The organism is Pilibacter termitis (assembly GCF_900167335.1).
Taxonomy (GTDB): Bacteria; Bacillota; Bacilli; order Lactobacillales; family Streptococcaceae; genus Pilibacter; species Pilibacter termitis.
In genome coordinates this window covers 1-57,671 of sequence record NZ_FUXI01000010.1, presented here as the reverse complement: position 1 = coordinate 57,671, position 57,671 = coordinate 1, and the positions used below count along the sequence as shown (strand labels likewise).

52 protein-coding genes (1 of these 52 running past the window's edge) are annotated in these 57,671 nt (G+C 37.6%); 38 read left to right on the top strand and 14 right to left on the bottom strand.

Going from position 1 to position 57,671, the window contains the following annotated elements:
• A protein-coding gene (locus tag B5D30_RS05525) for a prenyltransferase (RefSeq protein ID WP_144399494.1) crosses the window boundary here: on the bottom strand, positions 1-490 show its 5' portion. Its footprint begins 476 nt before the window's first position; 490 of the gene's 966 nt are visible here — the first part of the coding sequence; its start codon is at positions 488-490; its stop codon lies beyond the left edge, outside the window.
• A 499-nt stretch (positions 491-989) separates the two neighbouring features.
• Between B5D30_RS05525 and B5D30_RS05520 the strand changes: the two genes are divergently transcribed.
• Positions 990-2,180, top strand: a complete 1,191-nt coding sequence (locus B5D30_RS05520; RefSeq protein WP_078807039.1) for an MFS transporter — start codon at positions 990-992, stop codon at positions 2,178-2,180.
• Positions 2,181-2,217: 37 nt separating this feature from the next.
• Here the strand turns inward: B5D30_RS05520 and B5D30_RS05515 are convergent, their stop codons facing one another.
• Entirely contained in the window at positions 2,218-3,135 is a 918-nt protein-coding gene (locus B5D30_RS05515; RefSeq protein WP_078807038.1) for a helix-turn-helix domain-containing protein, read from the bottom strand.
• A 259-nt stretch (positions 3,136-3,394) separates the two neighbouring features.
• On the opposite strand from B5D30_RS05515, the gene B5D30_RS05510 reads away from it, so the two are divergent.
• The 6 genes from B5D30_RS05510 (at position 3,395) to B5D30_RS05485 (ending at position 7,967) form a co-directional block, all read left to right on the top strand.
• Entirely contained in the window at positions 3,395-3,667 is a 273-nt protein-coding gene (locus tag B5D30_RS05510; protein WP_078807037.1) for a hypothetical protein, read from the top strand.
• Between the two features lie 168 nt (positions 3,668-3,835).
• Positions 3,836-4,180: a hypothetical protein gene (locus B5D30_RS05505; RefSeq protein WP_078807036.1), complete on the top strand. Its 345-nt coding sequence runs from the start codon at positions 3,836-3,838 to the stop codon at positions 4,178-4,180.
• A gap of 116 nt (positions 4,181-4,296) precedes the next feature.
• On the top strand, positions 4,297-4,608 hold the full coding sequence (locus tag B5D30_RS05500) for a hypothetical protein (protein WP_078807035.1): 312 nt from the start codon (positions 4,297-4,299) through the stop codon (positions 4,606-4,608).
• A 178-nt stretch (positions 4,609-4,786) separates the two neighbouring features.
• Complete coding sequence (locus B5D30_RS05495) at positions 4,787-6,736, top strand: hypothetical protein (RefSeq protein WP_159443223.1); 1,950 nt, start codon at positions 4,787-4,789, stop codon at positions 6,734-6,736.
• Complete coding sequence (locus B5D30_RS05490; RefSeq protein ID WP_078807033.1) at positions 6,733-7,344, top strand: ABC transporter ATP-binding protein; 612 nt, start codon at positions 6,733-6,735, stop codon at positions 7,342-7,344. Before B5D30_RS05495 ends, B5D30_RS05490 begins: the two co-directional genes overlap by 4 nt.
• Positions 7,341-7,967: a hypothetical protein gene (locus B5D30_RS05485; protein WP_078807032.1), complete on the top strand. Its 627-nt coding sequence runs from the start codon at positions 7,341-7,343 to the stop codon at positions 7,965-7,967. Before B5D30_RS05490 ends, B5D30_RS05485 begins: the two co-directional genes overlap by 4 nt.
• On the opposite strand, the gene B5D30_RS13550 is transcribed toward B5D30_RS05485, so the two are convergent.
• Positions 7,957-8,100 carry a hypothetical protein gene (locus B5D30_RS13550; protein WP_159443222.1) on the bottom strand — a complete coding sequence of 48 codons (144 nt, stop codon included), beginning with the start codon at positions 8,098-8,100 and terminating at the stop codon, positions 7,957-7,959. The two genes, B5D30_RS05485 and B5D30_RS13550, sit on opposite strands and share 11 nt — an antisense overlap.
• A 111-nt stretch (positions 8,101-8,211) precedes the next feature.
• Positions 8,212-8,337, bottom strand: a complete 126-nt coding sequence (locus B5D30_RS14280; protein WP_268802099.1) for a hypothetical protein — start codon at positions 8,335-8,337, stop codon at positions 8,212-8,214.
• An 82-nt stretch (positions 8,338-8,419) separates the two neighbouring features.
• Here B5D30_RS14280 and helD point away from each other — a divergent pair, with 82 nt between their 5' ends.
• The gene (gene helD / locus B5D30_RS05480) at positions 8,420-10,621 is read left to right on the top strand and encodes an RNA polymerase recycling motor HelD (RefSeq protein ID WP_078807031.1); all 2,202 of its coding nucleotides are present in this window, start codon (positions 8,420-8,422) and stop codon (positions 10,619-10,621) included.
• A gap of 108 nt (positions 10,622-10,729) precedes the next feature.
• Here the strand turns inward: helD and B5D30_RS13545 are convergent, their stop codons facing one another.
• The 4 genes from B5D30_RS13545 to B5D30_RS14275 form a co-directional block, all read right to left on the bottom strand.
• Positions 10,730-10,867: a hypothetical protein gene (locus B5D30_RS13545; RefSeq protein WP_159443221.1), complete on the bottom strand. Its 138-nt coding sequence runs from the start codon at positions 10,865-10,867 to the stop codon at positions 10,730-10,732.
• Between the two features lie 75 nt (positions 10,868-10,942).
• Entirely contained in the window at positions 10,943-11,698 is a 756-nt protein-coding gene (locus tag B5D30_RS05475; protein WP_078807030.1) for a hypothetical protein, read from the bottom strand.
• Positions 11,685-12,563: an ABC transporter ATP-binding protein gene (locus tag B5D30_RS05470; protein ID WP_078807029.1), complete on the bottom strand. Its 879-nt coding sequence runs from the start codon at positions 12,561-12,563 to the stop codon at positions 11,685-11,687. Before B5D30_RS05470 ends, B5D30_RS05475 begins: the two co-directional genes overlap by 14 nt.
• Positions 12,564-12,665: 102 nt before the next feature.
• A complete protein-coding gene (locus tag B5D30_RS14275) occupies positions 12,666-12,794 on the bottom strand; it encodes a hypothetical protein (protein WP_268802094.1) in 129 nt (42 codons plus the stop codon).
• Positions 12,795-12,991: 197 nt separating this feature from the next.
• Here B5D30_RS14275 and B5D30_RS05465 point away from each other — a divergent pair, with 197 nt between their 5' ends.
• Both B5D30_RS05465 and B5D30_RS05460 read left to right on the top strand, forming a co-directional pair.
• Positions 12,992-13,588 carry a GDSL-type esterase/lipase family protein gene (locus B5D30_RS05465; protein ID WP_159443220.1) on the top strand — a complete coding sequence of 199 codons (597 nt, stop codon included), beginning with the start codon at positions 12,992-12,994 and terminating at the stop codon, positions 13,586-13,588.
• Positions 13,588-14,190 (top strand): class I SAM-dependent methyltransferase, encoded by a 603-nt coding sequence (locus tag B5D30_RS05460; protein WP_078807027.1) that lies wholly within the window; start codon positions 13,588-13,590, stop codon positions 14,188-14,190. Before B5D30_RS05465 ends, B5D30_RS05460 begins: the two co-directional genes overlap by 1 nt.
• 136 nt (positions 14,191-14,326) lie before the next feature.
• On the opposite strand, the gene add is transcribed toward B5D30_RS05460, so the two are convergent.
• Positions 14,327-15,358 (bottom strand): adenosine deaminase, encoded by a 1,032-nt coding sequence (gene add / locus B5D30_RS05455; protein ID WP_078807026.1) that lies wholly within the window; start codon positions 15,356-15,358, stop codon positions 14,327-14,329.
• Between the two features lie 264 nt (positions 15,359-15,622).
• Here add and B5D30_RS05450 point away from each other — a divergent pair, with 264 nt between their 5' ends.
• From B5D30_RS05450 to B5D30_RS13540, 8 genes are all read left to right on the top strand, one after another.
• Positions 15,623-16,927: a pyrimidine-nucleoside phosphorylase gene (locus B5D30_RS05450; RefSeq protein ID WP_078807025.1), complete on the top strand. Its 1,305-nt coding sequence runs from the start codon at positions 15,623-15,625 to the stop codon at positions 16,925-16,927.
• 27 nt (positions 16,928-16,954) lie between these two features.
• Positions 16,955-17,620 carry a deoxyribose-phosphate aldolase gene (deoC, locus tag B5D30_RS05445; RefSeq protein WP_078807024.1) on the top strand — a complete coding sequence of 222 codons (666 nt, stop codon included), beginning with the start codon at positions 16,955-16,957 and terminating at the stop codon, positions 17,618-17,620.
• A gap of 1 nt (position 17,621) precedes the next feature.
• Positions 17,622-18,011: a cytidine deaminase gene (locus tag B5D30_RS05440; protein WP_078807023.1), complete on the top strand. Its 390-nt coding sequence runs from the start codon at positions 17,622-17,624 to the stop codon at positions 18,009-18,011.
• Between the two features lie 64 nt (positions 18,012-18,075).
• On the top strand, positions 18,076-19,158 hold the full coding sequence (locus B5D30_RS05435; protein ID WP_078807069.1) for a BMP family lipoprotein: 1,083 nt from the start codon (positions 18,076-18,078) through the stop codon (positions 19,156-19,158).
• A 172-nt stretch (positions 19,159-19,330) separates the two neighbouring features.
• Positions 19,331-20,884, top strand: a complete 1,554-nt coding sequence (locus tag B5D30_RS05430; protein ID WP_078807068.1) for an ABC transporter ATP-binding protein — start codon at positions 19,331-19,333, stop codon at positions 20,882-20,884.
• Positions 20,877-22,031 (top strand): ABC transporter permease, encoded by a 1,155-nt coding sequence (locus tag B5D30_RS05425; RefSeq protein ID WP_078807022.1) that lies wholly within the window; start codon positions 20,877-20,879, stop codon positions 22,029-22,031. The genes B5D30_RS05430 and B5D30_RS05425 overlap by 8 nt, the downstream gene beginning before the upstream one ends.
• Positions 22,028-22,984, top strand: coding sequence for an ABC transporter permease (locus tag B5D30_RS05420; protein WP_078807021.1), 957 nt, complete (start codon positions 22,028-22,030; stop codon positions 22,982-22,984). The genes B5D30_RS05425 and B5D30_RS05420 overlap by 4 nt, the downstream gene beginning before the upstream one ends.
• Before the next feature lie 145 nt (positions 22,985-23,129).
• Positions 23,130-23,300, top strand: coding sequence for a hypothetical protein (locus B5D30_RS13540; protein ID WP_159443219.1), 171 nt, complete (start codon positions 23,130-23,132; stop codon positions 23,298-23,300).
• Here the strand turns inward: B5D30_RS13540 and B5D30_RS05415 are convergent.
• Together B5D30_RS05415 and B5D30_RS05410 are read right to left on the bottom strand one after the other, a co-directional pair.
• Positions 23,264-24,715, bottom strand: a complete 1,452-nt coding sequence (locus B5D30_RS05415) for a GHKL domain-containing protein (RefSeq protein ID WP_078807020.1) — start codon at positions 24,713-24,715, stop codon at positions 23,264-23,266. The genes B5D30_RS13540 and B5D30_RS05415 overlap by 37 nt on opposite strands.
• Positions 24,715-25,425, bottom strand: coding sequence for a LytR/AlgR family response regulator transcription factor (locus tag B5D30_RS05410; RefSeq protein ID WP_078807019.1), 711 nt, complete (start codon positions 25,423-25,425; stop codon positions 24,715-24,717). Before B5D30_RS05410 ends, B5D30_RS05415 begins: the two co-directional genes overlap by 1 nt.
• A gap of 408 nt (positions 25,426-25,833) precedes the next feature.
• Between B5D30_RS05410 and B5D30_RS05405 the strand changes: the two genes are divergently transcribed.
• The 6 genes from B5D30_RS05405 to B5D30_RS05380 all read left to right on the top strand — a co-directional run bounded on the left by B5D30_RS05405 (position 25,834) and on the right by B5D30_RS05380 (position 35,041).
• A complete protein-coding gene (locus tag B5D30_RS05405) occupies positions 25,834-26,685 on the top strand; it encodes a hypothetical protein (protein ID WP_078807018.1) in 852 nt (283 codons plus the stop codon).
• A gap of 671 nt (positions 26,686-27,356) precedes the next feature.
• Positions 27,357-30,143 (top strand): Cna B-type domain-containing protein, encoded by a 2,787-nt coding sequence (locus B5D30_RS05400; protein WP_078807017.1) that lies wholly within the window; start codon positions 27,357-27,359, stop codon positions 30,141-30,143.
• Positions 30,136-30,990, top strand: coding sequence for a class C sortase (locus B5D30_RS05395; protein WP_078807016.1), 855 nt, complete (start codon positions 30,136-30,138; stop codon positions 30,988-30,990). Before B5D30_RS05400 ends, B5D30_RS05395 begins: the two co-directional genes overlap by 8 nt.
• A gap of 69 nt (positions 30,991-31,059) precedes the next feature.
• Complete coding sequence (locus B5D30_RS05390; RefSeq protein ID WP_078807015.1) at positions 31,060-32,715, top strand: pilin N-terminal domain-containing protein; 1,656 nt, start codon at positions 31,060-31,062, stop codon at positions 32,713-32,715.
• Between the two features lie 33 nt (positions 32,716-32,748).
• Positions 32,749-33,594, top strand: coding sequence for a class C sortase (locus B5D30_RS05385; RefSeq protein WP_078807014.1), 846 nt, complete (start codon positions 32,749-32,751; stop codon positions 33,592-33,594).
• A 382-nt stretch (positions 33,595-33,976) separates the two neighbouring features.
• A complete protein-coding gene (locus tag B5D30_RS05380) occupies positions 33,977-35,041 on the top strand; it encodes a pilin N-terminal domain-containing protein (protein ID WP_078807013.1) in 1,065 nt (354 codons plus the stop codon).
• A 51-nt stretch (positions 35,042-35,092) separates the two neighbouring features.
• Here the strand turns inward: B5D30_RS05380 and B5D30_RS05375 are convergent, their stop codons facing one another.
• Positions 35,093-36,682, bottom strand: coding sequence for a helix-turn-helix domain-containing protein (locus B5D30_RS05375; RefSeq protein ID WP_159443218.1), 1,590 nt, complete (start codon positions 36,680-36,682; stop codon positions 35,093-35,095).
• Between the two features lie 197 nt (positions 36,683-36,879).
• Positions 36,880-37,653, bottom strand: a complete 774-nt coding sequence (locus B5D30_RS05370; RefSeq protein ID WP_078807011.1) for a glycyl-radical enzyme activating protein — start codon at positions 37,651-37,653, stop codon at positions 36,880-36,882.
• A gap of 219 nt (positions 37,654-37,872) precedes the next feature.
• On the opposite strand from B5D30_RS05370, the gene B5D30_RS05365 reads away from it, so the two are divergent.
• The 6 genes from B5D30_RS05365 to B5D30_RS05340 all read left to right on the top strand — a co-directional run bounded on the left by B5D30_RS05365 (position 37,873) and on the right by B5D30_RS05340 (position 45,405).
• Positions 37,873-38,616 carry a DeoR/GlpR family DNA-binding transcription regulator gene (locus B5D30_RS05365; RefSeq protein ID WP_078807010.1) on the top strand — a complete coding sequence of 248 codons (744 nt, stop codon included), beginning with the start codon at positions 37,873-37,875 and terminating at the stop codon, positions 38,614-38,616.
• 83 nt (positions 38,617-38,699) lie between these two features.
• On the top strand, positions 38,700-39,008 hold the full coding sequence (locus B5D30_RS05360; RefSeq protein ID WP_078807009.1) for a YbaB/EbfC family nucleoid-associated protein: 309 nt from the start codon (positions 38,700-38,702) through the stop codon (positions 39,006-39,008).
• A 294-nt stretch (positions 39,009-39,302) separates the two neighbouring features.
• Entirely contained in the window at positions 39,303-40,520 is a 1,218-nt protein-coding gene (locus tag B5D30_RS05355; RefSeq protein WP_078807008.1) for a M20 family metallopeptidase, read from the top strand.
• A 631-nt stretch (positions 40,521-41,151) separates the two neighbouring features.
• Positions 41,152-42,804, top strand: coding sequence for a peptide ABC transporter substrate-binding protein (locus B5D30_RS05350; RefSeq protein WP_078807007.1), 1,653 nt, complete (start codon positions 41,152-41,154; stop codon positions 42,802-42,804).
• A gap of 148 nt (positions 42,805-42,952) precedes the next feature.
• Positions 42,953-44,182, top strand: coding sequence for a peptidase T (pepT, locus tag B5D30_RS05345; RefSeq protein WP_078807006.1), 1,230 nt, complete (start codon positions 42,953-42,955; stop codon positions 44,180-44,182).
• 98 nt (positions 44,183-44,280) lie between these two features.
• Positions 44,281-45,405 carry a polysaccharide deacetylase family protein gene (locus B5D30_RS05340; RefSeq protein ID WP_078807005.1) on the top strand — a complete coding sequence of 375 codons (1,125 nt, stop codon included), beginning with the start codon at positions 44,281-44,283 and terminating at the stop codon, positions 45,403-45,405.
• A 151-nt stretch (positions 45,406-45,556) separates the two neighbouring features.
• On the opposite strand, the gene B5D30_RS05335 is transcribed toward B5D30_RS05340, so the two are convergent.
• Positions 45,557-46,918: a citrate/2-methylcitrate synthase gene (locus B5D30_RS05335; RefSeq protein WP_078807004.1), complete on the bottom strand. Its 1,362-nt coding sequence runs from the start codon at positions 46,916-46,918 to the stop codon at positions 45,557-45,559.
• 232 nt (positions 46,919-47,150) lie between these two features.
• Between B5D30_RS05335 and B5D30_RS05330 the strand changes: the two genes are divergently transcribed.
• The 8 genes from B5D30_RS05330 (at position 47,151) to B5D30_RS05300 (ending at position 57,501) form a co-directional block, all read left to right on the top strand.
• A complete protein-coding gene (locus B5D30_RS05330; protein WP_078807003.1) occupies positions 47,151-48,626 on the top strand; it encodes a cytochrome ubiquinol oxidase subunit I in 1,476 nt (491 codons plus the stop codon).
• Positions 48,619-49,629 (top strand): cytochrome d ubiquinol oxidase subunit II, encoded by a 1,011-nt coding sequence (cydB, locus tag B5D30_RS05325; protein ID WP_078807002.1) that lies wholly within the window; start codon positions 48,619-48,621, stop codon positions 49,627-49,629. The genes B5D30_RS05330 and cydB overlap by 8 nt, the downstream gene beginning before the upstream one ends.
• A gap of 34 nt (positions 49,630-49,663) precedes the next feature.
• Positions 49,664-49,801 (top strand): hypothetical protein, encoded by a 138-nt coding sequence (locus B5D30_RS13535; protein ID WP_159443217.1) that lies wholly within the window; start codon positions 49,664-49,666, stop codon positions 49,799-49,801.
• A gap of 18 nt (positions 49,802-49,819) precedes the next feature.
• The gene (gene cydD / locus B5D30_RS05320) at positions 49,820-51,529 is read left to right on the top strand and encodes a thiol reductant ABC exporter subunit CydD (RefSeq protein ID WP_078807001.1); all 1,710 of its coding nucleotides are present in this window, start codon (positions 49,820-49,822) and stop codon (positions 51,527-51,529) included.
• Between the two features lie 152 nt (positions 51,530-51,681).
• The gene (locus B5D30_RS05315; protein WP_159443216.1) at positions 51,682-52,266 is read left to right on the top strand and encodes a restriction endonuclease subunit S; all 585 of its coding nucleotides are present in this window, start codon (positions 51,682-51,684) and stop codon (positions 52,264-52,266) included.
• 3 nt (positions 52,267-52,269) lie between these two features.
• Entirely contained in the window at positions 52,270-55,329 is a 3,060-nt protein-coding gene (locus B5D30_RS05310) for a type I restriction endonuclease subunit R (RefSeq protein WP_078806999.1), read from the top strand.
• Positions 55,330-55,420: 91 nt separating this feature from the next.
• The gene (locus B5D30_RS05305) at positions 55,421-56,146 is read left to right on the top strand and encodes an Abi family protein (RefSeq protein WP_078806998.1); all 726 of its coding nucleotides are present in this window, start codon (positions 55,421-55,423) and stop codon (positions 56,144-56,146) included.
• Between the two features lie 260 nt (positions 56,147-56,406).
• On the top strand, positions 56,407-57,501 hold the full coding sequence (locus B5D30_RS05300; protein ID WP_078806997.1) for a restriction endonuclease subunit S: 1,095 nt from the start codon (positions 56,407-56,409) through the stop codon (positions 57,499-57,501).
• Positions 57,502-57,671 lie beyond the last annotated feature (170 nt).

Genomic DNA, 57,671 nt, shown 5'->3' with positions numbered 1-57,671 from the left:
CAAGTGGTGTGCTATGAATGGAAAATTTCCCCGCAGAGTATTTCCACGCAACAAAAAAACCAAAAGAGCCGAGGAGAAGTGTTGGAAAATCGGTAAAATAAACAAGAATTGCCCCAAGAATAAACGCAAGAGCGAAAAAGAACGTCATATATTGTCGCACAAGCGACAAATTCAAATTTTCTCGTCCAATAATATTGCTCTTCTCCTTATAACTCACCAATTTTGCATTTTGAAAATCGTGGTAATTGTTGTGAATATTTGTCGCAATATAAATCAACGACAACACACAAGCAAAAAGCACTACCCGCCAATTAAAAAACACGTGAAAATTCGCCAGTGAATAACTCATACCAATGATAAATAGAAAAAAATTAATCGGCAAATTGTAAATTTCGGTAAGTTCAACAAATTGTTTTTTCGTCATATTCAATACCATTCCTTTTTCAGATTCATCTACTTTAAAGGTATGATTTTCTTTGATAATGTTCAAGGAATTTGCTTGGAAATTTTGGGGTGTTGGTGGAAATAAAGATAATTCTTTTTTTTTGAAGTATTTCACTTATATCTATGGAATACCGCAAATTCTACCAAATTTCGCAAACCTTTTCATGTACTTGGTTCTTATTTTATAAAATAAATGAAAGATGTTATATAATGGGGGTTCTCTTACTAATTGGTTGCTATTCTTTATTTTTAATACTTTCTTATCGAATGTAATTAAAAATAATTTATTCTTGGCTTTCTAACTCATCAGTTCTTATTGTATTTTAACAATTGTTTATTTTGACAGAAAATATAATATTTGCTAATATTATATTCAAGTAAAACAAAAATCTCACTTGAATATCACCTATAGGAAGGAGAATTGCATATGTTGACAAAAACTGCTATCAAATTCTAGCGTTGCCGAAACAGCATTATATGGATATTTTAAATGTGCGTCCTAAGATGAACATTGTAAAGTTTGCGGACATCATAAGGAGAAATAAATGACCAAATCATACAAATTATTATGGGGGAGTTTTTGTATTTCTAATGTGGGGGATTGGCTTAGAAAAATTGCTTTGCCGATTTTGGTTTTTCAAAAAACGGGGTCTGCGTATCACATGGCGACACTTTACGGTATCACGTTTATTCCGTGGATACTGTTTTCAATCTTGGGTGGAGTTTTAGCAGATAAAATAAAGAAAAGTAGAATTATTTCATATGGTCACTTTATCTCGTTATTTTTCTTAACATTGCTGATTATTTCATTACAAAGCTCAAAGATAGAAATTGTCGTTATCTATTTCTTGACTTTTTTACTTTCTTCAACGGAGCCATTGATACACCCTTCCTTTCAAAGTTTGTTACCGTTAACGGTTGAGAAAAAGAACTTGGCGAAAGCGAATGCGGGCATTCAGTTAGTGGATAACACGCTAAATTTAATTGGACCAATGATTAGTGGTGTTTTATTGCTTTATTTTACTCCTGAAAACTCATTGTGGGTGAATGCAGCAGGTTATCTGCTGGCAGGAATATTTGTCTTATTTATTAACGAAGATGATGTTATTCAATCAACCGATAAAAAATCATCTGCACTCAATGATGTAAAAGACGGCATAGCGTATGTAATGGAAAATAAAGTTATTTTATCTGGTGCAGTTCTCTTTTTGTTTACCAATTTAGGAATCAATATGTTTCAATCGAATTTAGTCTATTTTATCACGGATATTTTACAATACAGCTCGTTTCAGTATGGTTTGATTTTATCTATATCAGGAATTGGTGCGATATTAGGTGCATTTTTAGCACCGAAATTAAACGAGAAATTTAAGGCAGGTTTTGTTATTTCTGTTAGCACCATGTGTGCAGGAGTGTTTACGCTGTTGTTATTTAATGCCACAAATTATATTTATATCGGTGTTGTTATGGGGTTAAGTAACTTATGCGGGAATATTAATGTTATCTCTTACTTTTCATTGCGGCAAAGAATTGTTCCACAAAATATTTTAGGTAGAGTAGTAAGTGTGACACGCATGATTTCTTATCTAGCAATCCCAGTAGGAGCGTTTTTAGGTGGTAAACTAATCAGTCTAAATTATTCAATTTATCTCATTATTCTTTTTGCAGGAACCATTCGATTTTTCGCAGGTGTTTTTGCATTTTTAAGCCCTCTTAGAAAGAGTGGTAGTGAATAAAACTTTAAGAACTCCTAAAAATTTTGTTTAGGAGTTCTTAGCTAAATAAAGCGTTATATTCAATCAAATCATTACGCAATTCTTCTTTTATTTTCTCTGAAAGGAAACTATCTTCCAGCATTTCTGCTGAGGTGATAGCCTCTTGGTAGTGTTGTTTGGCTAACTCGGGGTCTTTTTGGTGGAATAAGATGCATTTTCCTTTTAGCATACAAAAAACAGGTTTTGAACGAAAGTCCAGTGTCTTTTTTCGTAATTTTTCACCAATCTCTATAATTTTCAGCAATTCCTCATAGTTTTTTTTCTCTATTAAAATGATAGCAATAGATGTGAGAATAGAGCCGATAACGAGAAGTTCAAGGTCGATAGCACTTTCGATTTTTTCAATCACTTTTTGAGATAAAGTTTTCACTTCCTCTGTATCCACTTCATTTTTTAAAATCGATAAGTTAAAGTAGAGTTTAATTATAAGAAAATCATTCAAGTCAAGGTCGTCTTTTTTGTAAACACGATCAAAAGATTCCGCTATTATTTCTTCTGCAGAACCTGCCGTTTTCGTCAACGTCATATCATGCAAAATTTGTTTTAATTCGATTGTATCCTGTTCGTATCGTGGTAAATCTTCAAAATAGTTGTTGTAAATTTCATCAAATTGTTCGTCTACGGTTTCAGCCCTTTCTTCGTTTTGATAGACTTTGATCCCACGAAACAATAAGTTTTTTAATTCCAAATATCTTTTTGGCAATTCTTTTTTCTCAGAGAGGAGGTCTGCAATATCTACATCTAGTTGTTGAGCGATAAAAGCGAGTGTTTCAAGTGTCGGTCTTGACTCGCCTCGTTCAATTCTGCCAAGCTGTTTGTACGTTAAATCTCTTTCGTCCTCGCATACCGTTTCTCTGGAAATCCCTTTTTTCTCACGTAACAATCGAATTTTTTCTCCAATATTCCCTAAATTCATTTGTTCACCGCCTTTGTAATAACCTTATATTTATTGTATCAGAACCCTGAATCATAATCAAGCGAAAATGTCAAGCCCTTGCATGGGGTGGTGAGGTTTTTGGTTTCTTGGCATAATATGTCTTGTAAAACAAAAGAACTTATAAAAAGCTAGAACTTAGTCGAATGGAGGGATAGAATGTTTTGCTTTGATTTTTTTTCAAATCTATTGAAATCTTTTCCGTGGTGGGAAGAGTAATTAAAAAATGAGGAGGTAAGAAATGGATAACAAAGTTTTCAAGCCACCAGATACAAAAACACAAATTGAAGAAAATGGAATAGATATACGACTGGTGGTTTCCAATCTTCAACAGAAAAAACGATTGTTTAAAACAGTCGAAAATGGCAAGACAGGAATTGTCTTTTCTTTAAAAGAGAATCAAACGAAAAAACTTCATCTGCCCAAAGGAGTTCCAAAAGAGTTAGGTGTGGTAGAGCTTGGAGGAAAAAAGAAAGAGTCAAAAGAGAGCTCTTGCTTGAAAGGGGTGATGTAGGGAAAGAAAATGTAGAAACGCATATTTTCCACAGATATTTATGGAAATTTATGATGTAATTTGGTATATTAAGAAAAGTTGTTAAATTTTACCGAATTACAAAGGCATTAAAAAACTTATAGAAAAATAAGAAAACAAAAATAACAAGAATTTAAAGGAGAATTTAACATGAACGTACAAAAATTAACGAAAAAATCTATCTTGACAACAGTAGCAGTTGCAACTTTTGGAGTTGCCTTATCTCAAACGGCGTCTGCCACTATTAGCAATCCACACCCTTGGCTAATTGATGAATGGGATCATAGCTCAACAAGTGGTTCTACGAATGCTTATTCTAACTACTATGTAAAGGATAGTAGACGATATGGTTCTATTGCTTACTGTATCAATGGTCTTGGTGTAACACGAAAATACGAGAAAAAAGATTATGGTAAAGCCTATACTTCACATAAAAAAGACGGTTGGGATATGGCAAGTAAAATCTATCCCGGTTGGAATGTGTATGGATTTTAAATAAAGGTATAGCGTTTTGATATTAGAGTGGGAGATTACACTTCCCTCTAATATCTTTAATAAAAAAGAAAAAGGAATTATTTATAAAATCACTAAAATTAACGAAAAAATCTATTTTGACAACAGTAGCAGTCGCAACTTTTGGAGTTGCCCTAGCTCAAACGGCTTCAGCTGCGGTTAGTAACCCGCACCCTTGGTTGATTGATGAGTGGAATCATAGCTCAAAAAATGGAGCTACTTATTGCTATTCACATTATTATGTTAAAGATACTAGACGATATGGTTCTCGTGCTTATTGCACCAATGGTTATGGAGTAGGCAGAAAATCCGCTAAGTCGGATTATGGTGTAGCTAAAGCAGAACATAGACAGGACGGTTGGGATATGGGAACAAAAATCTATCCAGACTGGGGGACATATTCTTTTTAATAGAATAGTGTTTTCTAAACATTTAGAGTGGAGTCGATAAAACTCTCCATTCTAAATGTTCTTGCAAAAAAATATTAAGAAAGAAAGGGATAGTATGAAAAAAGTAATTAATTTTTTAAGAGAAAGAATTGTACTCATTATCTTTTCATTCCTGTTTTGTGTACTAGCAGTTGGAGGAATGCAGTTATTAAATGAAGAAATGGGGTTTTCACCGTATCCGACCAATCAAATTTGGCTAGTAAAAACGAATGATAAAAAACTCGACAATCCAGAAGTTTTCTATAAGAAAATGGAAGAAATAGCAAAAAACGAAAAAATCAATATTATTAAAAATGTAATTGATGATAAAGGACGAAATTTAGGGTATGTATTTGGTGAAGAAAAACAAGCGTTTAGCAGTCCTGAGATTTATACAAGGGATAAAATTCTATTGAAAACAACGACTTCACAAGGAAGTTATTATATAAATGGAAATGTAAGCGAGAAAGCATTAAAAGAGATTGAGCGATTAAATGTAGAGGTGGCAATCTTTGAAACCCCTGCATGGATGGTGGCGGCAAGTTTCTTGACGGGAGAAAGTATTTATTCACTTTCATTTTTCGTAATGCTTTTGATGTTTTTTGTAGTAGCGTATGCTCTTTTAGTTGGTCGCATGAAAGAGACGATTATTGAGCGAAGTTTTGGGATTTTTCATAAGAAAAATTTCACCCGTTTTTTGAAAACTTTGGCGGTAACATTAAGTAGCCTTTCGATTTTTGGCTTTATTTTCTCTTATTTCTTCGGCTATTTTGGCAGTGTCAAAATTACTGCTTATGCGATAACGATTTTGATGTTTGCGATACTTTTACTTTTGATTTTAGCATTGGCACATTTTATTTTCGGCTTACAAGTGATGTTCTCTAAAATTGCAGATGTGCAAAAGAATAAAATAAGCGGGAAATCGATTCAAATTGTTTGGTTAGCGATTATTGCAATTAGTACGTTTATTGTAACGCTTGAAACGGCAACGATTGCTAAAAATTATCCTAAATATCTTGCACAAAAGCATTTGACAAAGGAATGGGAAATGGCAAAAGATTATAGTTGTGTCATGTGGGGAGACTTAGGGGAGAATAGTGGAACACCTGAAGAACAAAAAGCGAATCTGTCCTCTCAAATGAACTTTGCTAAAAGTTTTTCCATTGACGAGGTCATTATCTCAAAAATAACACATGATCATGCAAGTAATTTTGGTGAGGTTTCAGTGTGGAATCCAGAGACGGAAGAAGCAAAACTTGTCTCTGTTGATAAAAAATTGGCACAAGTAATTTATACGATTAATCCAAAAGTATTAGAGTTAAATAAAAAAATCTATCCTAACAATCAATATCAATTTGATAAGGAAAAGATAGTGAATATTTTAATTCCAGAAAAATATCGTGATAGGACAGAAGAAATAGATTTGATTGTGCAAGATAGTTTGGATTATATGGTAGATAAAAAAGATATAGCAGTTCAGTTTATCCCGAACAACCAAACGTTTTTCTTATTCATGATGGGAAATGAAAATCTGATTTCGTTACCTGATAGCGATAAAACAGACAGTATTTTAGTTAGTTTTGATTGGAGTAAATTGCCACAAAATGATCATACAAATTTTGTGATTGAAAACTTCACATTTGATGCACTTTATTATGCAAAAGGACTACAAGAAAAAGCGAAAAAACATAATGTGCTAGATAATGTACATCATTTTGTAAATGTAAAAAGTTACCTAGACGAAATGAGCGAATACTTAAACAGACAATTTATTTCAGGAATTGCCTTGCTTGTGGTAATGTTTGTGTTTCAACTTTTGGTAATTTATGATTTTCTGAAAATGCAGTTGCAGTTTTACAGTAAACAAATCATTATTCGCACGATTATTGGAAAAAATTTCCATTGGACGATTTTGCGTTTTCAAATGATTTTACCGATTTTATTGGTTTTAGTGGAAATGTTTAGCCTATTTTTCACTCAGACTTTTTCACTTGCCTTGCTATTTATCGCCTTATATCTCGGGGCAATTGCTTTGATTTATCTTTTAGCATTTAGAGGATTACGCAAAAATAAACACGGAATTTTAAAAGGAGCGACGGATATTATATGATCACATTAGAAAATTTAAGTAAATCCTTTGGGAAAAAGGAAGTTTATAAAGATGTCAATTTAACATTTGAACTAGGAAAATCTTACGCTCTTGTGGGAGTTTCTGGAAGTGGGAAAACGACACTTTTAAACGCTATCGCACGTCTTGAAAAACCAACGAGCGGGAGTATCAAGTACAACGAAGAAGACATTTGGAAAATGAAAGAACAAAAGTATTTTAAAAATTACCTAGGATATATTTTTCAAAGCTATGCGTTGATTGACGACAAGACGGTTGCTCAAAATTTGAAAATTGTCAGCAACAATCTGACGCAACAAATCGAAGTGTTGGAAAAAGTAGGTTTAGGGGAGGAATATTTGCACTCGAAAGTCTACGAACTCTCTGGCGGTCAATCACAGAGAGTGGCGATTGCTCGAATGCTTTTGAAAAAACCAAAAGTCATTTTAGCAGATGAACCAACAGGAGCATTAGACGGGCAAACAAGTGAACAAGTAGGCGAATTACTTCGCTCGCTTGTCAAAGAAGATACGGTTTTAATCATTGCTACGCATGATTTGACTTTGGCAAAAGAAATGGATAAAACAATTTATGTGGAGGATTTAAAATGAAAAAAATAATTATCGCAGTAGGTGTAGTAGTTTTAGCAGTCGGTGGATTTTTCGCTTACAAGCATTTCACCACCCCGAACGTTCTTGACCAAGTAGGTGAAAAACAACTTCTTAGCAATACATCAGGAGAGGTAAAAACGTTCAATATCAAAAAAGAGGGGTATTATGATGTGACGACACTTAAATCAAGTAGCCCGAATTTGCTTGGGCGAGTGCCAAAAATGAATGAAACCACATTTGGGCAATACTTTGAAGAAGGTGAAAAAGTAGCGTTGCAGGCAGGTGAAGAAGTGGAATTTCAGCCAGCAAAATTTGAAAAATTAGCAGAGGAAGATGCGATATTTACCTTAAAAGATGCAGGAAGTTACCTTATCGGCACACAATTTTCAGCAGGGAAATACAGGGTTTCTTTGGAAAAAGAACTAGCAAAAATGATAAGAAAAGACGGAAAAGAAGTCAATGGAGTGATACAGCTCTTAGTGTATAAACCAAATGATTTCGCCGAATCTGAAAGTTATTCGCTCAACAATCAAAATTCAACAGCAACGATTGAATTGCCAGCAGGGAAATTATTGGCTGTAAAATCTGCTGGTTTGGAGTTTGAGTTGAAATTTAAGAAGTAGTGTGCGTTTGGAAAAAAATCGAGAGAGGTTGTCTCGATTTTTTTCTTTGTCTAGCTATGAGGGGCTGAAGTTTGGCAACTGTTCGCAACGCTACTTGAAACTGTGTTTCCAGCAAGTAAATGCTGTGGCTCACTGCGACAAACTCCTAAACGCACTTCTTCGCTTTTCTTTGTCTAGCAGCGAGGGGCTGAAGTTTGGCAACTGTTCGCAGTGCCGCTTGAAACTTCGTTTCAATGCTAGTCTTTCAAGAATCTTTGATTCTTAGAAAGACTGTATGCGAAACGAAGTGTAGTAGCAAGTAAACGGCACGGCTCACTGTTGCAAACTTCAGAACGCCCCTCTCCGCTTTTCTATCCATTTTAATTCCCATATCCCAATTTATCCAGTATAATAGTAAGCTGATATTATGGGTAGCCATATGAAAAGGGAAGAAATAGGAATTAGGTGAGCAGATGAAAAAAGATTGGGAATATGAGCAAACGCATTTGATAGAAATTTATGATGAGTTAGAGCAGGCAGAGGAAAATTTGACGGAAGAACTCCACGTACATCACGAGGAGGGGATTAGTCGCATGAGGGAAATGGATAAGGAATTGCCTCGTGATTTGAGTGATCTCACGAACAGATACGACAAATTAGCCGAAATGGAAATTCGCAATCAAGAAATTGATCAGCTCAATTTTAAGCATGACTCGCTTTCTTTGCGATTGGAGCAAGTGAAACGCTTGTTGAAACGTCCTTATTTTGCAAGGGTTGACGTTGATTTTATGGACGAAGCAGAACGTGAGCAATTGTATTTGGGCGTACATTCTTTTGTCAATGACGAACAACACTATCGAATTTATGATTGGCGGTCGCCCGTGGCGGAGTTGTATTACAATCAAGAGCTAGGGAAAACGAGTTACACAGCGAATGGACGAGAAATCCCAGTTGATTTGAAACTTCGCCGTCAATTTCAGTTAGAAGGACGTGTGCTGAAAAATTATTTTGACTCGACTGTTGCAATTGAGGACGCTTTGTTGCTTTCGGCACTTGAAGCGGATAGCTCGGAGTATATGCAAGATATTACAGCGACGATTCAAAAGGAGCAAAACGAGATTATTCGTGAGTTAAACGCCCAAGTTTTATTGGTAAATGGTATCGCTGGTAGTGGGAAAACAAGTGCTGTACTTCAAAGAATTGCATATCTCTTGTACCAAGAACGTGTGAATTTGCGAGCAGAAGATGTCGTGTTATTTTCGCCAAACCCAGTATTTATGCAATACATTTCACAAGTATTGCCAAACTTGGGGGAAAAAAATCCAACAATCACCACGCTTTACACATTTTGCCGTCAACATCTCAACAAGCAATATTCTTTAGAAATGGAAGAAATTGCAACGGAAAAAAACATGACCGCAAAATTAAGCGAACAAGAGAAAACCTTGCAATCAAAGGAATTTCTGGAGTTTTTGCTCAAGGAAAGCGAAGAGGATATGCTCGAGGAACATCTTTTTAAAGATGTGTTGTTTAGAGAGAGAACATTGATTTCTAAAAAACAGCTGTTTCATTGGTATATGAAAACACCTCACACTTCAACGGTGAGAGCGAGATTGCAGGCAACGGCACTTCATGCTGAGAAGTTGCTGAAAAAGCGATTAGATGAAAAAGCCTCCACAGAAGACCTTCACAATCGCATTTTATCGTTGACAGAAGAGCAACAAGAAAAATATTTTGGTGCTTTGATTGAGGATACATCAAAGAAAAATGTTACACGACTTGCCAAAATTTTTCTGCGAAAGCAATATAAAAAGCCACTTCGGGCAATTCGAGCGATTCGCTGGTTTGATTTGACAGGATTGCTCGAGTACAGCTTTTTGCGTTATAGTGGAAAGAAATTGCGAATAAATTCGCAAGAAATCAGCGTTTCACAAGCAATTCCCTTGATTTTATTGGAGCAACTTTATTTGGAAAGTCAAGTAAATCGTCAAGTGAAATATGTGTTAATTGATGAAGTGCAAGATTATTCACCAGCACAAATTTTCTTGCTGGCACGTCTTTTTCCACGTGCGAAATTTACGCTTTTAGGAGACGAGAATCAAGCGATTTTCAATACGCATAGCTCGTTTGAGGAGTTGGCACAAATATTTGAACAGCTAGGGAAAACTATTTTACAGCGAGATTTATTGACAAGCTATCGCTCGGCAGGGGCGATTACACATCTTTTCAGCAAACTTGCAGATAGGCAAACAAAGCTAGATATTGTCGCTATTCGAGAGGAAGGCGAACCTGTGGAAATGGTCATTTCAGAGGGTAATGAAGAATATTTCACAAAGTTAGAACAGGAGATTGCCAAATGGAACGGCAGAGAAAGTATTGCCATTCTAACGAAAGACTCTCTTGAGGCGAGAGAATTATTTGCCAAGTTAAAAGACAAAGTGAACCTTCAGCTTTTTCAATCGAAAACCCAAGCGGTTCCGAACAATCAAGCGATTAGTATTTTACCGATTTCGCTTGCAAAAGGTTTAGAACTCGACCACGTAATTATCCACAACGCATCCGCCAAACGCTTTGTCACCAAACGTGACCGTCATTTGCTTTACACAATGGTGAGCCGAGCAATGAAAAGCGTAACGGTGCTAGTCAATGGTGAAGTGACGGAGTTTTTGAGATAACAAAGAAAACCGCAAATTTTTAGTTTTGCGGTTTTTATATTTAGGGCACCTCTAAAAACTCGCACTTATCCTAAATTGCTAGTTTTCCGATTTTCTTCGTCAGTCTCCTCAACCTTGTCTAGCTAGGAGGGGCAGGAGTTTGGTCGTTGTTCGCAATGCTACTTGAAACTTCGTTTCAAGCAAGTAAATAGCATGGCTCACTACGACAAACTCCTGAACACCCCTCTTAGCTTTTCTATGAACCACATAGCTTTCGTCGATTTCCTCGAAAATCGAAAAAGTAGCTAATTTAGTCTTAAGCGGAGTTTTTAGAGGTGCCCTTTACAAATTCTGCCGATTCATCAAATACGCACTCAAACAACCAAAAATAAGGATTTCTACAATATATAGCACAATTGAGATAAGTACCATAGCATTTGCGGAAGCGTTAGGGTTTTGACTTGCGTCTGCACTTTGCATTACGAGCATGAAAATCGGTGCAGCAACGATTCCGCATACTTGCTGAATAGCCCACGTAACCAAAATGCTCAAATAATTTCCCTTTAATAAAATAACAGAAAAACAAAGAGTAACGAGTGTTGCAAGGTACATAAAGACAAACATCAGCAAGTAAAGAATCGTCTCGCTATCCATGTTAAATTCTTTGAATAAGTAGTAGATAATCCCTGTTTTTCCAAGTAAAAAAGTTGCCACAGGAACGCTGGCCATGACAAACATGATCACGACTGTCGATAAAATAGTTGCCCCAATTTTTGCGAAGTAGAGGTGAATGCGTTTGACCCCGCTTGCGACCATTAAATTCAACACACGATTGCGATAATCGGTGGAAAGCAGATGAAGTGGGTACAAAAATGCGACCACTAAATATCCTAAAAATGTGAGTACGCCTAAAATTGTTACAATCACAATTCCTTGAGAAATCGCAGGGGTGTGAGAATTCTCGCTTGCTTTCGAAAGGATGAGATTGACAATTGACAACAGCCAGCCAATTCCTCCAATCACAGCTGCCAAAGTCAAATAAGGCACGTCACGACAATTTTTCCAAATTTCCATTTTGAAAATTTCACTTGCTTTCATGCTTTTTGCCTCCCTCCAATAATTCCAGAGCGGAAATTTTCTTGATTTCTTCGATAAATATTTCTTCTTCGCTTAGTTGTACAAACATTGCTTGCAAATCTTTTGCCGAAATACTAAGAATAAAATGCCCTCCCTCGGTTTCATAAGGAATATTTTCGTTTTCTAAGAAGTTGCTGAATTTTTCTGGATTGTTGACGGTAATGATACGATTGCTTTCGTTCAATTCTTCCATGGAAACCCTGCGTTTTACTTCGCCATTTTCAAGAATAATCGCCTCGTCCACCAAATCTTCCACATCTTCTTTGACGTGACTAGAAATGAAGATACATTTTCCAGAGTTTTTCAGCTCACGAATTGCCTCTTTCATCCAGCGGACTGTTTCGGTATCTAAACCTCGAAAAGGTTCGTCAAAGATGTAAATTTTCGTGTCTTTTAACAGAGCAATCATCAAAATCAATTTTCTTCTCATACCAAGAGAATAGCTTTTGACTTTATTCCCCAAAACGTCAGCAATTCCAAGTTGTTCAGCAAGAGCGATTGCTTTTGCTTTGTCGTAAGTGCCACTTAGTCTGGAAAAATATTCCAAATTGAAAAAGCCAGTGCGGTCTTTGTAAACTTCAAGGTCATCTAAAATAATCGACACTTCATGTAAAATTTCTGTTTCTTGTATTATATTTTTGTTGTCAATGAAAATGTCGCCAGAATAATTCGTCAACATATTGGTGAGGAGTTTGAAAAATGTAGTTTTTCCAGCACCATTTTTTCCAAGAACGGCATACACTTTATTCATCTGGAATTTTTCAGCATCCATTTTTAGGCTTGTTTTTTTATGATAAGCAAAAGTTAAGCCTTTGATTGTAATCATAATTGTTCCCCTTTCTGTTTAGCATATGGGCACCTCTAAAAACTCACACTTATCCCAAATTGCTAGTTTTCCGTTTTTCTTCGTCAATCTCCTCAACCTTGTCTAGCTCCGAAGTGCAGGAGTTTGGCAACTGTTCGCAGTGTCGCTCGAAACTAAAGTTTCGAGTAAATAAACGACACGGCTCACTGTTGCAAACTCCTTAACGCACTTCTTCGCTTTTCTATGAACCACATAGCTTTCGTCGATTTCCTCGAAAAACGGAAAACTATCTAATTTGGTATTAAGCGGAGTTTTTAGAGGTGCCCATATAAATATTATACCATAAAGAGAATCCCGTCTAAGAAGATTTTTAAGGAAAGTGGTATAGTTTTAGGTCATTTTGGCTATTTTTTGGTATGATAGGGGAAAAGGAAAAATGGAGGGAAAAGATGAAAATAGCAATTTTTGGCGATAGCATTACAGCCGGCTGGGTGGAGAATCGTGTGAGTTTTGTTTTGAAAGAAAAATTGGTCAAACAGCTGGAAAAAATGAATTTGAAAAAGGTGCAAGTTTCACTTTTCGGTGTTCCGGGAGATGATTGTTTGCTTGGAATGAAACGAATTGATGAGGTGGAGAAAAGTCATGCGGATTTGATTTTTGTCTTTTTCGGAGCAAATGATGCGAGCAAACACCGAAATGTTTCAGAGGAAATTTTCCAAGATACATTGCTTGAAATGGCATTAAAGCTAGGAAATGAGAAAACCATTTTCCTCACGCCACCGTACTATGACGAAGTGGCAGGAGATGAAAAACGGAGCAATGAGCGAGTGGAAAAATACAGGATTCGTACATTTTTAGCCGCTCAGCAAGCAGAGAGTGAAGTGATTGATTTGTATAAACAAATGACAAATTATTCTGCACCAGAAGAGTTTTTACAAGATGACGGATTGCATTTTAGCGAGGAAGGGTACGATTTGTTAGCAGGAATGATTGCGGCAAAAGTACGAGAAAGAGTATTGAAAAAAATGAAACGGAGCAAGGTGTGATGAGCAATCAATATTTTACCAATCAACCAGTGACCACTCATCAATATGAAACATTTGATTTTACTTTGCGTGGGAACAATTTGCATTTTTTAACAGATAGCAATGTTTTTTCTAAAAAAACAATAGACTTTGGTAGTCGTGTTTTAATTGAAGCCTTTAGCGAGGAAAATCTGCCAGAGGGGGATTTGCTTGATGTCGGCTGTGGCTATGGTCCGATTGGTTTATCTCTTTCTCTTGCGACAAAACGAGCCGTTGAAATGGTGGATATAAACGAGCGAGCCATTGAGCTGGCAAAAGAAAATGCGAAGAAAAATGGGATTGAACGGGTCAATATTCACGTCTCAAATCTGTATGAAAACGTGGAAAAACATGATTTTTCAGCGATTTTATCCAATCCACCAATTCGTGCAGGAAAAGTTGTTGTTCATGAGATTTTAGAGAAATCTTATGATTATTTGCAACAAAACGGAGCATTATTTATCGTTATCCAGAAAAAACAAGGGGCTAAAAGTGCCATGAAAAAAATGGAAGAAACGTTTGGCAATGTCGAGGTCATCACGAAAGAAAAAGGATACTTTATTTTGAAATCGGTGAGAGAATGAGGAGATTTTAACCTTTTTATTGATCGTTAGAATAGAAAAAAGAACACGAAATATAATCGAAAAACTGTGATTATATTTCGTGTTTTATTTCATTATTTGCAGTGAAAATACTTAATTATCGGATTTAGAAATTATCCTAATGACCATTCAATTTCTCAAATTCCTCGTTTACAATTTCACCCAATTCTTTTTTTACTTCGTCATCAACAAATGCACCAAACACTCCATTGCAACTCACTTTATAAAAGTCCTTTAGAGTTAAATCATACACTTCTGCAAGTTTTGCGTACTCTTTGTTTAAGGTTGTATTGCTGACGGTTCTGTTATCGGTATTAATGGTTACTTTTAAACCTAAGTCTAAAAATTTCTTAAATGGATATTCTTCCCAACTTGTGACTGTTTTTGTTTGAAAATTGCTTGTCGGTGCTAATTCAAGGACGATTTCGTTTTCTTTGATGTACTCAATATACTCTGGTGTATCTTTCAATGCAATGCCATGCCCGATACGATTTGCCCCTAAAACGACCGCGTCGTAGACGTTTTTTCCGCAATGACATTCTCCTGCATGAAGTGTGAGCGGAATGTCCAAATCTTTTGCAACTTTGATTGCCTCCTCAAAAGCATAGGGAGGAAAATCGACTTCGTTTCCAGCAAGGTCAAAACCTACTACGCCATGGGTTAATTGACTTTTTGCAACTTTTGCCACTTCGATTGCATTTTCCACAGGCTCGTGTCGCATACCGCAAAGCAGTGCGTTAGAGAGAACGCCAAACTCCACTTCCCCACGTTTCAATCCTTTTACAACGGCACTTACGATTTCTTGTAAAGTTAGCCCTTTCATCGTATGCAGTGTGGGAGCAAATCTGACTTCGATATATTTTACATTATCATAAGAGGCTTGTTTGACAACGTCAAATGCTGCAAGCTCAAGAGCGGCAGTAGTTTGCAAGAGACGACCAATAAAGTGAAATTTTTCAAGATACTCATTCAAATCTTTTGTTTCTTCTGGAGCGATAAACAATGCTTGTTGTTCCTCAAGTGTTGCAGGAAGGGGAATGTTTTCCATTTTTGCCAATTTGTGAATGGTCTCAAGGCTGATAGAGCCGTCCAAATGACAATGCAACTCAATTTTTGGCATTTGAGCAATGATTTGCTTTGAAATAGTCATGTAAAAAATCTCCGTTTCGTTTTTTTATATTTTAATTCTTTTAGTTAGAAAGTGCAAGAAGTCTGTGGCAATATAGCTTTTTTTCTATGTGAAAAAGAACAAAACGAACATTCTGGAAAAAACGATGTTTTTTTATGGAAAATGTTCGTAATTTGCTAGAAAATATTATAAAATAATCTTGGTGATATGCTTGGAGAGGAATGAAAGGAAATCGCTTTCTATAACGAAGAGAAATCACAAGTGTTAATAAAGGAAGTGAAGCCGTTGAGAATGGTGGATTTAATTGAGAAAAAGCGAAATGGCGAGTTTCTCAGTAAAGAAGAAATAGATTTTATGATTGCAGAGTACACGAGCGGGGAAATCCCAGATTACCAAATGAGTGCTTTTGCAATGGCAGTTTATTTTCAAGATATGACAGATGAAGAAATTACGCATTTAACGCTTGCTATGGCAAATAGTGGCGATGTGATTGATTTGTCAGCTCTTGAGGGGATTAAAGTGGATAAACATTCAACAGGTGGCGTAGGAGATACAACGACACTTGTTCTTGCACCCCTTGTTGCAACTCTTGGCGTGCCTGTTGCCAAAATGAGCGGGCGAGGGCTTGGGCATACGGGTGGCACGTTGGATAAATTCGAGGCGATTCCTCATTTTTCTATTGAAATGAGCGAAGAAAAATTTATTCAGTCGGTGAATCAGCTAAAAGTTGCAGTGATTGGGCAAAGTGGTGATTTGGCACCTGCGGATAAACGTTTATACGCTTTGCGTGATGTGACCGCAACCGTTGAGAGTGTGCCAATGATCGCCTCAAGCATTATGAGTAAAAAAATTGCCGCTGGAGCAGATGCAATCGTGCTTGATGTGACCGTTGGTGACGGTGCATTTATGAAAACAACTGAAGAAGCTACACGTTTAGCACAGACAATGGTTAGGATTGGTGAGCTTGCGGGTAGAAAAACAATGGCGGTTATTTCAGATATGAGTGAACCACTCGGGTTTGCAATTGGCAACTCGCTCGAAGTGGTAGAGGCGATTCATGCTTTGCGTGGCGAGGGACCTGCGGATTTAATGGAACTTGTCTATACGCTTGCCGCTCAAATGCTGATGTTAGCAGAAGTTACCGATGACTTTGAGCAGGCGAAAAAAATGCTTGTGGAAAAAATTGAAAACGGTGAGGCACTTGAGAAATTTCGTGAAATGGTGGCAAATCAAGGTGGCGATGTTTCGATTGTTGATGAGCCAGAAAAACTTTTGACGGCAAGCGTGAAAAAAGAATTGTTCGCAGAAAAAAGTGGCTACATCACACGCATGGTGGCAGATAAAATTGGTGTTGCCGCAATGAAACTTGGTGCAGGTCGTGAGAAAAAAGAAGACGACATTGATTTTGCAGTAGGGATTCTCTTGCATAAAAAAGTAGGCGACTATGTAGAAGTTGGCGAAAGCCTATTGACCATTCACGCAAATAACGAAAACACTCATGAAGTGGAAGAAATTCTACGGAAAAATATTTTTATTGGTGAAAATGCGACAGCTCCACAGTTGATTCATGGTATAATTACAGGAGTGTAAAAAATACATTTATGAGAGGTTTAGAACATGGAATTAAATAAATACATTGACCACACGGTATTAAAGGCTGACACTACGCAAGACGGTGTACAAAAAATTATTGATGAGGCGAAAAAATATGACTTTGCCAGTGTTTGTATCAATCCTACATGGGTTGCTTTTGCAAAAGAACAACTGAAAGACACAAATGTCAAAGTTTGTACGGTGATTGGTTTTCCGCTTGGAGCCAACACAGCAGAAGTAAAAGCCTATGAAACGACAGACGCTATCAATAATGGTGCGGACGAAGTGGATATGGTGCTAAATATCGGAGCATTAAAATCACAGCATTACAATGCAGTTTCAAAAGATATTCAAGCAGTGGTTCAAGCTGCGAGTGGAAAAGCTCTGACAAAGGTAATTATCGAAACCTCTCTTTTGACAGATGAAGAAAAAGTTAAAGCGTGCGAAATTGCAGTTGCTGCAGGAGCTGATTTTGTCAAAACGTCCACAGGTTTTTCAACGGGAGGAGCGACAGTAGAGGATATTGCACTAATGCGTAAAACCGTAGGCGAAAACGTTGGAGTAAAAGCAAGCGGTGGTATTTACACGAAAGAAGATGCACAGGCGATGATTGACGCTGGAGCAACAAGAATTGGGACAAGTGCAGGTGTGGCGATTATGACGAACACGAAAGCAAATGGCGGCTATTAATATGAAAGAAAATTGGATTGCACAAGCAAAACACGCTCAAGAAAATGCGTACGTGCCATATTCTCATTTTCCAGTAGGTGCGTGTTTGGTGGCGGAAAATGGCACGATTTTCACAGGGTGCAATATTGAAAATGCCTCGTATGGTTTGACAAATTGTGCGGAGAGAACAGCAATTTTTAAAGCGATAAGCTCTGGCGAGCGAACGTTTATTCATCTGGTCATTTCAGGAGAAACACCTGAGCCGATTAGCCCTTGTGGAGCTTGTAGGCAAGTAATCGCAGAGTTTTGCTCGCCTGAAATGCCGGTTGTGCTTGTCGGGAAAAATAACGTAACAAAAGAAACGACAGTTGGCGAATTATTGCCTTATATGTTCACATCAAAAGATTTATAACAACGTCATCAACAGCATAGCTGATGAAAAATAAATGGCGAAAGCCACAGGAGGATTTATTACAATGAAAGCATGGAAAACATTAGGTCTATCTGCGTTAGCATTAACAGCAGTATTTTCACTAGCAGCTTGTGGTGGAAATAAGAAAGATACTGGCAAAAATGATGAAGGAAAATTATCTGTTGCCCTTATCACTGATACAGGTGGTGTAGATGACAAGAGTTTCAACCAATCAGCTTGGGAAGGATTGCAAAGTTGGGGGAAAGAAGAAGGTTTGACAAAAGGAACTGGCGGGTACAACTATTTCCAATCTGGTTCTGAAAATGACTACAAAACCAACTTAAACCAAGCCGTTGCTCAAAAATATCAATTAGTTTACGGGATCGGATTTGCTTTGAAAAATGCGTTGACAGATGCGGCAAAAGCTAACCCTAACACAAACTTTGTCATTATTGATGATGTGATTGAAGGTCAAAAGAACGTTGCAAGTGCGACATTTGCTGATCAAGAAGGTGGCTACCTTGCAGGTGTTGCAGCAGCAAAATCGTCTAAATCTGGCAAAATCGGCTTTATCGGTGGAATGGAAGGCGAAGTAATTGATCGCTTTGAGGCAGGATTTACAAAAGGCGTGTTAGATACGAATCCTAAAGCAAAAGTGAACGTTCAATACGCAGGAAGTTTTTCTGAGTCTGCAAAAGGAAAAACGTTGACGAAAGCAATGATTGCTGACGGCGTTGACGTTATTTATCAAGCAGCAGGTGGTGTTGGTGCAGGTGTGTTCTCAGAAGCAATCCAAACCAACCAAACAATGAAAGCAGACGATCCGAAAAAAGTGTGGATTATTGGGGTTGACCGTGACCAGAAGAAAGAAGGAGAATACAAAGACAAAGATGGAAAATCTTCTAATTGTACCCTTGTTTCAACTGTAAAAGGTGTAGGTGCAGCAGTTATTGCCATTAATAAAGAAACAGCAGATGGAAAATTCCCGGGCGGAGAACATCAAGTGTATGGTTTGAAAAATGGCGGTGTGAAACTTGTCAATGACAACGCAACAGAAGACGTAATGAAAGCTGTTGAAGAAGCAAACCAAAAAATTATTGACGGAAAAATTGAAGTACCTGAAAAACCGACAAAAACCAAAGCATAATTAACACATAACGAAAAACGAGCCTGTCTGTATTCTCAAAGATAACTTAAAGGAACGCTTGAAACATTTAGAGCAATCCTTCTTATGAGCGTACAGGCAGGTTTTCTACATAGTATATCTATGAAATTAAACGAAGGGATTGTTTGATGTGGCAAGTGAATATGTTATTCAGATGAAAAACATCACGAAGCAATTCGGTACATTTAAGGCGAATGATAATATTAACTTGAATGTAAGAAAAGGTGAAATCCATGCACTTTTAGGAGAAAATGGTGCAGGAAAATCAACTTTGATGAATATGCTCTCTGGACTTTTAGAGCCGACGAGTGGAGAAATTTTGTTAAACGGAGAACCTGTAAAAATTTCTAGCCCAACGGTTGCAACAAAACTCGGAATTGGTATGGTACATCAGCATTTTATGCTAGTAGATGCCTTTACAGTAGCAGAAAATATTGTATTAGGCAGTGAGCCTGTAAAAAATGGAGCGTTACTAGATGAGAAAAAGGCAGTCAAAGAAATCGAAGAAATTTCCAAACGTTACGGGCTTAGCGTTCAGCCAAAATCGCTCGTGCGTGATATTTCAGTTGGTATGCAGCAACGTGCAGAAATCTTAAAAACACTCTATCGTGGAGCGGATATTTTGATTTTTGACGAACCAACAGCAGTGTTAACTCCTGCTGAAATCGAAGAATTAATTCAAATCATGAAAGAGCTAGTCAAAGAAGGCAAGTCAATTATTTTGATTACGCACAAACTTGATGAAATAAGAAAATCGGCAGATAGAGTAACGGTTATTCGCCGTGGAAAATCTATTGATACGTTTGATGTAAAAGGTGTTTCTTCTCAAGAATTGGCAGATGCTATGGTGGGACGTGCAGTTTCGTTTAAAACTCAAAAAGTGCCAGCAACACCAAAAGAGGCAGTGCTTTCTATACGTGATTTAGTGGTAAAAGAAGGTCGGGGGCTAGATGCTGTGAAAGGTTTATCTCTTGACGTTCATGCGGGGGAAGTCGTTGGTATTGCAGGAATTGACGGCAACGGTCAAAGTGAGCTTATTCAAGCAATTACTGGACTTCGCAAAGTGGAAAGTGGCAGTGTAACTCTACTTGGCAAGGACATTACCAATCACAAGCCACGCAGTATTACCGAGCGAGGAGTAGGTCACGTGCCAGAAGACCGTCACCGTGACGGCTTAGTGCTAGAGATGAGTTTGGCTGAAAATATCGGTTTGCAAACCTATTACAAAGCACCACTTAGTAAACATGGAGTGTTAAATTACAACAAAATCAATGCTTTTGCACGTGAAAAAATCGAAGAATTTGACGTGAGAACGGTCAATGAATTGGTTCCAGCTAAAGCTCTTTCTGGTGGAAATCAGCAAAAAGCAATCATCGCACGTGAAGTAGACAGAAATCCAGAGTTACTCATCGTTTCTCAACCAACTCGTGGACTGGATGTTGGAGCAATCGAATATATTCACAAACGTTTGATTGAACAAAGAACCAATGGCAAAGCGGTGCTAGTTGTCAGTTTTGAACTGGATGAAATTATGAATGTATCGGATAGAATTGCCGTTATTCACGAAGGAAAAATCGCAGGCATTGTCAATCCTAAAGAAACCAACGAGCGAGAACTCGGACTTCTAATGGCTGGAGCAAGTAGAGAAGAAGCACATCTTGAAGCGTTTGGTCAAAAAATAAACGAGGAGGTGCGTGAGGATGTCTAATTTGAAAGAAAGGCTGGATATAAAAGCACTTCTAATTCCACTTATCGCTGTCGTGTTCGGTTTCATGCTAGGTGCTGTTATCATGCTGATTTTTGGCTACAATCCAATCGAAGGCTACCAAGCAATGATTCAATCAGCTTTGCAAAATCCATTTTTCACTGGTGAAACCTTGAGTAACGCAACGCCTTTGATTTTCACTGCACTTGGTTTTGCAGTTGCCAATTCAGCGGGATTTTTCAATATCGGTTTAAGCGGTCAAGCACTTTGTGGCTGGGTAGCAAGTGTTTGGGTGGCATTAGCCAATCCGACCTTACCCAAGCCAATCCTTTTGCCATTGGCAATTATTATTGGAATGCTTGCAGGAGCTATTGCAGCAGGGATTCCGGGAGCATTGCGTGCGTATTTTGGTACAAGTGAAGTGATTACGACAATTATGCTCAACTATGTCTATCTTTACCTTGCAGGAAACATTTTGCACAATGTCTGGCCAAAAAGCTATCTTGCAAATACAGATTCGACTAACGTTATTTCTGAAAATGCAAGTCTTACGAGCAAATTTATGCAAGGCATTACAGGTGGTTCATCTTTAAACAACGGATTTATTTTGGCAATTTTATTCCTTATACTCGTTTGGTTTTTGATGAAGAAAACAACCACAGGTTTTGAAATTCGTGCCGTAGGTCTCAATCCATTTGCCTCAGAATATGCAGGGATTTCAAGTAAACGGACGATTATTACTTCCATGCTTATCTCTGGAGCTTTAGCAGGTCTTGGAGGTGTCGTGCAAGGTCTTGGTTATTTCCAAAATTATTCCAACCAAGCAACGAGTCTTTCAATTGGATTTGACGGAATGGCAGTTAGTCTTTTAGGAAATGGTTCTTCTATTGGTATTTTCTTATCTGCTATTTTGTTTGCCATTTTGCGTGGCGGTTCAGCAGGAATGCAAGCAATGAATATCCCAGCAGAAATCGCTCAAATCGTTGCAGCAAGTATTATTTTCTTTGTAGGAGCAAACTATCTTGTACGTTTGTTGCTTGATAAATTGACAAAAGACAAAGAAAAAGTCGCTCTTGAAGTGGCAGGTGCCAGCATAAATGCGAGCGAGGAGAAATCGAAAGATAAGGGAAATGGAGGTGAGGCATCATGAGTTTAGTTGAAATTTTAGCTCTTGTTGTGTCAAGTATGTTGATTTACTCCACACCTTTGATTTTCACTTCTCTTGGGGGAACATTTTCAGAGCGTAGCGGAGTTGTCAACGTTGGTCTTGAGGGGATTATGGTCATGGGGGCATTTAGCTCCGTTGTGTTCAACTTGCAAATGAGCGACACCTTTGGTGCGGCAACGCCTTGGATTGGTTTACTCATTGGAGGGATAGTCGGAACAATTTTTAGCGTTCTTCACGCAGTCGCAACGATTAATTTTCGTGCAGACCATATCATAAGTGGTACGGTAGTCAACCTTATGGCACCCGCTCTAGCAGTCTTTTTGGTAAAAGTATTTTACGGAAAAGGACAAACGGACAACATTAGTCAGCAATTTAGCTATACGGATATTCCCGTTTTGAGCAAAATTCCAGTTATCGGCGAAATTTTCTTCATGAAAACTTCTCCTTTAGCTTATGTGGCAATTTTTGTAAGTGTAGCAAGTTGGTTTATCATTTTCAAAACACGCTTTGGACTTCGTTTGCGTTCTGTCGGCGAACACCCACAAGCAGCTGATACACTTGGGATTAACGTTTATGCTTTGAAATATTCAGGTGTACTTATCTCAGGACTTCTCGGCGGAATTGGCGGAGCCGCATTTGCTCAGAGCATTTCGGTCAACTTTTCCGCAACAACTATTGCAGGACAAGGGTTCATGAGTATGGCAGCAATGATTTTCGGAAAATGGAACCCAATCGGTGCTATGGCAAGCTCGCTATTCTTCGGTTTAGCACAATCTCTAGCAATCGTAGGTGGTCAACTTCCTGTTATAAAAAATGTACCAGCAGTCTACCTGCAAATCGCACCATACGTCCTAACCATTCTCATCCTAGTTATTTTCCTAGGAAAAGCAACAGGACCAAAAGCAAACGGAAGAAACTATATAAAATCGAAGTAAACAGAAAAGCGAAGAGGGGCGTTCAGGGGATTGTCGCAGTGAGCCATGCCATTTACTTGCCTGAAGCAGAGCTTCAGGTGGCATTGCGAACAGCGACCAAGCCCCTGCCCCTCGTAGCCAGACAAAGAAAAGCGAGCGGGGCGTTTTGAAGTCTGCAACAGTGAGCCACAGCATTTACGTGCTGGAAACGCAGTTTCCAGTGCTGTTGCGAACAGTTGCCAGCCCCTCACAGCTGACAAAAGCAAACAGACATGAAATCTTCCTCATGTCTGTTTTTTCTCAATACACATTTAAAAAAGCGATACTTGTTGCGTAGACGTCGTCGTAGATCCATTGTTCGTAGAGACCGTTTCTTTCTTTAATAACTTTTTGAATACTTTTGATACCGACCCCTTCATATTTTCGTTGTTTTCTTGTTTCAAGTTCACTTGTATCAAAAGTATTGCTCGTTTCAATCAAGACATTGTGGTTAAATGCTTTAATTGTAAAAGTTATCTCTCGATTTTTCCCTTGTTTATTACGTTTTACAGCTGCGATTGAGTTGTCAAGAAGATTCCCGATAACGATTGCGAGATATTCATTTGAAATTTTGAGCTTTTCGGGAAGTAATACCTTAATATTTAGTTTTATATTGTTAGCTATTGCTATTTTATTTTTTTCATTAAGCAAGTAATTCATTGCAAAGTTATTCGTATAAAAATTATCCGTTTTTTCGACATCACTTAAAGAGTGCTGAAGTATTTCCTGAGCCTCAGTAATCTCCCCTTTCTCAAGCAAGGCAGAAAGTAAAATGTATTGATTTTTCAAATCATGTTTGGTACGCCGTAAATGATTTTGTGTCTTTTCCATTTGTTGATAATGCTTGAGTTCGGCATTAAAGTCTTTATTTTGAATAGTAGTAGTAATTAGATCGTTGTAGTAATTTCTCATAGTTTTATAGAGAAATAGGACACAAAAATTTAAGAAAAATATTGCAAGGATAGCTAGAAGTCCACGTTTTGAAATATTCATACCAGAACTGTCTAAAATATTTCCTTGGATGAAAAATAAGTAGAGCAACAAAGAAAATATTGGAACAGAGAGAAACGCTAATAGCAATGGTGTATTCATTTCTGTATCTTTAGGAGAAAAAGGTAACTTTTTCTTTAGACACCAAATGGCAAACGCACTACATATAAGAAAAAATAAATTAGTAACAAAATATGCAAATAAGTTATTATTAAAAATATGAGCTGGTTCTTCGGATGTATTGAATAAAAAACGAACTTGAATTTGATTGATTACAAAAAAAGTTAAATCTTTAAGCACTAGGAATAACCAAAGTAATATAGGAATATAAATTACAGTTATTCTAAAATTCATTTTTTCTTTATTCCCAATGTACCAGACGGATAAAATAGTTGCCAGAGTATAAACAACGATATTAATGAGTCGTAAATTTATTGAATCTCCTTTAGACAATAGCGGATATATACATATTAAACACAACATTAAGGTATAGCCTAAAACTAATCCTAAAAGAGAGAGTATATAGTGTGAGGATAATTTTCCGTTTCTTTTTTTTGTATGAAAAAGATAGACTGTTAGTATTATTTCAATAGTGTATGGCAAAATGTCATTAGTGAATAAATCACTAAAATTAGTTGATAAGTAGTCTAAACAAGCACTTAAAATCTCAAATACATTCCCTTGAGGGTGTGCTGTTGCTAGAGGGGGTGAAAATACATTCATCACATAACTCCTTTCAATTTTATTAGAATTTGTTTTTTTGCTTGCTTTCCATACTTTCTACTGATTGGTATTTCTATCTCTTTTGTACCGCAAGAAAGAAATAAGCTATTATTTTGAAGTTCACGAATGTATCTACTATTAACAATAAAAGATGTATGGACTTGAATGAAAGTATCATTGAGCTTATCAAGTAAATCGTTTGTAGAAAGAACTGTTTCATATTGATGTTTTAGAGTATAAATTAAGACATTTCGTTTTTGTTTTTCAAAATAAATAATTTCCTTGTATGGAATAGAGTAAGTCTTTTTTTTAAACGTTGTAGTAAAAAAGTCTTCCTCATATTGCAAATATAAAAGAACTTTTTCAAGTACAGGGAAAAATCTTTCTTTTGTAAGAGGTTTGAGTATATAATCAAACGCTTGTAACTTGAAAATATCTTCCATGTATTCTTTGAAACTGGTTAAAAACAAAATTGGAGTATAAAGTGTATCTTGTCGAATATATTTTGCTATTTCAATTCCTGTATATTCAGGCATTTCAATATCTAAAATAAAAAAATCGTAGTGTGTTTCTTTGATTAACTCAAGTAATCGTTCAGGACTTTGGAAAACATCTATATCAAATAATGAAGAGTGAAACTCTGACAATAATTGTTCTATTTGATTGGTAATCTCAATAGAATCATCACAGACTGCTATCTTTATTTTCATGCTAACTACTCCAATTGTAAAATTTATTTTTAGAGGTGCCCTTTATTTTATCAAAAAAGAAACTCTTGAACAATAAAGCTGAGACAAATATTCTGCTTGTTTTTATAAAATATCCGTAGTTGAATAGGATAGGTGCAAAATTTTTGTCTTAGTCTTTTTTATAGGTACCCATATTTTTTTGCTAACAAAGTTAGTCTAACTTATTTTGATAAAGAAAAGACAATCATGTAACGAATGACGTTTTTGATGTAATGAATAACTGAAAAATTTTTTTAGAGGTACCTATATACTTCCCCGCAAAACATTACATAAAACCAGTTAATCGTTACATGACAGATATTTCACCCGTGAAAAGATGTAGACTAAGTTTGTCCTTTGAGACAAAAAATAGAAAGCGAGGATTTAGAAATGAAAAAATCATTATTGATTATTCCAGCAATTTTGTTAGGTGTTGGAATTGGAACAGTGATTGCGTTGAGCGGTGAAAAGGCAATGGTCAATGCAAATGACGAGAGCGTTTCTTTCTCAAGAGAACAACAGCCAGATATGGAGAGGATAAAAAAAGACTATCCAAATTATGACTTTTCTTCTGCAAAATGTCTGCGTGCAACGACTGCTACGTTGGATTTAATCATCGAAAATTGGCGGCAAGATAAGGAAGGTGGCAACAAAGAATGGTTTGACGAAGAAGAACGTATTTTGGACGATAAAGATTGGGTTCTTCGTGATAAGGCTGGCGGTTACTTCGTTGGTGGTGACGGTGTAAGTGTAATTAGTGATGAGAACAATAAAGTAATTGAGTTCTATGATGCCAAAACAGATCCGAACGCAACGACCGTGGGCGAAATTCGTGCGAAAATTCGCTCGCTTGGTGGCGGTCAAATGCAAGAAAAAGTGAGTTTTAATGAACAGTTATCAGATATTGAAAATTTAAAACGTTTGTATCCAAATCTTATGATTTCTCCGTCTGCACAGCTTGTGAAAGCTCCATTTTCTGCACTGGAAGAAGTGGAACGTGAGGTGAGTGAGAATGGAGTTGAGAACGGCAGTGCGTTTTGGCTGAAAAACACGAAGAAACGAGCAGGGAAAGCGGACGATAGAGTGCTTTTCACAGATAAAGGTGCATTTGTTATTATCCAAGCAGAAGAACGTCTTGCAATTGCCAAAATGGAAGGAAATGTTGTAACAGAATACTATGATACGTTCACGGATTTGAATGTAGCGACATTTCAGGAGATAAAGGAAATGCTTGCGGAATAAATATCTTAGAGGGTGAGAACATCGGAGGAGACTTCGGTGTTTTTTGAGGTAATGTCAAAATAAAATGTTCAAAAAACAATAAAAAAGGAATTGTATTTGAAGTTTTCAGAAATAGGTGTAGAAAAGGAGAGGCGTTTTTTAATTTATAAAAGCATTCTCCGTAGTATTTTTTTGAAATTGCTTGCTTATTTTAGTGAGCATTTTTTTGGGAGTATTTTTAAAAGACAATAACAAAGAAATCTTATAACGAAAAGGGGAATAAAGAAATTGTCATTATTTCTCGTATCATTCAGACTTCTAAAAATGATAAAATGATGTGGTCAAATTTGCAATGTCAATGATTTCTAAAAAAAGGAAAAATGTGAAGGGGAGAAAAAATCAAAAAGAAAACAAGAAATGTTATTTTATGATTTTAATTTTTAGTCATAAAACGAAAATATATATATTGAAAAAGACAAGGTGTTAAAAATGTAAAAATAATTTATCAAAAACAGAAATTAAAACAACCTCATGTTCTCATTTATTGAAAAAAGAAAGGTGCGAGAATTTGCAGAGAGAAGAAAAATGTCGTAAAGTAAAAAAGAAGTGAAGAATTTGTGAACAATAACTGTTTATTTTGTGAAGTTCAAGAAAATATGTGGTGTTTTTGACAACGAGGAGGTGATGAAGAAATGAAAAAGACTTTAATAAACCACTCCTTATCTAAAGCTAAATGGTTTTGTTTTATGGTGATATGTTTGATGTTGGTGCAAGTTTCCTCTACTTTAGCTGATACGTTAAGCGTGCCGAATCAACTTGAGGAGTATTTGAATAGTTCTCCCGCTACTCAAACGCCTCCTTACCTTTCCAATCAGCTAGGAACAATTTTTCCAAGAGCGATAACACCTAGGGCAGACTTGCCAAGTAGTTTCCATATGTCATCAGGGCATGGCGGATATGAGAATGTAATAGGGAATTACAATCTTGAAGTGAGAAATTTACCAAAAAATTTCAAAGGGGCAAAAGAAGCGGTATTTTACCATGAAAGATCTCGTGATTTTGGTGAAGCTTATTATTGTACGGATGTAAAAAATGCGGTGCTAGGCTGGGAATTTACAGAGCAAACAAGCCCAAAACAAAATTTTTCAGCCGAGCAAAAAGCATTGCTTTCTCATGTTCTTGCCAATGGTGCAAGAATGTATGTGCATAAAGATGCAGCGAGTAGTTATGGTTATTCAGATGAAGAGGCGTTACAAAACGCCAAATTTGGCTATGCGACACAAATTGCGGTTTGGATTGTTGCGGAAAATGTGTATAAAAGTGGGAATAAGTATCCAACAGACACGCCAAGCATTTTAGATATTTACTGCTATCCAGAAAACGCAGCAAACTCTCTTCAAGGAACTGCATTTGCTCAATCGGGTGAAATCGGGAAAATGGCAAGGAAATTAGTGACAGATGCAGTAATTGCCTACAAGGCAAAGGAAATTCCTAACGAATACAAGCTATTTCCTTCGTTTACTTGGGAAACAATTCAAAAGGCAGAAGAAAAGAAATACAAAATGCAACCGACTGGAAATGCTAGTGAGTACAAGGTGGATTTGTTAGATACGAACAATGTTTTAGCACAAGAGTGGAAAGCAAACACGATAAAAGTTCTTGAAAATGCAGGGTTGGATATTACGGTACAAGGAAATGTCATGATAGTGAAAGGTGATACAAGCGGTGGCATTATCCGTTTATCTTGTCCGAATTATGAGCTACGTTATATTATTCCGAAAGAAGAAAATTCTCAGTATATGGCACGTTTAGTAAACACTGGGGATACGACTCGTTATATCAGTGTTTACCGAGAAGAAGTTACTTCTCACGAAGTGGAGAAAAAATGGAGCGACAATAACAATCAAGCAAACAAGCGTCCAAATGAAATCAAGGTGAGCTTGTATGCTGACGGTGTTGAAGTTCCTAGTAGCGAAGTAACTCTAAACGCAGGAAATAACTGGTCGCATATTTGGGCAAATCTTGCCAAATATCAAAGCAACGGCACAACGGAAATTCGTTATACGGCAAGGGAAGTCAATACACCAGCTGACTACACGGTTTCTTATGACGATAAGAAAACAGAAATTACCACAATCACAAACACGTATGTCTCGCCTACTACTACGCATGAAGTCATAAAAGTTTGGAACGATAACAATAACCGGTTTTCTAAGCGTCCGAATGAAATCAAAGTAAGATTGTACGCTGACAATCGAGAAGTGGTAAATAGTGAAATTACGTTAAATAACAACAATAATTGGTCGCACAAATGGAAGGATTTGCCAAAATATCAGAGTAACAATTCAACTGAAATTCAATACACCGTTAAGGAAGTCAGTGTTCCAACGAATTATACCGATTTTTACGATGAGACGAAAACAGAAATTACAACTATTACGAATACTTACGTTCCACCCACGACTATTCACGAAGTAAAAAAGGTTTGGAATGATAACAACAATCAATTTGCCAAAAGACCGAGCGAGATTAAGGTGAAGTTATACGCAGATGATGTGGAGGTTGCAGGTAGTGAGGTTACCTTAAATGCAAGTAATGGTTGGTCGTATCAATGGAAAAATCTTTTGCAATATCAACATGACGGAACAACAGAAATACACTATTCTGCGAAAGAGAGTAGTATACCAAGCGATTATGATGTTTCCTATGACGATAGGAAAACTGAAATTACGATAATCACAAACACTTATGTTCCGCCAAAGACTACGCATGAGGTGAAAAAAATATGGGACGATAATAATAATCAAGTAGGAAAACGTCCAAGTGAAATTAGTGTAAAACTTTTTGCAGATGATGTGGAAGTGCCAAATAGCGAAGTCGTTTTAAATGCTGGCAATAACTGGTCGTATCACTGGAGTGATTTGCCCCAATATCAAAGCAATAGCTTAGTTGAAATTAACTATACCGTGAAAGAGGTAAATACACCGAGCGATTACATTGTTTCTTATGACAATACGAAAACAGTTATTACAATCATTACCAACACGTATGTTCCGCCAACCACCACCCACACCGCCCGAAAAATCTGGCTTGACAACAACGACCAAGCAGGGCAGAGACCAACGGCAATCAAAGTGAAATTATTTGCCGATAATGCAGAAGTGCCAAATAGTGAAAGGACGCTTAATGAAGGCAATCATTGGGAATGTACGTGGGATAAACTTGAGAAATACCGTTCAGACGGCAAAACGGCGATTGTTTACACGGTGCAAGAGGTAAACTTGCCTGTTGCTTATCAAGTGGCGTATGACGATACAAATCCAATTGTGACGATTATAACAAACACGTATCGAGTACAAGGAATTTTACTTCCACAAACAGGTGGTGGAGGATTGAAACTGCCGTTACTTGTTGCACTCAGTGGTTTTTTAAGCGTAGCTTTCTTCCTGTATTTTCACCAAAGGAGCAAGCATGGATGAACAAAAAAGGCGAACACGTGAATTTCTTCTCACGATTGGAGTTGTAGTGAGTTTGTTGGTTGGCGTTGGCTCTCTCGCTCTTCCAGTGTTGCTTCATTCTATCAATGAAATCATGGCGGAAAACATCATGGAAGAAAGAAATGCGACACAAAAGAATCAGCAAGCACTAGAGCAACAAATGGACAAACGTCAAGAAGAAGCAAGGCTTGAGGCGTTAGAAGACCCATATTCTGCAGAAAGTTTGAAGAAGTTGAATGTTAATGAGCGGACGCTCTCGATGTATGTAGAGCATACGATTGGCGAAATTTATTTGCCTACTATTGAACAATCACTTCCGATTTTCGACAACGAATGTGAAGAATTTTTACAAGCTGGAGCTGTCTGGCTTGCCAAAAGTGGCAAACTCACAGGAGGAGTTAACAATCATTCCGTCGTTGCAGGACATTCAGGGATTCCGCACGCAAAATTGTTCAATGATGTGCCAAATCTCAAACAAGAAGATTTGATTGTTTACAAAATTTCAGGTGTGTACTATGCGTACAAAATCTTTGAAATAAAAGAAGTTTCCCCGAGTGATTTACAGGCAGGAGAGCCGAAAAAAGACTTGGATTTAACCACCCTTGTAACGTGTGTCCCAATCGGTGTGAACACCCAACGCTTGCTGGTAACAGGAAAACGTGTAGATTTCACGCCAAGCATGATGCGTGAGGTAGAAAAAATAAAAGAAAAGAAAAAACAACATTCTCTTTTCTTGTTCGCCACGCTTGGTGCGACTCTTTGCATTTCTATGCTCCTTGTGAGCATAGGGGTTGTTGGGTTCAAAAAAAAGAAAAAAGGTGGTTCGTAAGAGCATGCGATATGTGGCTCTTATCACACAATAGATTTAATAAATGAAAATTTTAAGGAGGGTATTCAAATGAATACAAAGAAAATGAAACTTTGGGCAGTAAGTGTCTGCTCGTTGGTGGCGATGATTGGGCTGTTTTTCTTGCCGAAGATTGCAAATGCAGCAACAGATATTGGTTTGGAAATTTATAAGGTGACAGACGCAAGTCTTCCCAACTATGAAAACAACGGTTACGACAAACCAGCGGCACTCGCTAATGCACAAGCAATGTCTGGGGCGAAGTTTACGATTATTGATGTGACAAGTAATTATTATGATGTATTTTACCCAAGCAAAGCTACTTCTACGACCAATCCAAAGGATATTTATGCAGAATATGTAAGAATCATTCAGCATGAAAGCAACGCAGAAGTCATGGCTCGCGGGGTGCAAGTAGGAAGTGAAACCAATGCGACAGACGTGAACGGCTTCACAAGTGTTGCCCAATTGCCTACCACAAGCAACGGAAAAGATGCGATTTATGTGGTGCTAGAAACGACACGCCCGCCAGCAGGTCATCAAGCAAATACAGGGAGTGAAGTAGCGACAACGGTTATCGGTGCGATTCCAACAATTGTTGCCTTGCCAATGTTTGACCAAGCAGGTAAAGAATTGTCAACGATTAAAGTCTATCCTAAAAATGAAGTCGGAGCATTGACTAAAACAATCGAGAAAAAAGATGAGCATGTTCAAAGAGGGCAAAAAGTGGAATACACTATTACATTAAACCTACCAAATGACTTGGCGACAGAGTTGAAAACAGGAGCAAACGCTGGAAAATTCAAGTTTGCAAGTTTTGCGGTAAACGATATTCCCGGCAAAGGGTTGACTTTTCAATCGTTCTCAAAAATAACGGTATCTTCAGGTGTGGAACAATCTCTTGCAGATTTTGAAAAAGATTATGATGTTACAGCAACAGCGACACCAAATGCTCCATTTGCAGGAGACGGTGTGAAAAAAGCGATTTTGAGCATTGCACCGAAAAGCAACCAATACCAAGCAAATGCGAAATGGGCGAACCTTGCAGGGAAAGTGGTGCAAGTGGAAGTCATTTGTGAAGTCAATGATGAGGCAACGGTTGACACAAGTATTGCCAACAAAGCCAACTACAAAGTATCTGAAACAAACGGCTACGAAGTGGTGCCAGCAGAAGATGAAATCGAAAGTTTAACGCACAAATACGTGTTCCAAAAGAACGATAGTATCACTGGTGCTGCTCTTGCAGGAGCAAAATTCACGGTGAGCATTTCAAATGCTCTTGTAGATTTTGTGAAAGTTTCTGACGGTGTTTACAAAGTAGCCACTTCAGGAGCAACAGGAATTGTAACAGAACTAGAAGTTGCCAATGACGGAACGTTGACATTGCTTGGTTTGGATAGTGATGTGACGTACACATTAGTCGAAGTTGTTGCACCAACAGGTTATCGCTTGTCCTTGACACCAATTGACTTTTCACCAACTGCCCATGATAAAAATCAAACTTGTGGCACATTTGATGTGGCAACCGATTTGCCAAAAGGAAACAACCAAACAGACGGCTACCACAACATCTACAACACACCAGACACTCTTCTCCCTTCAACAGGTGGAACAGGTATGAAAATGTATTTAACCGTTGCAGTGATTGGACTATCGAGTGCGGGAGTGTTTATGTTTATGAAACAAAGAATGAAAAGAAAAGCGTAGAAGTGCATTGAAGAGCTAAAAAAGGAGGGGAAAATGAATAATCGCTACAAAATCACTCAGTTTCTCCTCTCGTTTTTGATGAGTGTTAGCTTGTTGGTAGGTGTTGGAGCATTGTGTTTGCCGAGGATTTTGGATATTGCCAATGACTATTTGACACAAACTATTTTGGAGGAGACAACTGCTCAGCAAAAAGACAAAAAAATGCTTGAGGAGCAAATGAAAAATCGGCAAGAGAGTCTCAAGCAAAAAGCGTTGAGCGACCCGTATTCTCAAGAAAGTTTGCATGAATTAGAATATGACCCGATTACCGTTCCGATTTATGCGAAACATTTGCTAGGAGAAATTTATCTGCCTGCTATTCGGCAAGTACTTCCGATTTTTGATAACTCAAGCGACCAATTTTTACAACGTGGAGCCGCTTGGCTTGCCAATAGTAGTGAATTGACAGGTGGAGTTGGCAAACATTCCGTTGTAGCAGGTCATTCTGGGATTCCGCACGCAAAATTGTTCAATGATGTGCCAAATCTCAAACAAGAGGATTTGATTGTTTACAAAATCTCAGGAGAATATCTCGCCTACAAAGTTACCTCTCTCCAAAAAGTAACGCCAGAAAACACCCGAACGGTCACACGTGACAACAACAAAGATTTGACTACACTAGTCACGTGTGTGCCAATCGGTGTAAATTCTCATCGTTTATTGGTAACAGGAGAAAGAGTAGACTTCACCCCGAGCATGATGAAAGAAATAGAGCAGATAAAAGAAACGAAAGAAAAAAACAACAGACTCGTTTTGATTGCTCTCGCTATTCTATTTGTGCTACTGTTTTGTTTCTTGCTGTTTATGCACTTCAAACGTAAAAAAAGGTGTAAAACATAACGAACTCTATCAAAGAATGTTTTGATAAGATAAGGAACTAAGTTCAGAGCATTCCGCTCATGCTCTATATGCTCTGGATAGGTGTGCGTATTTTTAGCGAGAAATTTCTTACCCCACATTCTAGTTTTTCGCTAAAAATGCGTAGACCTATCAAGAATATTCTTGATAGAACACTGCTCTACTAAGTTTTTGAAAGGTTCTCTAAAAACTCCGTTTGAGTTCTTTTTCAATAAAAAACGTGAGTTTTTAGAGGGAGTCTTGAATTATTCCTGATAAATATGCGTATTTTTTAGTGAGAAATTTCTTTCTACCCCACATTCTCCTTTTTTCACTGAAAAATACGCAGATTTATCAGAGGATAAATTTCATGAGGAGGATAAAGATGAACAAATTACAAAAAAGCCTATCATTTCTTTTGTTATATCTAGTTTTTTTCTGCACGAGTGTGGTGTATGCGAACAGTGGAACAACGACAATCGTGTTACATGATCGCACTTCACAGGCAGAAGAGGCAAGAGCTGGCACGAATATTGGTGTTTACGAGGTGACCGAATATGTGCGACAAGGGAAAAAAGCAGAAGAAATCGCAGGGATTGTCCGCAGTATTCCGCCGTTTTCGACTTTGACAACAGACAAAGAAGGACTTGCGAAAATTGAGCTTGCGAATAGAAAAAACAACAAGAACACGAGTTATTTATTTTTAGCAACAGACAACAAAAATCAACATGAAATCATTCAGCCGATTCTCTTGAATTTGCCTATTCTCGATGAAAAAGGTCAGTTTTTGACAATATTTGACCTTTACCCAAAACATTATCCATTGTCATTTCCGCTCTTTTTCCACAAGCACGGCTTGTCAATGGAGAGCAATCAAGATTTGGGTGCATTGAGTGGTGCTGTTTTTGTATTGAGCAAACAAGAAAGTGAAGAAGTTTATTTGATGAAATCAGAAACAGGAGCATTGGAATGGACGAGCGAATTTAGAGCGGAGGGATTTCAAAAAGAATCGCTCGATTTTTCAGCTTGCATAGGGGATAGAGAAAATTTTCATTCTTCCTTAGCTTTTTTTGTCAGCGACAACAACGGTCGAGTGTCGACTGGAGATTATAAATTGCCAGCTGGGACGTATAAATTTAAGGAAATAGAACCACCGAGCGGGTATATGCTTGAAGTCTCAAGCGAAATCGTAGCAGAAATTCCACTTGATGTTACAAAAGAAATCATGCTCCATTTGCCAAATAAAAATGGAGAAGAAGAAAATGTTTCACAGGAAAAAGCCATTTACTACAACAAACAACGAGGCAATCTCCCAAATACAAACGGTGTGGAGCAAAAAGTTTCACGAAATCTTTTGCCAAGCACGAATGAAATTATGAGGGCTGGTTGGTGTTTGGTGGGGACGGTTCTTGTGGGGGTGTTTTTCTTGGTGAGGCGAAAAGGAAAATAAAATTCTTAGGAATCCATAAAAACCGATAGCTCTTTATCAACTATCGGTTTTTTATAATTTCTCTAAACAATCTTTGATTCGTTTGTTTTGTAACAAGCGAATCGCATTTGCTAAGCAGTTATACATTTCCTCGGATATGTGATAGCTCCATTCGCAGATGATTGTCCTTTCTCCTGCTGTTTGTGGCGTGTTTGTAATCAAGAAATCTGTCGATTTATCCGTCACGTCTTGCCAAGAAATATTGAGATTGTAGCGGTTTTCTAGGAAAGACTGAATAAATTCCTTTTTGTGTGGCGTGTTTGGCATATCTACGCAAACTTTCACCACAGGCGACTGCTTAAAAGCGAGAATTTCTTTTCCTTTCATATTATGATAAAACAGATAGACCATTGGATAGAAAAGTTGCTGGTTTAATGCAAAGGGCATTTCTTTTTCTTCCTCCTCTTTTACAGAAGAAAGTTTTGTGAGAAAAGAGGAAAGAAACTGATTGGCAACAGGATAATGATAGAGAAAATATTCTTCCCCTTCCAATTCTTCCATCATATAATTTTCTATTTTATGTTGCGGTCCAAATTGTAAAAAACGTGCATATATTTTGTAAACATCCTCTTTTAACATTTGCCAAGCAGGAGTTTCTTGCTCTGCCACGAGAAATTCATCTAATTGTTTTTTCCACAATTCTTCCAACGTACATAAAAAACTGGAATTGAACCATAGTTCTTCTTGTTTAACAGAAAAGTGAAAAATATAACAAAAATTCATTGCAAATCTCGCCTCAAGTTCAATATCTTCTTTTATATTATTGGCTTTTATTGCTGCAGCAATCTTTTCATAGAAAAAATTCATGCTTGGAGAAAAATCTTTTTCTTCCTTTAAATAGGCGTACAACCGATTTTTGTTTAAATGACAATGATTGCGTATGCGATAAAAACAAATCGTTGCAAATAATTCCAAGGCTTTTTCTTCGCCACTTGATAGAGTGGTAAATACAGGTCTTAACCCGTCAATCATGCGTTTAGAAAAAATTCGCATAGCACAGGAAAACATCGCGTCTTCGCTTGATTCGAGCGAAAGCAAGAAGTCGAGTGAAACATTGTAAAAAATCTTGTATAAATAAATTCGCAAATTCCCCTCTTCCCCGCTCAAGAGGAAATCGCTATTTAATGACAAATTGTTTGATGATAAAACTTCGTTTAACTCCTTTACTTTGTTGTAAAGTGTGCTTAAACTGATATTTCCATACGGTAGGCAACTATTGATCCATTCCAAAACGTTACTAGCGGACAGATGATGTCGTTTTGCACCTTGAAAAAGAAGTAAAAATTTTACAGAATGGTGCAAATATTTTTCCAAAAGAAACGAAGGCTGGAAAGGAATTTCTCGATTGATGACAAGGCATTTTCCAGACAATTTGATAGAAATTTTGTCATACAAGTCGTAATTTTGAATATCTGTTGCAATTTCTTCGATATAGCGGTCAAAACTGCGTAAAGATTTTTCGCTTAACGCTAATGAGGGATGTTTTTCAAGAGCCTCCTTGAACCACTTGCTATTAGCGGTTTCGACACACTCATTTTGTAAAAGATATAGCATGAGCAATTTATTTTTGTCTTTTTTATCTAGCAGCTCCAAAAGAATCATAGTTTCCCCCTTTTGTAAAATAATATGTCTATTCATCGTGCTTATTATAACATTATTCAAAAAAAAGCGGTATCTTTTTATTTTCCAAACGAAAAAACTCGAATGTTCAAATGAAACTTTTCTTTTCCTATAATTTCTCCGTATATTAAAAAAGAACAACGCTTTCATAAAAAAGTATCATTCTTTTAGAAGTATCTTTATTTTACCACACACCCAATTTCCTCAAAAATCTTACGATGTTCCAATAAGTCTTCGGCGTGAAGTTGAGGAATATCTTTCATTTTGTATTCACGGTTGAGGTATTCGTATTTTTTTTCACCAAATTGATGAAAAGGCAGTAACTCGACATTTTTCACACCAAGCGAGCTGAAAAGTTGAGCAAATTGCTTGGCATCTTCCAGTGTATCGTTAAATTGCGGAATAATCGGTATGCGAACAATGACTTCCATGTTTGTTTGAAGTGCATAAGTCAAATTTTTTAGGATAGGAGCAAGCGAAGCTGCAACACCTTTTTTATGTTCTTCCTCGTTGTGATGTTTGATGTCAAAATAGCACAAATCAACATAATTTGTCACTTGTTGAAACGCTTTTTCATCTGCAAAACCAGTCGTTTCGATCGCTGTATGAATGTCGCATTGTTTTAGTTGTTTCAATAGTTCTGTGGCAAATTGAGCGTGAAGAAGCACTTCACCGCCAGAAAGTGTCACGCCTCCACCGCTTTCTTCATAAAATACTTGGTCTTTTCGCACTTCTTGTAACACTTCGGCAACTGTTTTTTTCTCCCCAACGATAGTTTCTTTTTTTAATTGATTATCCCACATCATCTCAGGCATACGGTTTTGGCTTTCTGGATTGGCACACCAAAAGCAACGAAGTGGACAGCCTTTGAAAAAGACGACCGAGCGAATACCGGGGCCATCATGCAGGCTGAATTTTTGAATGTTGAAAATTGTCGCTGTAAGTTCACTCATTTTTACTTTCTCCTTCGTGTCTGTCAACGGTGTCGACAAAATCTTTTATTTGCCTACTTGAAGTCTTGTCGTTTTATGAAACCATTATAACACAAAATTATTTCATATAAAACCAAAATAAGTTTCGTAAGAAAAAACGAAGATATTGAATATTTTTCGCTCTGTGGTACAATAATTAGAGATATCCGTTAACGATACATAAAATAAGGAGCAAGCACTATGAAAAGAGAAGATGAAATTATTACGATTGTAAATGAAAGAAAAAAAGTTGAAGTCAATGAATTAGCAGAGATGTTAGAAGTTTCCAGAGTGACTATCCGTAAGGATTTAGATAAATTGGTTGAGCGTGGCATTATTATACGTCAACACGGCTATGCAGAAGTGCCAAATCAAAATGATTTGACTTTTCGCATGAGTACCAACTATGACCGCAAATTGCGAATTGCTCGTATGGCAGCGAAAACAATTCGTAGCGGAGAGACAATTTTGATAGAAAGTGGTTCAACGTGTGCGTTGCTGGCGGAAGAATTAGCGAAAACAAAACGAGATATTACCATTTTGACCAATTCTTGTTTCATTGCTAATTACATTCGTAAATATGAAGGGGTGAAAATCGTTTTGCTTGGTGGAGATTATCAAAAAGATTCACAAGTAAATGTTGGCCCACTTGTCAAGGAAGTAATGAAAAATTTCTTTGTTGAGAAGTTTTTCATCGGAATTGACGGATTTGACGAGGAAAATGGCTTTACAGGAAGTGATATTTCCCGTGTTTCCGCTGTAAAAGATATGGCAGAAGGAGCAAAGCACATCATCGTCTTGACCGATTCAACCAAGTTTGATGCCAGAAGCATGATTTCAGCAGTTCCATTTGAAAGAGTAAGTGAAGTTTTCACAGACAACATGATCAAAGAAGAAACGGAATACTTTTTACAAAACAGAGGGATTTTGGTGTATAAGGCGTAGAGTTTAAAGAGTTCTCTAATTGAAAAATTATGATAAAATAAAAACGAAACAAAAGACAAAATTAGAAAAGGATTGATTACAAAATGATGAATATGGGCAATATGCAACAAATGATGAAACAAGCACAAAAGCTACAAAAGCAAATGGTTGAGGCTCAGGAAAATTTGAGCAAGCAAGAATTTGTAGGGAAATCGCCACAAGAGTATGTAACGGCAAGTTTTACAGGGGATAAAACGTTGAAAAATCTTGAGATTAAAAGCGAAATTGTCGACCCAGAAGATGTTGATTTGTTGAGCGATATGATTGTTATGGCAGTAAATGATGGTCTTACACAAATTACTAAAGCACAAGAGGCGAGCGTAGGGAAATACACGAAAGGTTTGCCTTTCTAAATTGAATGGTATCATTAAGACAAAAAAAGTACGATTTAGTGAGAACTAAGTGGTACTTTTTTGCGTATGACGATAGAAAAAATCTATCTCATCACCCGTTGACTTTGAAACTTTTGGTGTGTAAACTAAAATTTAAGAAAACGCTAGATAAATACTTTCCATATGATAAAGAAAAGATAAATTTCCCAAACAAAAGGTAGTAACCCCTTTCAATTATCCTTTTGTCAGTGATGAATGGTAAGAGTCTTTTTCTATATCTACGCGACAACTAAAAAAATAGAAGGAGAACAGTCAATGAGTACAACAATAAAACAAACAGCACACACTATTTTCAAAGAGTTTATTCAACAACGTTTGCCAGAGTATCAAGCACTTGCCCTTGAAATTCATGCCAATCCTGAAGTGAGCAATTATGAATTTTACTCTTCCGACCTTTTGATTCAGCAGTTGAAAAAAGAAGGGTTTTCTGTTGAGAAAGATGTAGCAGGACATCGGACAGGATTTGATGCACGATATAAGGCAGAAAAAGAGGGGGCAACGCTTGTATTTCTTGCAGAGTATGACGCTTTGGAAGGAATTGGGCATGCGTGTGGGCATAATCTTTTTGGCACGTATTCTGTTTTAGCAGCAAGTGCGTTAAAACAGGTGATTGATGAAGTAGGCGGTGAAATTCGTGTGTATGGCACTCCCGGTGAGGAGGGCGGAGAAAATGGTTCAGCAAAAGGAAGTTTTGTGCGAGAAGGTTATTTTGAGGATGTAGATGCGGCACTTTGTGTTCATCCAAACTATCGCTACACCAAGACAACGCACACACTTGCCAATGATCCAGTAGATATAAAATTTCATGGCATATCAAGCCACGCAGCCTCAGCTCCTGAAAAAGCAATCAATGCACTAGAGGCGTTAATTCAAGTGTTCAATGGCATTAATGGACTAAGACTTCATTTGCCAAGTGATGTCAATATTCACGGCATTATCACAGACGGTGGTAGAGCGGCAAATGTAGTGCCAGATTTCGCCTCAGGAAGATTTTTCTTGCGTGCAAAAAATCGCACAACGCTAAATGAAGTTTATAAAAAAGTTGAAAATGTTGTGCATGGTGCCTCTCTTATGACAGGGGCGAGTTATGAATATGGTTTGTTCCAAAATGCCGTGGACGATACGATTTTAGTTCCAAAATTTGACGAGGTATTTTTCCGTCATCTTGAGGAATTGGCTATTCCAGAGGAAGAAATCGAACGATTAGAGCCTATGAGTAGTATTGGTTCATCAGATGTTGGAAATGTGAGTCAAGTGATTCCAACGATTCAGCCGACAGTATCCATTTCTGATGAGTATATTGTTCCTCACACAGAAGAATTTAAAGCAGCGGCGAAAAGTGAAAAAGGGTTACATTCAATTGCCATTGCAGCAGAACTCTTAGCCCGCACCGCACTTGAACTACTGGAAAACGAGGAAACACTTAATGCGATAAAAGAAGAACACAAAATTAATGTAGCAAGAGGGAATTAAAGAAAAGTGAAGAGGGGCGTTCAGGAGTTTGCAACAGTGAACACTGTCGTTTATATACTCACAACGAAGTTGTGAGCGACATTGTGAACAGTTACCCAACTCCTGCCCCTCGTAGCTAGACAAAGAAAAGCGAAGAGGGGCGATCAGGAGTTTGCAACAGTGAACACTGTCGTTTATATACTCACAACGAAGTTGTGAGCGACATTGTGAACAGTTACCCAACTCCTGCCCCTCGTAGCTAGACAAAGAAAAGCGAAGAGGGGCGATAAGGAGTTTGCAACAGTGAACACTGTCGTTTATATACTCACAACGAAGTTGTGAGCGACATTGTGAACAGTTACCAAACTCCTGCACTTCGCAGCTAGACAAAGAAAAGCGAAGAAGTGCGTTTTGAAGTTTGTCGCAGAGAGCCACAGCATTTACTTGCTGGAAACTTTAGTTTCCAGTGCTGTTGCGAACAGCGACCAAACTTCAGCACTTCGCAGCTAGACAAAAAGAAAAGCGGAGAAGTGCGTTAAGGAGTTTGCAACAGTGAGCCACAACGTTTATTTACTCAAAACGTAAGTTTTGAGCGTTGTTGCGAACAGTTGCCCAACTCCTGCACTTCGTAGCTAGACAAAGGAGAAAATTCATGAAAAAAATAGGCAAATTATTAGGAGTGTTCACACTTGCGACATTGATTTTAGTAGGGTGTGGCAAGGCAGAGAAGAAATCAGAGAAACAAACAGAGGTAGAACAAAAAATCACCGTAAGCTCTCCAACACCGCTATCGACTTTGGATACAACGCAGACAATGGATAAAAATACATTCACAATTGTTCAACATTTATTTGAAGGATTGTACCGTTTTGATGACGAAAGTCAACCAATTCCTGCACTTGCGGAGAAATTAGAGGTGAGCAAGGACGGGAAAGACTATACTTTTACTTTGCGTAAAGATATTCAGTGGAGTGACGGAAGTGTGATTACTTCAAAAGATTTTGCTTTTGCATGGAAACGATTGGTAAATCCTGAGACACAAGGGCCGAATGCTTATCTTTTGGATAGTGTGAAAAACAGCTTGGAAATTCGTCAAGGGAAGTTGTCTATTGACAAAATAGGACTTGAAACGCCAAATGATACGACATTTATCGTTCATCTCAATCAGGCACAACCGTCATTTCTCTCAGTGATTTCAATTGGTTGGCTTGCTCCGCAAAAAGAAGAATATGTCACAAAACTTGGAAAAGAATACGCAAAAAGTAGCGAAAACATTCTTTACTCAGGACCGTTTACGCTAAAAGATTGGACACAAGATTCTGACACGTGGACTTTGGTCAAAAATGAACATTATTATGACAAAAATGCAGTAAAATTGAAAGAAATCAAATGGAATACAATCAAAGATGAACATACAGGCATTGATTTATTTACGACGAAAAAATTGGATTTAGCTAAAGTAAGTGGGCAATATGTGGAGCAATACAAGTTAACGGACGGTTTCACTTCTCAGCAAGATGTTTCAGATGTTTTCATTGATTTCAATAAAAAAGAAGGAACCCCTCTTGCGAACGTACATTTGAGAAAAGCGATTGCTCTAGCGATTAATAAAACAACACTAGAAACAACGATTTTAAATGACGGCTCAAAAGCTCTGAATGGTTTCATTCCGCAATATTTGTATCAAAATCCAGAAACAAAAGAGGATTTTAGAAAATATAGTGGCGAGTACATGAAATATGATTTAGAGGAGGCACAAAAGGAATGGAAGACGGCACAAAAAGAATTGGGCAATGTGCCTGCTCTTTCACTATTGGTTTATGATGATGAAAATGCTAAAAAAGTAGGGGAATTTGTGCAAGCTCAATTACAAGAAAACCTAGAAGGATTGAAAATTGAAATTCAAGCACAGCCGAAAAATAATGCACTTCAAGCAAGAAAAGAGAAGAAATATGAGCTTTCCATTTCAGGTTGGATTGCAGGAAGTAGCGATTTAGACTCTTACTTTAACCTCTATAAAACAGGTTCGGCATACAATTATGGTGGTTATGCAAGTGCCAAGTACACGCAATTAACCGAAGATGCCAGAGTAAAGGACGCCAATGATATAAATAAAGTATTTGAGGAATATAAAGAGGCAGAAGAAATCTTGCTCGCACAAGATACCGCAGTAGTGCCACTATATCAAAGTGCCTCAAACTACCTCATTCGCCCAGAAGTGAAAAATGTAGTTTTCCATTTATATGGGGATTATTACAATTTCAGAACGGCTTATGTTAAGGGGGACTCTAAAAACTCCGATTAAGTTAAAACTAGCAATTGTGGGGAAGTGTGAGTTTTTAGAGATATCCTTAAATAGCACACAGGCATCTCAAATGTTTTTTGAGGTGCCTCTTGCTTGACGAAAAAATAGAGATTATACTGTATTTATCTAAAAAGAAAGTGAGAAAAATATGAACCCAATAGCGAAAAGATTTATTCGATATGCAAAATTGAATACAAGAAGTGATGCAATGAGCATGACGACACCGACAACGATTGGTCAAGTTGAATTTGCTCATGTTTTGAAAAAAGAATTAGAAGAAATTGGTTTAGAAGAAATTTTTTATGACGAAGAAAATGGATTTTTGACGGCGGTTTTAAAAGGAAATCCAGAAAAGACGGCGATTGGATTTATTGCACATTTGGATACGGCAGATTTTAATGCTGTGAATATTCAACCGCAAGTGCATGAAAACTATGACGGCAAGGATATTGTGTTAAATGAGGAGAAAAACATTGTTTTGCGTGTATCAGAATTTCCCAATTTGGCGGATTATCGTGGGGAAACGCTGATTACAACTAATGGCGAGACGTTGCTTGGGGCAGATGACAAGGCGGGGATTGCGGAAATTATCGAGATGATTTTGGCATTGCAAAAAGAGCCTGCACACGCTCGTGGAGATGTTTGGATTGCCTTTGGCCCTGATGAAGAAATCGGGCGTGGGGCAGATTTGTTCAAAGTGGAAAAATTTCCAGTTGCGTTTGCCTATACTGTTGACAGCGGACGAGTAGGGCATTTTGAGTATGAGACTTTTAACGCAGCAGAGGCAGTGATTACCATTGACGGCACGAGCGTACATCCGGGGACGGCGTATGGAAAAATGGTCAATGCACTCAAAGTTGCCGTTTATTACGACACGCTTTTGCCACAAGAAGAAGTGCCAGAGAAAACGAGAGGCAAAGAGGGATTTTACTTGCTTACGCAACTTCAAGGCAGTATTGATTTTGCGGAGTTACGGTATATCATTCGTGATCATGACAAGGAAAAATTCCAAGAACGGAAACATTTTCTCACTGCATTAGTGGAACAAGTCAATCAAGAATTTGACCGAAAACGAGTGAATGTAACGATGACTGACCAATATTACAATATGAAAGAGATTATTGAAAAAAATCCAGCGTGTGTTGATTTTGCACTGAATGCGATGAAAAATCTTGGCATTACACCGATTGTAGAAGCATTTCGTGGCGGAACGGACGGTTCAAAAATTTCATACAAAGGTTTGCCTACACCGAACATTTTTACAGGCGGAGAAAATTTCCACGGACAATATGAATTTATTAGCATAGAAGCTATGGAAAAAGCGAAAAATGTGTTAGTAGAGATTGTTCATTTAGTCGCAAATGATGTGCAGGAATAATGCGTTTTTTTCCAAAAAAGTTTAAAAATTAGTTGAGAATACTCTTACTTTTGTGGTATATTGCTCATAAAGAAAGATTACCGTAAAAGGAGGCTAAAATGAACGAACAACGGCGAGGTACTAGAAGAGAAAGAAGAAAAAAAGAGTCGAAAAAGAAACATTTAGGTTCTATTTTTCTGACGCTTATCGTGCTGGCATTGGCACTAGGCGGGGGATATTGGGCGAAAACATCGTTTTTTGACACGAAAGAGAACACCATTCCAAAGACGAGCGAACAAAAGCCTGCGGTGAAGAACAATGATGAAAAACCAGCAGAACAGCCTTTTCAGCCAACGAACAAAACGATTGGCAAGCGTGATGTGGCAATTTATGACGAAGATTTGACAAGTGCAAAAAATTACACAACATCTGCCTATTATGGCTACGAAGTAAATCTAACGAAACAAGCTACATTAAATAACAAAAAATATTATCTTGCTTCACTAGAAAACCAAGAAATTGGTTGGGTGGAAGAAGAAAGTTTGACGGATGATTTGACGAAAACTTGGGAAAAATTGAGCGAGCCAGCTCTATTCCCGATTTTGATGTATCATCACATTAGCCAAGGCGAGGATTCTCTTTATGTGCCAAAAGAAGAATTTGATGCACATATGCAAGGGTTGAAAGAAAAAGGCTACTACACGCTAACACCAGAGGAGGCGTATTTGGTCTTGACGACCAATAAAGTGCCGAGCAAGAAGATTATTTGGGTGACACTTGATGACGGCTATACAGATGTCTACACAAACGCATTTCCTACGTTGAAAAAATTAGGATTGCAAGCAACGATGAACATTATTACTCAGCCAGAATATCCTGACAACAAAGTAACGAAAGAGCAACGTGCAGAATTGGTCAATTCAGGTTTTGTTCAGCTAGAAGACCACACGCTCAATCATATTGACTTAAACGCATTGGAGCCTGCCGAACAAGAGCGACAAATGAGTGAGTCGAAAAAACTGTTGACAGAGGAAATTCATAGACCCGTTACGACTCTTTGTTATCCTGCGGGACATTATGATGAGACAACGGTTGAAATTGCCAAAAAAGTTGGCTACAAAATGGCAGTTACGACAACATACGGATTTGGTGCAAGCTCAGACGGTTTGCTTGAGTTGACACGTGTCCGTGTTTCCCCGGGAGCAAGTAAAGAAACATTCTTGGCGATGATTGGGGAAAAGTGATTTTTAGAGAAAAATAAGGGTGCCTATAAAAACTCCGATTAAGCCCAAATTAGCAGTTTTGGATAAGCGTGAGTTTTTATAGGCACCCTTAACTCGCATAATACTCGTGTGAAACGAATATTATGCGAGTTTTTTTTGAAAAACGACGACACTAGCGTTCCTCAATTTCAACGTAATTTCTATCACCCAAGACGCTTTCATAAGCAGGGCGGATAATTTTGTTCATGTTGATTAATTCTTCTATGCGGTGAGCACTCCAGCCGACGATACGAGCAATCGCAAAAATTGGCGTATAAAGTTCGTCAGGTAGCCCGAGCATATGATAGACAAAGCCAGAGTAAAAATCGACATTGGCACTTACACCTTTGTAAATATTTCGCTCGCTGGCAATCACTTTCGGAGCAAGTCGCTCGATTTTGGCGTAAAACTCAAATTCGTCATGCAATCCCTTGTCATCAGCTAATTTCCCTACAAATGTGCGGAATAAATCGGCACGTGGGTCGCTAATCGAATAAACAGCATGCCCCATTCCGTAAATCAACCCTTTTTTGTCAAAAGCTTCTTTGCGAAGAATTTTGGCAAGGTATTCCGAAAGTTGTTGTTCATCGCAAATATCCTCAACATTTTCTTTGATGTCACGCATCATCTCGGTCACTTTGATATTCGCTCCACCATGCTTAGAACCTTTTAGGCTGGAAAGAGATGCCGCAACAGTCGCATAAGTGTCCGTGCCACTACTCGTTACTACGTGATTGGTAAATGTCGAGTTATTCCCCCCACCATGCTCCATATGCAAAACAAGAGCCAAGTCTAAAATTTGTGCTTCAATTTCAGTAAATTTCTTATCTGGACGTAACAGACGCAAAATATTTTCCGCCGTAGAAAGTTTTGGGTCTGGGTTGTGAATGTAGAGACTTTTCCTTAATTTTGAATGTGCATACGCCTGATAAGAATAGACAGCTAAAAGCGGAAAGACACTAATCAACAACAAAGATTGATTTAGCACGTTTTCAATCGACAAATCACTGACGTTTGGGTCATAACTTGCGAGCGTTAAAACGCTACGACTCAATTGATTCATGATGTCCTTGCTAGGAGATTTCATGATAACGTCTCGCACGTAGTTTTTCGGCAAGGTGCGTTTGTCAGCAAGTAATTGGCGAAATTCTTTTAATTGTACTTTTGTTGGTAGCTCGCCAAAAAGCAATAGATAGGTGATTTCTTCAAAACCAAAATACTGCCCTTTTTGGAAACCTGCAACTAATTCTTTAATATCAATCCCACGATACTGCAAAACACCTTCGCAGGCAGTCAATTTTCCGTCAATCATTTTCTGACTTTGAATCATCGAAATATTGGTCAAACCTGCCAGCACTCCACGACCGTCAAGGTCACGAAGTCCTTTTTTTACATCATACTCGGAATAATGCACGTTATCAATCTTGCTATTTTTCAAACAAACCTCGCTCAAACGTTGCACATTCTCTTGAATTTTAAATGGTGATTTTTTCATGTAATCCTCCCTTCGTTACAAAACACGTAAGAATATGACTAGGCATACACGTGTTTTATCCGTTACATCAGCAAAATAGTTTATAAACCTTACTTACATTGTAAAGAATTTTCCAAAAAAAATAAAGCGGTAAAAATTTTTAATTCATTTTTTTTACAACTACTAACATGAAACGTTATAATAAGAGGTAAGGTTTTATGCGGAAACACAAAAAATATTAGGAGGTAGAACAATGTTCGACATCGAAACACTCGCACGTTTCCAATTTGCGATGACAACTGTTTTCCACTTCTTTTTCGTTCCGTTTTCGATTGGAATGAGTTTAGTTGTGGCAATTTTAGAAGGTTGTTATGTCAAAACTGGAGATGAGAAATGGAAACTTCAAGCGAAATTCTGGGGCAAGATTATGCTTTTGAGTTTTGCGGTTGGAGTGGTTACAGGTATTATTCAAGAATTTCAATTTGGGATGAACTGGAGCGATTATTCTCGGTTTGTAGGGGATATTTTCGGAGCACCACTTGCAGTTGAGGCTTTGCTCGCATTCTTTATGGAGTCCACTTTCCTCGGACTTTGGATGTTTACGTGGGACAAAATGTCTAAAGGAGTGCATTGGCTCTTTATTTGCCTAGTAACCGTAGGTTCAATGCTCTCAGCTCTTTGGATTTTGATTGCCAATGCCTTTATGCAACACCCCGCAAAAGAAGGGGTTATCTACAAAATGGTAGACGGACATCCGCAATTGAAAAGTTTTGGTGCATTGATTGCCAATACACAAGCGTGGTACGAGTACGCACACGTCATTGCAGCAGCTATTATCATGGGCGGAATGCTCCTTGCGGGAATGAGTGCGTGGCAACTTTTACGCAAAAATGAAGTCGATTTTTTCAAAAAATCTATGCGTATCGGATTTATCATTCTCACAATCGGTACTCTTCTCAGCCTAGGCTCAGGAGACTTGCAAATGCGTGCATTGATGAATGACGATGACCAACCAATGAAATTCGCCGCAATGGAGGGCGATTACGAGGACGTAGGGCAACCGTTAAATAATGGTGAAAAATTTAGCGACTATGAAAACTCAAAAGACAATGCACAATGGACGGCAATCGGATTTTTCAACGAAAAAGAGCATAAAAAAGTGTGGGGAATTGAAATTCCTTACGTGCTTTCTGTTTTAAGTTATCACAAACCGACAGGTGCCGTGCAAGGAATGAATACGGTCAATAAAAAATTAGTTGAAAAATATGGTGAGGACAATTACTATCCAATGGTAACGGCGTTGTTCTGGAATTTTAGAATTATGGCAGCAGCAGGAATGTTATTCTTACTTGTAGGCGTGCTTGGCATTTTGGGAACAGGGAAGAAATTCACCTTTATGTTTGAGAAAAAATTCTGGCTATACGTGACAGGCTTGACACTCTTTGTGCCGTTTATCGCCAATACAGCAGGTTGGCTCATTACAGAACTTGGTCGTCAACCTTGGGCGGTTTATGGATTGATTAAAACGAGAGATGCGATTTCGCCAAACGTTTCATCGGCAAGTCTCTTGATTAGTAACGTCGTTTATTTCTTACTTTTTGCAACGCTTGGTGGCATCATGATTCAGCTTGTTCGCAAAGTATTGCACCAAGGTCCAAGTGCTTTGTTTGAGAAAAAAGAGGAAACGTCTGTCGATCCATTTGAAAAGGAGGCATTTTCTCATGAGTAGTTTACAATTATTATGGTTTATTTTAATTGCAGTTTTATTTAGTGGTTTCTTCTTCCTCGAGGGATTTGACTTTGGTGTGGGAATGAGTTTGACTACACTTGCAAAAGATGAGGACGAAGTCGACCAAGCAATCGCAACAATCGGTCCTGTCTGGGACGGAAATGAAGTTTGGCTTTTAACGGCAGGTGGGGCAATGTTTGCCAGTATGCCTTATTGGTATGCTTCACTTTTTAGTGGCTACTATCTTTTGATGTTCCTGATTTTAGCAGGTTTAATTATTCGTGGCGTGAGCTTTGAGTTTCGTGCGGTTCATCCAGACAACAAGCACAAAGTGCTTTGGGGGAAATTGTGTAGCCTTGGAAGTTTTATCGTGCCATTTGTGCTTGGTATGGTATTCACAAGCGTTATTCAAGGAATGCCAATGGATAAAAAAGGCGACATCACGGCAAGTTTTACTGATTATGTCAACTTGCTTTCAATCGTTGGCGGTGTTGCGGTAACCTTGCTTTGCTACTTGCACGGATTGAACTATTTGGCACTTCGCACAGAAGGTAGTCTTCGTCAGCGTGCAAAAGAATTTGCGAAAAAACTCTATTTTCTTCTTTACGCAGGAGAAGTAGCGTTTGCCGTCTTGCTCATCATCTTTACCGACTTTTTAGAAAAACACCCGATTTCAACGTTAGGATTGCTTGCAGTTATTGTGATTTTGAGCGTTGTTGCACATATGAGTGTGTTAAAAGAAAAAGAGGCGGCAGCTTTTGTGGCAAGTGGTTTGACGTTCGTAGCCTTAGTATCCTTGCTATTCGCAGGACTTTTCCCACGTGTTATGATTGCCAAAGACTCGCAATTTGACATTTTAATTCAAAATGCCTCAAGCTCAGAATACACGTTGAAAATGATGACGATTGTTAGCGTGACAATCTTGCCATTTGTTCTTGCTTATACAGTGTGGACATACTACATTTTCAGAAAACGAGTGACCGCTGAAAGAATCGGGCATTAAGTAGTAATAAAGAATAAGAAAGCGAGCTGGCAAATTGTCAGCTCGCTCAATATATAAAAGCGTAATGGTGCGTTTTGAAGTCTGCAACAGTGAGCCACAGCATTTACTTGCTGGAAACGTAGTTTCCAGTGCTGTTGTGAGCAGTTGCCAGACTTCAGCACCATGTAGCTAGAAAAAGGAGAAGAAAAGCATGATTGAAAAAACATTGTTTCGTTTACCAAATGTCAAAAATATTCTCATGCGTTTGTCTTTACTTGCAGTATTGCAGGCGTTTTTCGTGGCACTTCAAGGTTGGTTTTTAGCAAGTGCAATTACGCACGTATGGCAAGGGGAAAAACTCTCTTCGCAGGTGAAAAATATTGCGTTGTTTCTATTGTTTTATACATTGCGACATATCGCCACTTATGTACGTGAGCAAATGCTTGATGTTTATGCGTATGAGCAGGCGAAAATCATGCGAGAGCGTCTCGTTCAAAAGTTATTTGAAAATCCTTTTCTCGTGCAACAACAAGGAAGTGGAAATGCGACAACCATGGTGCTTGACGGCATTTCAGAAGTGGAAAACTACATACAGCTAACCTTTAGTAAATTGTTAAATATGGCAATTTTTCCGCTGATTATTTTAGGTTTTGTCTTTTATTTGGATAAAACGTCCGCCCTTAGCTTACTTCTTGTGTTTCCGATTATCATTGTTTTCATGATTGTTTTAGGAAAAGCGGCACAGGCAAAAGCAAGTTCGCAGTACAAAAATTTTCAAATTTTAAGCAATCATTTTATCGACTCACTTCGTGGCTTAAAAACACTCAAACTGTTTGGTTTGTCAAAATCTTACACGAATGCTATTTATCAAACGAGCGAACGCTTTAGAAAGTCCACAATGGCAACACTTAGAATTGCGATACTTTCCACTTTTGCTCTTGATTTTTTCACGACACTTTCCGTGGCAATTGTGGCAACGTTTCTCGGGATTCGTCTAATAAACGGAGAATTGACACTTTTTCCAGCACTTACTTGTTTGATTTTAGCACCAGAATATTTCTTGCCCCTCCGAGATTTTGCAGGAGACTATCACGCCACACTCAACGGAAAAAACGCATTTGTGGAAATTCAAAACGTGTTAAATCAAGAGGAAACATTGCTTGGCGAGGAAGAATTTTTTTCAAGTTGGAATGAAGAAAGTAGTTTGTCTATCTCTAACTTAAATTTCTCTTATGAGGAGTTGCCTACAATAGATACGGTTGATTTTCAATGGCAAGGGTATGGAAAAATCGGGATTATCGGTGCAAGTGGTGCGGGGAAATCAACGCTCATTCAGCTGTTAGCAGGTTTTCTCACTGCCAATAGTGGTGAAATTTCACTAAACGACACCAAACTTCAGCATTTAAAGCAACAAGCATGGCAGAAAAATCTTAGTTTCATTCCTCAAGCGAGTTTTCTTTTCTCTGGCACGTTGAGAGAGAATTTGACACTTTACACACCTGAGGCGAGCGAGGAAGATATTGTCCATGCGGTCAAATTAAGTGGTTTGACTTCGTTTCTGGAAAGTTTGCCAGAAGGGCTAAACACCCAAATTGGTCAAGGAGCAAGAGAAGTCAGTGGCGGGCAGGCACAAAGAATTGCTCTTGCACGTGCATTTTTAAGCGAGGAACGACGGATTTTATTACTAGATGAGCCGACGGCTCATTTAGATATTGCCACCGAAATGGAAATCAAAAATGCCATTTTACCGCTTTTTGAAAATCGCCTTGTTTTTCTTGCCACCCACCGTCTGCACTGGATGCCACAAATGGATGCCATTCTAGTGCTAAAAAACGGAAAAGTCGCAGGCTTTGGCACGCATGAAAAATTACTGAGCGAAAATGAAGTTTACCGATCATTGATTGGGGAATTGAGAGGATAAAAACGAGTGAACGAGCTTGGGGCTTGTTTTCCCATCACAAAAAACAAAAAAATGGAATATACAAATATTCCATTTTTTTATTTGACTATTAAATGGACGTTTGATATAATTCAATACAAATAAGCCTATCTCTAAAGATAAGGAGGGAGATTTTGAAAAAGGCGAAGTTAAAAAATTTTGTGTCTGTTGAAGCGGGAATAAGCAAATCAAAAATAGAAGCACGCTGTTCAACGATTTTGAACGACTATTATGACATAGAGGCTTTCCAAGAGGATTATTTTATGATAGAACTTATTGCAAATGAGAAACAAAAGGAGAAAAATAAAGAGTTTTTGTTAAAACTTGGTGATGTGGTGATTAATGTTTCTACTCATTTGGCGGCAATTGTCAGTCAAAAAAATGTTGGGAAAATATTCACCAATAATTTTATACGAGTGAGATTTACGAACGTCTCTCTTGATTCAGGATATTTTCTTTATTTGTTTAATTCTTATTCGGAAGTGAAAAGACAAAAATTGCGGGAAGTGCAAGGAACAAATGCGTCTCAGAGGATTCCGATTAAATCTTTAGAAGAGCTGGAAATTCCGATTCTTCCACTTGAAACTCAACGTGTCATTGCAAAAGCCTATGCCCAAAGCGTGCAACTTCAAAAAAAATTAAAAGATTACGGAGAACATTTAGAACAAATGACAAGTTTAATTTTGGAAGAAAATATGGCGAATTTTTTGGAGGAATAGAACATGAAAAATCAATCAGAATTACAATTTGAAAGAGAAGTCATTGATTACTTGACGAGAATTGGTGACGTGAAACAGTGGGAATATGTAGAAGAAATCAAAACGACAGAACAGTTGTGGGAGAATTTTAAGAGAATTATTGAACAAAATAACCGTGCGAGACTTGAAGGAGAGTTATCACGTACGGAATTTAATCAAGTGAAAAAAATCATTTCCAATCTCGAAACCCCTTACCAAGCAGGGCAATTTTTATATGGCGTGAATGGAGTTTCGGAAATAGAAGTTGACTTGGATAATGGGAAACACGTGTTTTTGATGATTTTTGACCAAACACAAGTTGGGGCTGGGAATACTGTTTATCAAGTGGTGAATCAAATTGAACGACCGAAAATTATAGACGGAAAACCAAACCGAAGATTTGACGTTACACTCTTGATTAATGGGTTGCCGATTCTTCAGATTGAGCTGAAAAAAGCACTTCATAGTACGACAGAATCATTGAATCAAATGGAGCAATACATTGCAGAAAAGCAGTATAGTGGTATTTTTTCTACGTTACAAATTTTAATTGCCATGACCCCTCACGATATTCGCTATATGGCAAATACGCCAAGGGAGAGTTTTAACCGTGCATTTGCTTTTCAATGGCAAGAAGAAGAAAATGCTCACCCGATTCGCTCGTGGCAAACGTTTACGGATAAAGTGCTTTCTATCCCAATGGCTCATGATTTAGCGACTCGCTTTATGGTGCTTGACGGAACGAAAAATAAAGAGAGTATTAAAGTCATGCGACCGTATCAAGTGTATGCGACAAAACGTGTGCTGGAAAAAGTGCAGAAATTTGATTTTTGTTATGATGACGGAAAATTAGGATATATTTGGCATACAACAGGCTCTGGCAAAACGATTACGAGTTTTAAAACGGCATGGCTTGCAAGTCGGCTTTCAAATGTGGAAAAAGTTGTTTTTCTTGTTGACAGAATTGCATTGACCAACCAAACATCTGATGCGTATCAAGCCTATGATCCTGTCGCAAGTTTTGAGGGAAAAACGGGTGTCGTAAGTGATACGGCAAACATTTCTGATTTGCATAGAAAATTAACGAAAAAAAGCGATAAAAATATTATTGTGACAAGTATTCAAAAAATGTCACGCTATGTATCACGAGAGAGTTTTCAGCCGATAAATAAAAATATTCTCTTTATCGTAGACGAGGCACACCGTTCAACTGGAGACGGAAATGCTGAAAATGAAGGAATGCTTGAAAGTATTCGGAAATCTATTCCAAATGCTGCTTGGGTGGGGTATACGGGAACGCCAAAATTTCCTGAGACAAAAGAAATTTTTGGGGAATTACTTCATGCGTACACCATTAAAGAGGCGATTGCTGATAGGAATGTTCTCGGTTTTAATGTGGAATTTAAAGAAACGATTGAACCGCCAAAAGATGTAACGGAAGAAGATATTGACGACAATATTCGTGCAAGTGTGTATGACGTTAGCCCTGAACACGTCGAGTTGGTTGTAAAAGATATTTTTGACAACTGGCACAAGCGTTCAAATGATAAAAAATATAACGCTCTGTTCACCGTTCATGTCGGTGGGAATAAGGCGAGTACACCTCGGGCAATGGAATATTTTGATAAATTCCAAGAAGAAAATGCCAAACGTCCTAAAAAAGAGAGATTGAAAGTTGCAGTGAGTTTTTCAGCCGATACGTCGAATAGTGTCCGTCAGTTGAAAACGAATGAAAATCTTCACCGTGCAATCAAGCACTATAATACTCTGTTTAAAACGGCATTTGATATGACAAGCGTAAAAGATTATACCGACGACCTTGCAAGACGTTTGAATAAAACTGCAGATGACGGGAATTATCTTGATTTGGTGATTGTCGTTGACCAACTATTGACTGGGTTTGATGCTCCAGAGATGAATACACTCTATATTGACCGCACGTTAAAAGGAGGCAATCTCATTCAAGCTTATTCACGTACGAATCGTATGCACGATTTTATTGCTAAACCGTCTGGGATTGTCGTGAATTATCGCTGGCCAACTCAAAATGAATATGAAATGAACAAAGCATTTGCCACGTATTCCAATCGAGAATCTGCCGCAGAACAGCAGTCTCTTGACGTGTTGAAACAAGAAAATCAAGAGGCAGGTATCATCAGCAAACCATTTAAAGCGGTTGAGCAGGAGATGAAAGATGTAGTGCAAAAGTTATCAAATTTAACCGATGAATTTCAACAGTTGCCACGGAGTGAAAAAGACCAAGATAAATTGTTTGATATGCTAAAGGAGTATAATCGCTTAATTAGCCAGTTAAAACAATACACTACCAATGAGAAAGACCCTGAAAATTCTGGGTATGAAAATCCTGAAGATTTTTATGAGAGCGTTGGAATTACCGAAGAAGAAGAAGTCATTTTAACGACCGTTATCGCAGGAGAGTTGAAAGAACGTAGAGCAAAACGTGAGGATATTGACATTTCTCAAGTCAATTTATCAATGGTGCATGTTCATGATGTAACGATTAATTATGATTATTTGGTTGAGCTGATTGCGAAAATGGCAGATGAAGTTCATGCAGGTGAAATGGAGAAAGCGAGCAGTACACGTGAAGAAATTCATATTGAAATTGCGAAAAGTGAGAATGAAAAAGAAAAATCAAAAATGCGGACGTTTGTTTCCAAGATTTTCACAAAAGAATTTGTGTTTGATCGCTACCCCGCACCGAGAGATGTTGAGTCAATGAATCAAGCAATGGAACAGGCACAGAGTGATAGCAATATCAAACAAATCACGCATTTCATTCGGACTTGGGGGCTGGATAACAGCATTATGCCAAAAGACTTGGCACAGCTTGTGAAAAAACACCGCTTAGGAGAAGAAGATATGGATAAGCAAGGAGAGCTTACCAATATGATGAACAACGCAAAAGCTGACTATCCGTCAATCGCCTCTCCAGAAGTGGCAAACTTAAACTGGGTTCGCTACCGTATTCAATTTCGTAAGGCTTTTTATGAAATGGCAGACGAGATAAAAAAAGGGGAATAATTGGCTTTTTAAAGGTTGGAGGAATATCTTTTTCGTATTACTTCATCCTTTATGATTCAAGTGTGAAAAAAAGAAAGGTACCTTTAATAAGATGAAAGTATTTAAAAGTTTAGAAGAACAACTTGAGTATCTTAAAGAAAATAAAAAGATTTTATTTTATGATTCAACTTCTGCACAAAATTATTTGTTGTTGCATAATTATTACAATGTTGTAAGTTGTGGAAAAGTGAAGTTTGCGAGAAGTTTTACGGAAAAGAAACATGAGTATCAAGAAAAAAACTTTAGTGAATGGCAAGAATATTATGAGCTAGATTTAAGAGTGTCAAAGAAAGTTATTTCAAAAATTTTAGAGCTAGAAAAAGAAATTAATTCTAAATTGGCATATTATCTAAGTGAAATGATAGAATATGAACAATTGACACTAGGATTGAAAGAAGAAGTAAAAGGAATCTTGAATAAAGAAATTAGCAATGGAAGAAAAGACTATGATTTTCAAGAGACATGGGTATATGTGACAAAGTCTACATTTGGTACCGTAGTGAAGTTGTTGGATATTTTGGATAAAGACACACAGGAGAAAATTTGTCCGAAAAGTTATAATCTCAAAATGATAAAGGAATTGAAAAATTTAAGAAATAATTTGTTTCACCTTACACCACTAAATGTGTACTTGACAACAAATGAGCGAACGAATCACCAAAATAAATTGCGACGGGTACAGCTTTTGAGAAAACTATTACCAAATGATGTTGAGCTTGGAGAAATTATAAAAAATGCTAATCGTTTTAATAAGATGAAAAAAGAAAAACCCGCATAAGCGGGTCAAAGAAACAAATGTTTGCTTTTTAATACTTTAATAGTATTTGATAGCTAAATTATAGCAGTTAAAAAAGAAATGTCAAACAAAATATATTGTGATAATTATTTATTGAAACTTTATCGTGAATAAAGTAAGCTAAAAAAGTGAGTAAAGAGTGACGGATATGAAAATTATTGCTAAAGAGGCAGAAAAAAGTAAGTTAAAAAATAACATCAGACTTGATAAAACACTCAAAAGTATAATAAAGGAGCAAATAAATGGATAAAATAACAAATATACCAGAAATAAGGTTCGACGGATTCACTGACGCTTGGGAACAGCGTAGGTTGGGGGAGGTTGTAGATATTCGCTCTGGTAGAGATTACAAACATTTAAATAAAGGAAATATTCCTGTCTATGGAACTGGTGGTTATATGCTTAGTGTTGATGAAGCATTATCTTATGAAGATGATGCTATCGGAGTTGGACGTAAAGGCACTATTGATAAACCGTATCTATTAAAAGCTCCATTTTGGACTGTAGATACTTTGTTCTTTTCAATCCCGAAAACTGATTATGATTTATATTTTGTTAATGATATTTTCCAAAGAATTAATTGGAAACAATTAGATGAATCAACAGGAGTTCCAAGTTTATCGAAAACAGCTATTAACGCAGTTAAAGTCCAAGTTCCAACTTTTGAAGAACAAATCAAAATCGGCAATTTCTTCAAACACCTCGACCACCTCATCACCCTTCATCAGCGTAAGCTAGAATTACTTTATGAAACAAAACAAACATTTCTCTCTCAAATGTTCCCGAAAGGAGAGGAAAGTGTTCCAGAAATTCGGTTTGAGGGATATGCTGACGCTTGGGAACAGCGTAGGTTGGGAGATACTGTTGTAATCTTTGCAGGTGGAGATATTGATAAAAGTAAACTTAAAAAAGTTGGAAAATATCCTGTTTTAGCAAACGCATTAACAAATGATGGTATTGTCGGATATTATGATAGTGATTTTCGTATTGAAGCTCCAGCAGTAACAGTTACTGGTCGTGGAGATGTAGGGTATGCAAAAGCAAGAAAAGTTAATTTTACTCCTGTTGTTCGCTTACTAGCAATTAAATCAGATAATGATGTAGATTTTTTAGAAAATGCGATTAATAATCATAAAGTGCTGGTTGAATCTACTGGTGTGCCACAGTTGACATCACCTCAACTTGCGAATTATAAAATATTATTTCCTACTATTGGAGAACAAACCCAAATCGGCACATTCTTCGCCGCTATCGACCACCTCACCACCCTTCATCAGCGTAAGCTAAATACACTAAAAGAAATCAAAAAAACGTTGTTGAAAAAAATGTTTGTATAAAATAACAAGAAATAAATAAAAGCGTAATGGTGCGTTTTGAAGTCTGCAACAGTGAACCACAGCATTTACTTGCTGGAAACGTAAGTTTCCAGTGCTGTTGTGAGCAGTTGCTAGACTTCAGCACCATGTAGCTAGAAAAAATAAAAGCGAAATGGTGCGTTTTGAAGTCT

Bases quoted from the DNA above. Each gene is read 5' to 3' on its own strand.
- B5D30_RS05520 (WP_078807039.1), top strand. From the start codon at position 990: ATGACCAAATCATACAAATTATTATGGGGGAGTTTTTGTATTTCTAAT.
- B5D30_RS05515 (WP_078807038.1), bottom strand. From the start codon at position 3,135: ATGAATTTAGGGAATATTGGAGAAAAAATTCGATTGTTACGTGAGAAA.
- B5D30_RS05510 (WP_078807037.1), top strand. From the start codon at position 3,395: ATGGATAACAAAGTTTTCAAGCCACCAGATACAAAAACACAAATTGAA.
- B5D30_RS05505 (WP_078807036.1), top strand. From the start codon at position 3,836: ATGAACGTACAAAAATTAACGAAAAAATCTATCTTGACAACAGTAGCA.
- B5D30_RS05495 (WP_159443223.1), top strand. From the start codon at position 4,787: ATGCAGTTATTAAATGAAGAAATGGGGTTTTCACCGTATCCGACCAAT.
- B5D30_RS05490 (WP_078807033.1), top strand. From the start codon at position 6,733: ATGATCACATTAGAAAATTTAAGTAAATCCTTTGGGAAAAAGGAAGTT.
- B5D30_RS05485 (WP_078807032.1), top strand. From the start codon at position 7,341: ATGAAAAAAATAATTATCGCAGTAGGTGTAGTAGTTTTAGCAGTCGGT.
- B5D30_RS14280 (WP_268802099.1), bottom strand. From the start codon at position 8,337: ATGGGAATTAAAATGGATAGAAAAGCGGAGAGGGGCGTTCTGAAGTTT.
- helD (WP_078807031.1), top strand. From the start codon at position 8,420: ATGAAAAAAGATTGGGAATATGAGCAAACGCATTTGATAGAAATTTAT.
- B5D30_RS05475 (WP_078807030.1), bottom strand. From the start codon at position 11,698: ATGAAAGCAAGTGAAATTTTCAAAATGGAAATTTGGAAAAATTGTCGT.
- B5D30_RS05470 (WP_078807029.1), bottom strand. From the start codon at position 12,563: ATGATTACAATCAAAGGCTTAACTTTTGCTTATCATAAAAAAACAAGC.
- B5D30_RS05465 (WP_159443220.1), top strand. From the start codon at position 12,992: ATGAAAATAGCAATTTTTGGCGATAGCATTACAGCCGGCTGGGTGGAG.
- B5D30_RS05460 (WP_078807027.1), top strand. From the start codon at position 13,588: ATGAGCAATCAATATTTTACCAATCAACCAGTGACCACTCATCAATAT.
- add (WP_078807026.1), bottom strand. From the start codon at position 15,358: ATGACTATTTCAAAGCAAATCATTGCTCAAATGCCAAAAATTGAGTTG.
- deoC (WP_078807024.1), top strand. From the start codon at position 16,955: ATGGAATTAAATAAATACATTGACCACACGGTATTAAAGGCTGACACT.
- B5D30_RS05440 (WP_078807023.1), top strand. From the start codon at position 17,622: ATGAAAGAAAATTGGATTGCACAAGCAAAACACGCTCAAGAAAATGCG.
- B5D30_RS05435 (WP_078807069.1), top strand. From the start codon at position 18,076: ATGAAAGCATGGAAAACATTAGGTCTATCTGCGTTAGCATTAACAGCA.
- B5D30_RS05430 (WP_078807068.1), top strand. From the start codon at position 19,331: ATGAAAAACATCACGAAGCAATTCGGTACATTTAAGGCGAATGATAAT.
- B5D30_RS05425 (WP_078807022.1), top strand. From the start codon at position 20,877: ATGTCTAATTTGAAAGAAAGGCTGGATATAAAAGCACTTCTAATTCCA.
- B5D30_RS05420 (WP_078807021.1), top strand. From the start codon at position 22,028: ATGAGTTTAGTTGAAATTTTAGCTCTTGTTGTGTCAAGTATGTTGATT.
- B5D30_RS05415 (WP_078807020.1), bottom strand. From the start codon at position 24,715: ATGAATGTATTTTCACCCCCTCTAGCAACAGCACACCCTCAAGGGAAT.
- B5D30_RS05410 (WP_078807019.1), bottom strand. From the start codon at position 25,425: ATGAAAATAAAGATAGCAGTCTGTGATGATTCTATTGAGATTACCAAT.
- B5D30_RS05405 (WP_078807018.1), top strand. From the start codon at position 25,834: ATGAAAAAATCATTATTGATTATTCCAGCAATTTTGTTAGGTGTTGGA.
- B5D30_RS05400 (WP_078807017.1), top strand. From the start codon at position 27,357: ATGAAAAAGACTTTAATAAACCACTCCTTATCTAAAGCTAAATGGTTT.
- B5D30_RS05395 (WP_078807016.1), top strand. From the start codon at position 30,136: ATGGATGAACAAAAAAGGCGAACACGTGAATTTCTTCTCACGATTGGA.
- B5D30_RS05390 (WP_078807015.1), top strand. From the start codon at position 31,060: ATGAATACAAAGAAAATGAAACTTTGGGCAGTAAGTGTCTGCTCGTTG.
- B5D30_RS05385 (WP_078807014.1), top strand. From the start codon at position 32,749: ATGAATAATCGCTACAAAATCACTCAGTTTCTCCTCTCGTTTTTGATG.
- B5D30_RS05380 (WP_078807013.1), top strand. From the start codon at position 33,977: ATGAACAAATTACAAAAAAGCCTATCATTTCTTTTGTTATATCTAGTT.
- B5D30_RS05375 (WP_159443218.1), bottom strand. From the start codon at position 36,682: ATGATTCTTTTGGAGCTGCTAGATAAAAAAGACAAAAATAAATTGCTC.
- B5D30_RS05370 (WP_078807011.1), bottom strand. From the start codon at position 37,653: ATGAGTGAACTTACAGCGACAATTTTCAACATTCAAAAATTCAGCCTG.
- B5D30_RS05365 (WP_078807010.1), top strand. From the start codon at position 37,873: ATGAAAAGAGAAGATGAAATTATTACGATTGTAAATGAAAGAAAAAAA.
- B5D30_RS05360 (WP_078807009.1), top strand. From the start codon at position 38,700: ATGATGAATATGGGCAATATGCAACAAATGATGAAACAAGCACAAAAG.
- B5D30_RS05355 (WP_078807008.1), top strand. From the start codon at position 39,303: ATGAGTACAACAATAAAACAAACAGCACACACTATTTTCAAAGAGTTT.
- B5D30_RS05350 (WP_078807007.1), top strand. From the start codon at position 41,152: ATGAAAAAAATAGGCAAATTATTAGGAGTGTTCACACTTGCGACATTG.
- pepT (WP_078807006.1), top strand. From the start codon at position 42,953: ATGAACCCAATAGCGAAAAGATTTATTCGATATGCAAAATTGAATACA.
- B5D30_RS05340 (WP_078807005.1), top strand. From the start codon at position 44,281: ATGAACGAACAACGGCGAGGTACTAGAAGAGAAAGAAGAAAAAAAGAG.
- B5D30_RS05335 (WP_078807004.1), bottom strand. From the start codon at position 46,918: ATGAAAAAATCACCATTTAAAATTCAAGAGAATGTGCAACGTTTGAGC.
- B5D30_RS05330 (WP_078807003.1), top strand. From the start codon at position 47,151: ATGTTCGACATCGAAACACTCGCACGTTTCCAATTTGCGATGACAACT.
- cydB (WP_078807002.1), top strand. From the start codon at position 48,619: ATGAGTAGTTTACAATTATTATGGTTTATTTTAATTGCAGTTTTATTT.
- cydD (WP_078807001.1), top strand. From the start codon at position 49,820: ATGATTGAAAAAACATTGTTTCGTTTACCAAATGTCAAAAATATTCTC.
- B5D30_RS05310 (WP_078806999.1), top strand. From the start codon at position 52,270: ATGAAAAATCAATCAGAATTACAATTTGAAAGAGAAGTCATTGATTAC.
- B5D30_RS05305 (WP_078806998.1), top strand. From the start codon at position 55,421: ATGAAAGTATTTAAAAGTTTAGAAGAACAACTTGAGTATCTTAAAGAA.
- B5D30_RS05300 (WP_078806997.1), top strand. From the start codon at position 56,407: ATGGATAAAATAACAAATATACCAGAAATAAGGTTCGACGGATTCACT.